Raw genomic sequence first — 56,667 nt, 5'->3', positions numbered from 1 at the left:
CCGGTGCCGTCGATCGAGACCAGCGCCGCCTGCGAGGCGTCGAGCTTGCCGCCCTCCTTGTCGAGCACGTCGACCAGCGACTGCTCGGCCTTCTTCTCCAGCGATTTGTCGATCGTCGTATCGACGACGATATCTTCCTTGACGTCGCCGATCAGGCCCGGCAATTCGTCCATGACCATATCGGCGACATAATGCCCGGCGCCTGACCAGTAGCTCTTGGCCGAAGCCGGGGTCTGCGACATCGCTGTTTTGACCTCGGAATCGGTGATGAAACCTTGCTCGCGCATCGCCGCGAGCACGAGCTGGGCGCGCGCATTCGCCGCTTCCGCGTCGCGGGCCGGCGAAAGTCGCGACGGCGCCTTGAGCAGGCCGGCCAGCACCGCTGCCTCGCCGAGGTTCACATCTCGCGCCGATTTGTTGAAATAGCGGCGTGAAGCCGCCTCGACGCCATAGGCGTTCGATCCGAAGAACACCCGGTTGAGATACATCGCAAGGATCTGGTCCTTGGTGTATTTCTGCTCCAGCCAGAGCGCCAGCAGCACCTCCTGCACCTTGCGTTCCAGCGTTCTCTCGGGAGAGAGGAAGAGATTCTTGGCAAGCTGTTGCGTCAGCGTCGAACCGCCCTGCACCATGTGGCCGGCCGTGAAATTGGTGACGATCGCCCGCCCGAGGCCGAGCGGATCGACGCCGAAATGCGAATAAAAACGTCGGTCTTCGATGGCGATGACGGCTTCGGGAATATAGGGCGACATGTTTTCGAGCGACAGCGCCTCGCCGCCGGTGGCGCCGCGATTGGCAATGACGCTGCCGTCGACGGCGGTGATCTTGACGTTCGGCGGCCGCTCGGGGATCGCCCATGTGCTGGCGCTCGGCATGCGCGAGCCGTAATAGAGGACGAGCCCGGCAATGCCAATGCCGGCCCAGATGAAAAGCACGACGCACCAGTAGACCACGCCGCGCAGGAAGCCGAAAAGGCCGCCGCCTTCACGCTCCCGCGGCTCACGCCGCCGCTGGCGGGCGGCACGCTGCGGCGGGGGCTTGGAGCCGCCGCGCCGGGCGGATCTGCTTCCGATGACGCGGTCATCGGCATCGAGCGAAAATTCATCATCATCGCGGGCCGGGCGACCGCTGAAGGACGGTTCTATTCTGTCGCTTGATCTGCCTCTGCCTGCCATCGCCGACCGGTCGCATCCCCTGTTCGATCGCGAAGCCCACTTCGCATAACGCGCCCTATTACAGCGCCGGGCGTCTCTTTAGACGCGCGAAGGACGCTATAGCACTTTGACGTGATGCATAATTTTGTCCTTAAACTGATTTCGATTTAAGGAACTATGCAGCGGGCGACGTGATCATCCGACTGAACTGTAATTGCGGCGATTTAACGGGGTGTTAAAGGACAACGAGTGAGGTGGGTCGCGCTGTCGAGCCGCGAAGGTCATAACCACGGTCCTGGGAGGCGTTGCAGCAATCAAATGGAATGCTGATTTAAAGAATTATGCAGCGAGCGGAACCAATAGGCTCGACGGCTGTTTATTGAGCAGCGGGACAGCCCCTCACGTCCCGCGAATGATCGGCCGTCTCCCCTCAACGCGTGCCGATCGACATCAGGCCCGGTGCATCCCCCCAAGGAGCGCCGGGCTTTTTCGTGGCTCCGCTTTCCAATGATTTTCGGTGCAGAAAGGGCGGCATTGCTGCCGCCCACGATATTTCAGTCGCCGCAGGAGGGATCGCCCGGGCGGCAGACGAAAGGCGAAGCCCTTGGATCCGGATGATTGTAGGTGTCGGCCTTCCCGCCTCTGAACTGCGGCAGATCGCGGAAATCCGAACTCCTGTTGTCGTCATCCCTGCGGACCTCTCTGCGGCGTTCCTCCCTTCGGGCGTCGTCGCGCCGGTCGCGGTCACGATCCCGGTACTCGCGGACCTGATAATCCCGATCCCGATACTCCCGCCGGTAATCCCGATCCCGGTAGTCGCGGTCGCGGTAATAGTAGTCCGGGCCGCGGCTCCAGCGGTCACGCTCGCGATAGAAATCGCGGCCGCGGTAGTAGCGGTCCCAATAATTGCCGACGCTGAAGGTAACCATCGGAATGCCGAGCGGACGGTAATATCGCGGACCGACATAGACGCGGCGTTGCTCGTAGACTGCCTGCACGTACTGGCCGGAGACCCAGCCGCGGCCACCGTAGAACTCGACGTCGCACCAGTTGACGTTGGAAAGGCATCCACGGATTTCGACGGACGAACCGGCCGGTATGACGGCGACGGCCGGGTACCGGGTGCTCGGACCTGCGCGCATGTTGACGTTTGCCGTCGAGTAACCCTCGGCGGCCTGCGCTATTGCCGGAGCCAGCACAAGCAGCGCGGCCGCGGCTATTTTGACGATGAGGTTTCTCACGCTTCTCACTCCTCGTTGGCGTGTTTTTCAGGCAGCGCTCGGCTGCGTTTCCTTGGCATATGCCATCTGGAACAAAAGATAGAGCGATCGCCGGCATTTGTTAGGGCGTCATCATTCGCTTTGTCTTTCAACGCCTTATAGATCGAGCGCGATGAACGCAGCTTGAACGGGGGGAGATTTGTGCGCCACATTCGGGTGCGCGCTCATGGTCCATCGAGAGTACCTCATGAGAGCACCGTTAACCGCCTGTTAACCTTCGGGCGGCAATCTGACGGCATCCCCGCTTGCTCCTTGACCACGGATGAACTGGCACCGAGCCGAGCGGATGACGAAAGGCCGGGCGACCGGCCTTTTGTTTTGATTTTGACGGGTTGGCCACAAGGCCTGTTATCGCGTTTAGCCGGCGAGCGCCTGAAGGATCCGCACCCAGGAGCGGATGCCCTTGTGGTAGGAGACAAGCTCGTACTTCTCGTTCGGCGAATGGATACGGTCATCGGCGAGGCCGAAGCCGACGAGCAGCGATTCCATGCCGAGCATCTTCTGGAAATCTCCGACAATCGGGATCGAGCCACCCATGCCGATGACGATGGCAGGTTTCGGCCACTCGTCGGAAAGCGCCGTCTTCGCCTTGGTCAGAACAGGCGAATCATAGGAGAGATGAATCGCGGGCGAGCCGCCATGCGGATGGAATTCCACCGAGCAGTCGGCCGGAATTTTCGACCTGACATAGCTGCGGAAAGCCTCGCGGATAGCGGCCGGGTCCTGGGTACCGACGAGCCGGAACGAAACCTTGGCCGAGGCCTTGGCAGCGATGACCGTCTTGAAGCCTTCGCCCGTATATCCGCCCCAGATGCCGTTGATTTCGGCCGTCGGCCGCGCCCAGGTCAGTTCCAGCACCGACCGGCCCTTTTCGCCGGAGGGAATGGAAAGGCCGACGTCACCGAGGAAGCTCTCGGCCGTTTTGCCAAGCGTCTCCCATGACGCCTTGATATTGTCGGGCGTTTCCTCGACGCCGTCGTAAAAGCCCTCGAGCGTGATGCGACCGGCCTCGTCATGCAGGCCGGCAAGCGCCTCGACGAGAATATGGATCGGATTGGCCGCAGCGCCGCCGAAGAGGCCGGAATGCAGGTCGCGGTCGGCCGCCGTCACGACCACCTCCTCGCCGACGAGGCCGCGGAGTGCCGCGGCGATTGCCGGCGTATCGCGGTCCCACATGCCGGTATCGCAGACAAGCGCATAATCGGCCTTGAGTTCGGCGGCGTTGGCTTCGAGGAAAGGCTTCAGGGACGGTGAACCCGATTCCTCCTCGCCCTCGAACAGAATGGTGATGCGGCAGGGAAGTGCGCCGTTGATCTCCTTATAGGCGCGGCAGGCTTCGACGAAGGTCATCAACTGGCCCTTGTCGTCGGAGGTGCCGCGCCCGGTCAGGATCTTGCGGCCATCGCCGACATCCTTGATCGATGGCTCGAAGGGATCGTTTTCCCAGAGCTCGATCGGGTCGACCGGCTGCACGTCGTAATGGCCGTAGAAAAGCACATGGGGCGCGTCGGCGGAAGCGCCGGCGTGGTGGGCGACCACCATCGGGTGGCCCGGTGTGTCACGCACCGAGGCGGTAAAGCCGAGGCCTTCGAGATAGGCGACCAGCCATTCGGCCGCCTTCCGGCATTCGGCCTTGTAGACGGGATCAGTGGAAATCGACTGGATGCGCAGAAGCTCGAACAGCTTTTCGAGGCTTGAGGAAAGGTTCTGATCCGCGCGCGCAAGCACCTGTTGTAGATCCGTCATTTTCGACTCCTTTTTGAAATTTGGCCGGACGATAGACCAAACGAGCAAGGCAGGCGAGGCGGAAAAGCAAAATGGGCGGCGCGAAAGTGGCCATATCCAGATCGGGTGCAAGAAGATTGCCGATAATATAGAAGAAGCTTCTAATTCAATTTACAGTTATTTAGTACAACCTAAATAACCTGACAGAATTCAGCTGTTCGGGGGGACGGATGTTTTCGGTCATTACATGTATTCGGGACGATCACGATTGGCGGCTGGTGCTCGCGGCCGCGGCGGTTTGTCTGGTCGGCGCGATGGCGGCGATGTTGCCGCTTTCGCGCGCTCAAGGATGCGATGCCGGGCGCCGCAAGCTCTGGATCGGCGCCTCGGCTTTCGCCTTCGGCACAGGCGTATGGGCAACGCACTTCATCGCGATGTTGGCCTATGACGGCGGCATGCCGATCAGCTACCAACTGGGGCTGACGGCGCTTTCCTTCCTCCTGTCGGTTGTCGGTTCGTGGGCGGCGATCATCGTCGCTTCGGAGAGCCGCGGCAGGTTTTCGCGCATCCGCGGCGGCGTCCTGATGGCGCTCGGCATCGCCTCGATGCACCTGACCGGTATGCAGGCGATCGAGACACAGGCGCTCATCGTCTACGATCCCTACATGACGCTGAGTGCGGTTCTGGCGGGGGCGCTGCTGTCGAGCGCTGCCTTCTACGCTTTCTTCCAATGGAGCGGCCTGAGGCGGCTCCTCACCTCGTCCGTTATCTTCGTTCTTGCAATCTGCGCTCTCCACTTCATTTCGATGGGAAGCATCACGCTTGTGCCGGATCCCGGCAAAGAGGTCCCGGCGACGGTGCTCCATACCAGCCTGCTGGCAGCGATCGTCGTGGTAGCCGCGACAGCTCTCATTCTGACCGCTATCGCGGTGGTCTTTATCGATAGCCATCTGACGGATCTGAGAGGGCTCGCCAATGCCTCGCAGGAAGGGCTGCTGATCCTGCGCGAAGGCAGGGTCATCGATGCCAATGAACGGTTCCAAACTCTTTCCGGCTGGAAGCTTGCCGATCTTGTCGGCAAGGCGCCGTCCGCTGCTTTGACAGCCATCCAGGGGCAGAACAGGCCCGGCGAGACCTTACTCAGTACCAGCAGCGGCAAGGAGATCGCCGTCGAAGTGAACACGAGCAGGATCGTCTATCGCGGGCACAATTGTGACGTGCTGGCGGTGCGCGATCTGACGGAGCGCAGGCAGGCCGAGGAGATGATCGAACATCTCGCCCACCACGATGTTCTGACCGATCTTCCGAACCGGTCGTTATTCGATACGCGCATCCGCCAGGCGCTGCAGATGGCCGAACGAAAGAACAGCAAGGTGGCCCTCTTCTATATCGATCTCGATCGATTCAAGAGCGTCAACGATATTTTCGGCCATGCCGAGGGCGACCGAATTCTTCGCAAGGTTGCCTCGATTCTCCGGCGCGTCGCCGATGAAAGCGATACGATCGCCCGTTTCGGTGGCGATGAATTTGCCATCATTCAGCCCGCCGGGCAGCAACCGGCGGCCGCGCAGAAGCTCGCAGCCGCGATCCTCGACGAATTCGCCGCCGAGATGGATACGGCACGCGACCCCACGGCCGTCGGCGTCAGCCTCGGCATTGCCCTTTATCCGGCCGACGGACGAGATGTGGACGAGATCTGCAACAATGCCGATATCGCACTTTATCGGGTCAAGCACGGCGGCCGCGGCAAGGCCTGTTTCTTCGATGCGGAAATGGACGAGGCCACGCGAGCCCGCCGCCAGATCGAAAGCGAACTGCGCCACGCCATCACCCGCAATCAGATCCATGTCAGCTATCAGCCGATTTACGGTGCACTTAGTGGCGAGGTCAGCGGTTACGAGGCCTTGATGCGCTGGAACCGGCCGGGGCACGACATCAGCGAGCCGGATGTCTTCATTCCAATCGCCGAGGAAAGCGGATCGATCGTCCAACTCGGCGAATGGGTGCTGCGCGAGGCCTGTACAGAGGCTGCGCGCTGGCCGCATCCGCTGACGATCGCCGTGAATGTCTCGCCGGTGCAGTTCATGCTGCCGAACCTTTGCGAGCGGATCGAGGCAATCCTCGAGGAAACGGGGCTCGCGCCCGACCGGCTGGAAATCGAAATCACCGAGGCCGCTCTCATCCGTGACCGCGATCGGGTGATGGCCACGCTGCAGCGCCTGCGCAGTCTGGGTGTTCACATCGTCATGGACGACTTCGGCACCGGCTTTTCCTCGCTTTCCAACCTGCGAACCTTCCCGTTCGACAAGATCAAGGTCGACCGCAGCTTCACAGGCATGCTGGAACATGACGCAGCGTCACGTTCGATCGTGCGCGCAATCATCGGTCTCGGCCACAGCCTCGGCATGCCTGTCGTGACGGAGGGCGTCGAAACCGAGACGCAGCGCCAGATCGTCGTCGAAGAAGGCTGCGCCCAGGTACAGGGCTTTTTGCTCGGCAAGCCGGATATCGAGCCGAGCATCAAGCTCGCCGCCCACAAAAACCTCCTGTCCTCGACGGCCGAGGCTGACGTGCTGCCGACGCCGTGGCGGCGACCTACGCGTCTTGCCTGTGAATAAACTCGGTCAGAGCGCCTTGGCGTTTTCCAGCAGCCGGCGGATATATTCGAGCGTCAGCTCGCGCTCGAATCCGCGAAAGCCTTTGAACAGCGCCAGATCCGCCTCACGCGCGGTCTCGATCGCCTCAGCCTCCATGGCGCGGGCCTTCGGCGTCAGGAAAATCAGCTGCGCCCGCTTGTCGGACGGATGCGGCCGGCGTTCGATCAGCCCGTCACGGACCATGCGCGAAAGCGTATTGGCCATGGTCGCCTGCTCGATAGCGACTCGGTCGAGAAGCTGTTTCTGGGTCAGGCCATCCTCGGCCCAGAGTTCCAGCAGGATGGGAAACTGGCCTGGAGAGAAACCAAGCCCTACCGCGCGCTGGTGCAGCGAGCGGGCAAAACCCTTCGCCAGCTGGCTGGCCAGGTAAGCTCCCGAATCCATGCGGTTAAATCCCATGATTGCAAGTTAGGCTCAAAACCGTGCCGGAGACAATGCAGCAAATCGCAGAGGATGCTGCAAAAAATGCAAGCCGCGATCGGCGCGGACCTGGAAAATAAAAGTCGCCATGACCTGGAGGTTGGCCATGGCGACTTTAAAATGGGGACAAAGGCCCGGAGAGGGGGATAAGGCCTTTGTCCAAGCCTGATGCGGCGGGGGACAAGCCGGTAATCAGACCCGCGACGCCATCAAGCGCCGGTGACATCGATTTGTAGCTACGAATGTGGTTTTTCAAGGGTCACGGTACGTTACAAATCGGTAACAGTTTGGTGAGCAGAAATCCTTCCGCTCTTGGCCGAACTTTATATGGACCTCGTTTCCTGCCCGCGCTATCCATGCGCACATGAAAAAAGGCGATCACCTCTTCCTAGTCGATGGTTCCGGCTTCATCTTTCGCGCGTTTCACGCACTGCCGCCGCTGACGCGCAAATCGGACGGCCTGCCGGTCGGCGCCGTTTCCGGTTTCTGCAACATGCTGTGGAAGCTCTTGCGGGATGCGCGCAACACCGATGTCGGGGTAACACCGACCCATCTCGCCGTCATTTTCGATTATTCCGCAAAGACCTTTCGCAAGGATCTCTACGACGCCTATAAGGCGAATCGTTCGGCCCCGCCCGAAGAGCTCATCCCCCAATTCGGCCTCATCAGAGAGGCGACCCGCGCCTTCAACCTGCCATGCATCGAAACCGAAGGCTTCGAGGCTGACGACATCATAGCCACCTATGCCCGCCAGGCCGAGGCGGCAGGTGCCGACGTCACCATCGTCTCCTCCGACAAGGATCTGATGCAGCTCGTCACCTCAAATGTCCACATGTACGACAGCATGAAGGACAAGCAGATCGGCATTCCCGACGTCATCGAGAAATGGGGCGTGCCGCCGGAAAAGATGATCGACCTGCAGGCGATGACCGGCGATTCCGTCGACAACGTTCCAGGCATTCCCGGCATCGGCCCTAAAACCGCCGCCCAGCTCCTTGAGGAATACGGCGACCTCGACACGCTGCTCGATCGCGCCACCGAGATCAAGCAGGTCAAGCGTCGCGAGACGATCCTTGCCAATATCGAAATGGCCAAGCTCTCGCGCGACCTCGTCCGCCTGCGCACCGACGTGCCGCTCGATCTCGATCTCGACGCGCTGGTGCTGGAACCGCAGAACGGCCCGAAGCTGATCGGTTTCCTCAAGACGATGGAATTCACCTCGTTGACGCGCCGCGTCGCCGAAGTTTGCGATTGCGATGCGAGCGCCATCGAACCGGCGGTCGTCGCTATCGAATGGGGCAAGGCGGCCCATGGTCCCGATCTCGACGCGGCCGAGCCCGAACCCGTCGCCGGCGGCATCCCGGACGTTTCGGGCGAAGCGGTGCCGGTGCCGGCTCGCGCGAAGGCGAAGGCCGGCGTCGAAGGCGCTTTTTCGCCGGCCGATCTCGCCAAAGCGCGGGCCGAGGCTTTTGCGGCGCTGCCCTTCGATCATTCGACCTATGTGACGATCCGCGATCTGGCGACGCTCGACCGATGGATCGCGGATGCCCGCGACACCGGCCTCGTGGCTTTCGATACCGAGACCACGTCGTTGGATGCGATGCAGGCCGAGCTCGTCGGCTTTGCGATGGCGATCGCCGACAATGTCAGCAATCCCACCGGCACGAAGATTCGCGCCGCCTATGTGCCGCTCGCCCACAAGAACGGCGTCGGCGATCTGCTCGGCGGCGGCCTTGCCGAAAACCAGATCCCCATGCGCGATGCCTTGCCGCGGCTGAAGGCATTGCTGGAGGACGAATCGGTTCTCAAGGTCGCCCAGAACCTGAAATACGACTACCTCCTGATGAAGCGCTACGGCGTCGAGACGAAGAGCTTCGACGACACGATGCTGATCTCCTACGTACTCGACGCCGGCACCGGCGCCCATGGCATGGACCCGCTCTCGGAAAAATTCCTCGGCCACACGCCGATCCCCTACAAGGATGTGGCGGGCAGCGGCAGAGCGAACGTCACCTTCGATCTCGTCGATATCGACCGCGCCACCCATTATGCCGCCGAAGATGCCGATGTGACACTGCGCCTCTGGCTCGTCCTGAAGCCGCGGCTGGCGGCGGCGGGGCTGACCAGCGTCTACGAGCGGCTGGAGCGGCCGCTGCTGCCGGTGCTGGCGCATATGGAAGCGCGCGGCATCACCGTCGACCGGCAGATCCTGTCGCGGCTGTCCGGCGAACTGGCGCAGGGTGCGGCGCGCCTGGAAGACGAGATCTACCAGCTCGCCGGCGAACGTTTCAACATCGGTTCGCCGAAGCAGCTGGGCGACATCCTGTTCGGCAAGATGGGCCTTGCCGGCGGCAGCAAGACGAAGACCGGACAATGGTCGACCTCCGCCTCGGTGCTCGAGGATCTCGCCGCAGCCGGTTTCGAGCTGCCGCGCAAGATCGTCGACTGGCGCCAAGTCACCAAGCTGAAATCCACCTATACCGACGCGCTTCCGGGCTATGTCCATCCGGAGACCAGGCGGGTCCACACCTCCTATTCTCTGGCTTCGACGACCACCGGGCGCCTGTCCTCGTCCGAACCGAACCTGCAGAATATTCCGGTGCGCACCGCAGAAGGCCGCAAGATCCGCACCGCCTTCATCTCGACGCCGGGTCACAAGCTGATCTCCGCCGACTACAGCCAGATCGAACTGCGGGTGCTTGCCCATGTGGCCGAGATCCCGCAGCTGACCAAGGCCTTCGAGGACGGCGTCGACATTCACGCCATGACCGCGTCGGAAATGTTCGGCGTGCCGGTCGAAGGCATGCCGGGCGAGGTGCGCCGCCGGGCCAAGGCGATCAATTTCGGCATCATCTACGGCATCTCCGCCTTCGGCCTCGCCAACCAGCTTTCGATCGAGCGTTCGGAAGCCGGCGACTACATCAAGAAATATTTCGAACGCTTCCCCGGAATCCGCGACTATATGGAGAGCCGCAAGGCGATGGCCCGCGACAAGGGTTATGTCGAAACGATCTTCGGCCGCCGCATCAACTATCCGGAAATCCGCTCCTCCAACCCTTCGGTGCGCGCCTTCAACGAACGGGCAGCGATCAACGCGCCGATCCAGGGCTCTGCGGCCGACGTCATCCGCCGGGCGATGATCAAGATGGAGCCGGCGCTCGCCGAAGCCGGTCTTGCCGAGCGTGTGCGCATGCTGCTGCAGGTGCATGACGAGCTGATTTTCGAGGTCGAGGACGAGGACGTCGAAAAGGCGATGCCGGTCATCGTCTCGGTCATGGAAAACGCTACGATGCCGGCGCTCGAGATGCGCGTGCCGCTCAAGGTCGATGCCCGCGCCGCCACCAATTGGGACGAGGCGCATTAACCGCCTCCCCAAAACGAAAAAGATTTTTCCGCCTCTCATAACCCGTTGAATTCACGACGATGTGCCGCCCTGGGCCGTATCGGAACGATACGGCTGGAAGGAACTTATTAACCTTCCTTTTCTATCCCGATAGGGTCGTAATTTGTTAGGCATGAGTGAGTAGCGGACGCATGCGTTTTCCCAGAACCAATTTGACGGATGCCGCAGATTTTTCCAGCGGCATTGAAACGGAGCTTCCGGAGGAAAATCCAGGCGAGAGGCCGCCGGCGCCGATCTGGCAGAGCAACTTCTCGCTCGCGCCGAATGTTCGCTTCACCCGCACGCCCGAAACGCTGATCAGCCGCCGCCGCCCATCGAGCGAGCCCGTTCGCTGCGAATCGGAAGCGGAGCAGCAGGCGATACGGATAGAACCGGTCGCGGTGGACGTGCCTTTCGATATCTACCTGCCGGAACCCGCTGAACCTGCCGTAGCGCAGGCGGAGATCGAGGCGCTGCAGCCGCGGGCCGCCGCGGTGGAGGGTCCTACCCTGCGCGTCGCTTCCGAACTGTCTTCGATTTCCGATTTTGCCTTCTGGGAAGTCATGGCCTTCGAGGAAGGCGAACCGGTACGCGCGCCCTCGATCTTTCTTCCGAAGATCGAGACCGCGCCCGAATCAATCACCTCGCTGTTTCGCGTCATGGAATGGCGTCCGGGCACGCTGAAACCCGCTCAGGCGGCATCCCGACCGGTTCAGCCACCGGCTGCAACACCTGCGCCGGTAGCTTCGCGCCCGCCGCCGGCGATTTCCCTGGAAAGGCCCGTGCGCATCCGCGAGGCGGCGATTGCGCCGGCGCCGCAGGTCGCGCCCCAGACTGCGCCGATGCCTCAGGTCACGCCGGTGCCTCAGGCCGCCCCCGTGCCTCAGGCCGCCCCCGTGCCTCGGCCGACACCGCCGGTCGCCGCGGTCCTGCCGTCGCCGCGCCTTGCGGCGAGGCCTGAAAGGGTCGATGCATCGGGTTATGAATTCCCGCCGCGCGCGCTGTTGCAGGAGCCGCCTGAACGTCTCGGCGAGATCATGTCGCAGGAGACGCTGGAACAGAATGCCGGTCTTCTGGAAAGCGTGCTTGAGGATTTCGGCATCAAGGGCGAGATCATACATGTCCGCCCCGGCCCCGTCGTCACCCTTTATGAATTCGAGCCGGCGCCCGGCGTGAAATCGTCGCGCGTCATCGGCCTGGCCGACGATATCGCCCGCTCGATGTCGGCGCTGTCGGCTCGCGTCGCCGTCGTCCCTGGCCGCAACGTCATCGGCATCGAGCTGCCGAACGTCACCCGTGAAACCGTCTATTTCCGCGAGATGATCGAGAGCCAGGATTTCGACAAGAGCGGCTATAAGCTGGCGCTAGGCCTCGGCAAGACCATCGGCGGTGAGCCTGTGATCGCCGAACTCGCAAAGATGCCGCACCTGCTCGTCGCCGGCACCACCGGCTCGGGCAAATCGGTTGCCATCAATACGATGATCCTGTCGCTGCTCTACCGCATGACGCCGGAACAGTGCCGGCTGATCATGGTCGATCCGAAGATGCTCGAACTTTCCGTTTATGACGGGATTCCGCATCTGCTGACGCCCGTCGTCACCGACCCGAAGAAGGCCGTCATGGCGCTGAAATGGGCGGTGCGCGAGATGGAGGAGCGTTATCGCAAGATGTCGCGCCTCGGCGTGCGCAACATCGACGGTTACAACGGCCGCGTCTCCCAGGCGCGCGAAAAGGGCGAGACCATCCACATCATGGTCCAGGTCGGCTTCGACCGGCAGACCGGCGCGCCGATCGAGGAAAGCCAAGAGCTGGATCTTGCGCCGATGCCCTATATCGTCGTCATCGTCGACGAGATGGCTGATCTGATGATGGTCGCCGGCAAGGAGATCGAGGGTGCGATCCAGCGTCTGGCGCAGATGGCGCGTGCCGCAGGCATTCACCTGATCATGGCGACCCAGCGTCCGTCGGTCGATGTCATCACCGGCACGATCAAGGCGAATTTCCCGACCCGCATTTCCTTCCAGGTCACCTCGAAGATCGACAGCCGCACCATCCTCGGCGAACAGGGCGCCGAACAGCTGCTCGGCCAGGGCGACATGCTGCATATGCAGGGCGGCGGACGCATCGCCCGCGTCCACGGTCCCTTCGTCTCCGATGCCGAAGTGGAAAAGGTCGTTGCGCACCTGAAGACGCAGGGTCGCCCCGAATATCTCGACACCGTGACCGCCGGCGAGGAGGACGAGCCGGAAGAGGAAGACGCCGGCGCCGTTTTCGACAAAAGCGCCATGGCCTCAGAGGACGGCAACGAGCTTTACGAGCAGGCGGTCAAGGTCGTCATGCGCGACAAGAAGTGCTCGACCTCCTATATCCAGCGCCGCCTCGGCATCGGCTATAACCGCGCTGCTTCACTGGTCGAGCGCATGGAGAAGGAAGGTCTCGTCGGCCCGGCCAACCATGTCGGCAAGCGCGAGATCGTCTCTGGACGGAGCGACGGTGACTGATTGGTAACGAGCGGGAGTGCGCTGCGCACTCCCGATTTTACACGATCGGACTGGCCAGTCGCAGCGTTTCGCTGACGAAATCGATCTTTCCGCCGGTGTAGAAATCCCAGTCGCCGTCCGCCTCAGCGGCCAGTCGACGTTTGAGATCGGCATAGATCCTGGCCCTTTCGGGGTGGTTCCGGAGATAGTCGCGAAACAGAATGCGCTCACGGTGCGCGCGATTGCCGGGGCCGCAGAGATAGAGCTTGAAGCCGTGGCGTTCATGATCACGGGTGAAGGCCCCCCGTTTCTCTCCCGTATCGCCATGGAAGACGAAGTGCGTAGCGCGCACCATGTCGATTGCCGTCGGCAGCGCGTCGTCCGAGATCACGACATCGAGGTCGATCTTCGGCTTGGCCGCAAGGCCGGGCACCGATGTGCTGCCGATATGGTCGATGGACAGCACGAGATCACCGAGCAGGATGGAGACTTCGACGCTGATTTCGGCAAACAGAAGCGGCCAGGAAGGGTCGTAATCGACGACTTTGATGGCGCGCATCCTGCTTCTCTACTGTGGTCGCGACACTTCGGCCAGCAATTCGTTCAGGATCGCGATCATCTTCTGCTCGGCCTCTTCGAGCGAGCCGCTATTGTCGAGCTCGGTCACATCATAGTCGCCACGCACGGTCAGCGGCCCGCGGGCGAGCCTGGCCATGATGTCCTCATGTGTCTCGCGGCCGCGCGCTTCCAGCCGGCTGGCGAGCACTTCGGGGCGGGCCGTGACATTGATGACCTTCAGCCGCGGGAAAGCGGCCTGGAAGCGGTGAAGCGCCGAGCGCGAGCCGTTGGCCACGACGACGTGGCCTCGCGACAGCGCCACCGAAACTTCGGCCGGAATGCCGTATCTCAGGCCATGCGCTTCCCACCAGACCGCGAAAGAGCCTGACTGCTCCATGGCGGCAAAGCCTTCGAGGGAGACGGAAAGATGATCCTCGCCGCCGGCATTACGGTGGCGGGTGATGACCCGGCGGGCGAAATGCACGTTGTCGCGGCCGGCAAAACGCCGCGCAGCGAGGTTCATCAGCGTGTCCTTGCCGGCGCCGCTCGGTCCGACGACCACGACCATGATGCCGCGCTCGGCTCCGGCTGCCGCATGGGGTTCGTGCGGGGTCATGCGACACGGCGTCCCTGGCGCCAGACGGAGCGTGTGACCGGCACGCCGTGCGAGCGGTGGACACGGACGAGATCGGCCCGCAGCCCGGTCGCGATCCGGCCGCGATCGTCGAGGCTGACGGTGCGGGCAGGCGTCGACGTCACCATCGCGATCGCTTTCGGAAGCGTGATGCTCTCCACCTCGTCGGCAAGGATGAAGGGTGCATGCAGCAAGCTGAGCGGCACGTAGTCGGAGGACAGCACGTCGAGCACGCCCATTTCGGCGAGATCGCGCGCGGCGATGTTGCCGGAGTGGGATTTGCCGCGCACGATATTCGGCGCGCCCATCAGCACGCTCATGCCGTGCTCGTGCGATGCCCGGGCGGCATCGAAGCTGGTCGGAAACTCGGCAAGGCGCACGCCATTGTCGATTGCCTCGTCGACATGGGAGAGCGTGGCGTCGTCATGGCTTGCGACCGTGATGCCGCGCTCGGCGCAGACCTTGGCGATGGCATTGCGATGCGGGGTTGAATTGCGCGCCGATTCCGCCTGGCGCTTGGCAACGAAGCGGGCGAAGGCCTCGTCGCTCAGGCCCCGCTTCTTCTGATAGTAAAAGATGTATTGATCCATCGTCTGGAACTGTCGCTGGCCGGGCGCATGATCCATCAGCGAGACCAGCCGCACATGCGGATCGTTTTCGAAATCGGCGAAATGTTCGAGTACGTTGCCGGCCGAAACCTCGCAGCGAAGATGGATGAGGTGCTCGGCGCGCAGTCGGCCTTCCTTCTCCGCCGATTGAATGGCGTCGGCCATCTCACGCATTTCGCCATGTTCGAAACCGCCGTCCTCGTCCGCGCCCATGCGCAGGCAGTCGAAGACCGTCGTGATGCCCGATGTGACGATCTGGGCGTCATGCGCCTGGACGGCAGCCGTCTTGTGCCAGCGGATGCCCGGGCGCGGCTGGTAATGCCCTTCGAGATGGTCGGTATGGAGTTCGACAAGGCCGGGAATGACGTAATCGCCCTCGAAATCTTCGCCGGCTACCGAATTGCCTTCGGAGACGTCGGCGATCTTGCCGTCGCGGATGAGGATCGATCCTGAAAGGATGTCGTCCTCCAGAACGATGCGGGCGTTGGAAAAGACGGTCTCTTTGCTCATATCGTCAGGTCTTTCAGCTTTTGGCGCCGGAAAGCGGCAGCCAGGAATGAACTTTGAACGGGGCGCCGCGCCTCTCCTCGATGAAGACGGCAAGGCCGGAAATCGAAAGCGGCCGGCCGGTGAAACCGGAAAAACGCTCCGCCAGGACCGTTTTCATCGTCTCGGCACGTGTCTCAGGCACCTGGCCGCTCAGCGTCATGTGGAAACCGAAATCCTCCATGACGTAAGGATAACCCCAGCGTTGCAGATTGGCGCGCTGGCTGTCGCTGAGCCTCTCCGGATTGCGGCGCGCGATATCGGCCTCGGAAAGCGTCGCGCGGAACGGCTCGAAGGATTTTACCACCTTCGCGGCGAAATCCTGAAGAGGTTGATGAAGAGAAGCCGGAACAAGGGCAAAAAAACGGCCGAGCTGCCCGAGCACGAGTTGAGGAATCTCGAAGGCGGGGGTCCGGGCGGCAAACTCCTCGGCGAAGGCCATGAGATCCTTTTCGGTGACGGAAGCGGCAAGCGAAAACGGCGCCTTGATTGTCGCGTGAAAGCCGTAGCGGCGTGGGTCGGCGGTCAGCTCGAACTGCTCTGCCGCACCGAGTGTCTCATGGTCGGGTGCAGGATAGGTTTCGCCGGTGAAAGCATCGCGGCCGAGCCAGCGCGAAGCCGCGCCGGTCAGGGGATCGTCCTTCGGCGGCGAGAAATAGAGGGCGTATCGCAAGGCTATTATCCTGGGGATCATCGAAACGGGGAGGGCAATGTGCAGTGATTTGGCGGCGAACCGCAAGCAGGCTCCCGGCTAAAAGATTTCCGTGACAGAATGATGATGGCGGCAGCGCCGCCACCGCCCCTCATCGATCGATCAGTGTGTCTTCGTGCCCATCAACCGGTGGCGCAGCGCGTTCGAAGCGGCGTCGAACAGGAAGACGACGATCAGGATCAGAATGACCATATAGGCCACGTTTTCCCAGTTGGCGTTGGTGCGCATCGCCTCCCAGAGCTTGAGGCCGATGCCGCCCGCGCCGACGGCGCCGATGATCGTGGCGCCGCGCACGTTCGACTCCCACTGGTAGAGCGTCTGGCTGACGAAGATGGGAACGATCTGCGGCATGATGCCGTAACGATGGACGAGCACCGTCTGGGCGCCGGTCGATTTGATGCCTTCCCGCGGCTTGTTGTCGATGTTCTCGAGTCCCTCGGAATAAAGCTTGCCGAGCGTGCCGGTCTCGGTGAGGAAGATCGCGCCGCTGCCGGCAAGCGGCCCGGGGCCGAAGGCACGGGTCAGGAACAGCGCCCAGATCAGCATGTCGACCGAGCGCAGGAAATCGAAGAAGCGCTTGAGGATCTGGTTCAGAAGGCGGTTCGGTGTGATGTTGCGCGCCGCCAGGAAGGCGAGCGGGAAGGCGGCGATCGCGCCGAGCAGCGTTCCGAGAAAGGCCATGACGATCGTCTGGAACAGCTTGGTCCAGACGTCGCCATGCTGCCATTCGCTGTTGTTCCAGATGTCATCGAAGGCGAGCGACAGATTGGTCTGGTTGGGCTTGATGCGCGGGCCGGAGACGATGAGGCCGATGACTTCGCCGACCGGCTTGTCAAAGAAGGAGGATTGCGTGTCGAAGATGAAATTCGCCCAGCCGAGAAAGCGTTTCCGGACCTTCACGCGGTCGACGGAAATACTGACGTCGCCGGCAAAGCCGAGATCCGCGAGCACGTTGTCGTCATAGACCGTCATCCAGGCGGGCACCGGCCCGACCACCTCAGGCGCGCCGCTCGAAACGTCGACCGGGACACTGACGCCGTGTGCAGTCACGATCGTTTCGCTCTTCGAGACGGTGACGCTACGGCTGGTGCCGCTGACGGAAACGGTGATGCTGCCGTCGGAGTTGTTGACCACCCAGTCCGGATGCGGATTATCGCCGAGCGGCGAGAAGCGGGGATAACGCACCTCGATCGAGCCGTCCTCCTGGATGCGGAGGTCCGGCTGGACATCGTAGCTCACCCATTGGCTGAGATAGATGCCGACGCGCTCCCAGTGGGCTTCGGCAAGAAGCTTTGGCAGGTCGAAGAACCAGACGGCGTAAAGGCCGTAGAGCAGCGTCGCAATGAAGATCATCAGCCCGCCGAAACGCTGGCGGAACGACCGGTGGAAATATTCCGGATAGCGCGCTTCTATTTCGTTCATGCGGTTTGCGTCGATCACCGTCATGGCGGCCTCAATGTTGCAGGAGGAAGGCGTGCTCGCCGACGAGACGGCGGCGCAGCCATGCGGAGAACTGGTCGACGGCGACGATCGTCACGAACAGCAGCAGAACGAGCGCCATCGTCTTGGCGCCGAAACCGCGCGAGATCGAAAGCTTCAGTTCCTCACCAATGCCGCCGCCGCCGACGGCGCCGATAATGGTCGAGGCGCGCACGTTGACCTCCAGGCGCAGCAGCGCATAAGAGGTGAAATTCGGCAGCACCTGCGGCAGCGCGGCGAAGCGCACGCGCTCCCACCAGTTGGCGCCGACGGCCTTCATCCCCTCATGCGGCTTCATGTCGATATTTTCGGCGACTTCGTAGAAGAGTTTGCCGAGCGCGCCAATCGTGTGCAGGGTGATGGCGATGATGGCGGCGACCGGCCCAATCGACAGGATCGCCGAAAAAAGGCCGGCGATCACGATTTCGGGGAAGGCGCGCAGGAACTCCATCAGCCGCTTGGTGAAGATGCGTAGCGGCCATGAACTCGTGAGGTTGCGCGCGGCAAAGAAGCTCAAGGGAACAGCAAAGATGAAGGCGATAATTGTCGAGATCAGCGCCACGTTGATCGTCACGATCATCAGCTCGAGATATTCCGGAATGTAGAAGGCGCCCCAGACGTAGACACGGCCCTTGTCGAAATTGAATTCCTCGCCGCCCTTGTCGTTGACGCTCGCTATGTCGAAAAGCGCGCGCCAGACGTCGTTCCAATCCTTGGGGATGAGCCAGCTCAGGAAGTCGAAGAGATGTGGCAGGCGGTCGAAGAAATGGCCGGCATTGCTCTCGTCGGCGAATCGGACGGAACTGACGAAAGCCACAGTGAGGATAATCATGCCGAGGACGGTGTAAAATCGGCGCCTGGCGACCATCCGCTCCCAGGCGGTGCGGATATCCTGCGTGCTCTGCATGTGCGGCTGTGTATCGGCAATAGTCATGGATGCCCCGCCTGCTACATAATTCCATCCTCAAATCGAGTTCGATTTGAGGATGGAATTATGTAGCAATTCAAAGTTCGACAGCGTCCTTTACGCGTCTGAAAAGACGCGCGGCGCTGTAGTCACAAAAGAAGGGGCGGCCGTTGCCGGCCGCCCCGTATTCAAAAGACGATCAGCCGCCGATGGCCGCCTTGCGAACTTCGACGACAGCATTGTAGAAGTCGTGCTTGACAGGGGCGTAGCCCTTGTAGTCGCCGCCTTCGACAGCCGAGAAGCACTTGTGATCCTTTTCCGGCAGGGCCGTGAAGAAGGCTGCGAGCTTCGTCTGCCACTCCTGGCCGAGGGCGTTGCGCACGACGAGCGGGCCGTTCGGGATCAGCGGCGAACGCCAGACTTCAACGAGCTTGTTCGGGTCCACGGCGCCCTTGTCGACTTCTTTGCGGAAGGTGCCGGAGGTGTAGCCGTCCTTGAAATCGCCGATGCCCGACGAATCGTCGACGGCAACGTCGACCTTGCCGTCATAGGCGGCAAGCAGATTGTTTTCATGACCGCCGTTGAACTGGGTCGAGGCAAAGAACTTGTCGTTCGGCATGCCGGTGTCCTTCGGGATCTGCGTCAGCGGCACGAGGTAACCGGAGGTGGAGTCCGGATCGGCGTAGCCGAGCTTCTTGCCCTTGGCGTCCTTGATGGTCTTGATGCCGGAGGACTTCAGTGCGAGGCCGATCGAGTGATAACCCGTCGAACCATCTTTCTGCTGCGTCGTCAGGATCGGCGTAACAGCCTTCGGGTCCTTGAGGTAGACGGAGGCGTAGCCCGAAGCGCCGAGTTCGGCGAAGTCGAGCGTGCCGCCGAGCAGACCCTGGATAACGCCGTCGTAATCGGCGGCCGGGAAGAGCGAGACCTTCTCGAAGCCGAACTCTTGCTTCAGATGGTCGGCGAGGCAGGCATAATTGCGCAGGCGGTCGGTTTCGTTTTCGCCGCCAAGGATGCCGATGCGGAATTCTTTGAGGTCTGCGGCATTGGCGGCGCCGGCGAGCGCGAACAGCGCCGTTGCCGCAAAGAGTGCTTTCTTCAACATGCGTTCTCTCCTATCGACCGGTGTCTCGGCCTTCCCGTTACGAAGAAATGTGCCCTTGACGCGGGCGTTCGATCGCGGCCGCCCCGCTCAGAGGCCGGCCAATGCCAGCGGTTGGGCGCCGGCGGATTGATTGTCTGCCCGCTCGGCAGCGATAGTGATGGACGTCGACGTCATGGTTTCGTCGATGCCGGCGCCATCCTTGTCCGTTCCGTAGATTTCCTTCACGGCTTCGGCCGTCAGTTCCGAGGGTTTGCCGTCGAAGACGACGCGGCCGCCGGCCATGCCGACGATGCGCTCACAATAGTTGCGGGCGGTGTCGAGCGTATGCAGATTGGTGATAACGGTGATGCCCTCATGCTCGTTGATGTCGCGCAGCGCATCCATGACGATCTTGGCGTTCAGCGGGTCGAGCGAGGCGATCGGCTCGTCGGCGAGGACCATCTTCGGGTTCTGCATCAGTGCGCGGGCGATCGCCACGCGCTGCTGCTGGCCGCCGGAAAGCGTGCCGGCCGGCTGCAGCGCCGTCTGCTCGATGCCGAGGCGTTCGAGCGCGGCGATCGCATGCACGCGTTCCTCGCGGGTGAAGATGTTGAGGAGGCTAAGAAGCGTCGAGCGGTGATTGAGGCGGCCGAGCATGACATTTGTGAGAACATCAAGGCGCGGCACCAGATTGAACTGCTGGAAGATCATTGCGCAGTCCCGTTGCCAGCTACGCAGCGCCCGGCCGCGCAGCCCAGAGACCTCGACGCCGGCGAAATGAATGGAGCCGGCGCTCGGCTCCTGCAGGCGGTTGATCATGCGCAGCAGCGTCGACTTGCCGGCGCCGGAGCGGCCGATGATGCCGACCATCTGACCCTGGGGAATGGTGAGCGTCACGGCATCGACGGCGAGCTTGTTTCCGAAACGGCGGGTGACATCCTTCAGCTCGAACATCATGCTCTTCCCTTGCGCTCCAGACCTTAGTCAGCATCGCATTAGTCCCGCTTCATGAACCTCACGTGTCATATTTGTGTAGTTCGTGTCACAATTCTCCGCGCCTATATCTGAGGTTTAGCCACCATATCTCGCCAGAAAATCTTCCGCGTTTAGGTTGCGAAAATCCTGCAAGGCTTGGCGCAGCCGGTCGTGCTCCCAGTCCCACCAGGCGAGCCGGTCCATGCGTTCGCCGACCGGTTTCGAAAACCGGTCGCGGATCAGTTTCGCCGGTACGCCGCCGACGATCGTGTATGGCGCGACGTCCTTCGATACGACCGCGCCGGCGCCGATGACGGCGCCATTGCCGACATTGACGCCCGGCAGGATGGTTGCGCCATGGCCGATCCAGACGTCGTGGCCGATCGTCACCCGGTTCGAGCGCCGCCAGGCGAAGAAGTCCGTCTCCATGTCGGCGTCCGGCCAATAATCGGCGGCGCGATAAGTGAAATGATGCAGAGTCGCGCGCCAGGTCGGATGGTTGGTGGCGTTGATGCGCACGGCGGCAGCGATATTGACGAACTTGCCGATCGTTGCGCACCAGACGGAGCCGTCCTGCATGATGTAGGAATAGTCGCCGATAGTAGCTTCGCTGATGCGGCAGCGTTCGGAGACCTCTGTAAAGCGCCCGAAAGTGGAGCCGCTGACATCGGCCGTTTCGTGGATATAGGGCTCGATGCCCAACTGGCGGCTCATGCGGCGATCTTCCTCGGCGAGAACTGCTGGACGTCGAGGATGCGGTCGGCGACGGCCTCGCGCACTTCCCCGTCGTGGAAGATGCCGAGAAGGGCGACGCCCGCCTTCTTCTTCTCCGCGATCATGCCGACGACGACGGCACGGTTTTTCGCATCGAGCGAGGCTGTGGGTTCATCGAGAAGCAGGATCGTATGCTCGGTGATGAAGCCGCGGGCGATGTTGACGCGTTGCTGCTCGCCGCCGGAGAAGGTGGCGGGCGGAAGCTGCCACAGCGCCTCCGGCAGGTTGAGCTTGGCGAGCAAGGTGCCCGCCTTTTCGCGAGCGGCGACCGTTTCTTCGCCGCGAGCGACGAGCGGCTCGGCCACCACGTCGATCGCCGCCACGCGCGGTACGGTGCGCAGGAACTGGCTGACATAGCCGAGCGTATCGCGGCGAACATTGAGCACGGTGCGCGGATCGGCGGCGGCGAGATCGACGATGCGCCCGTCGTGGCGGATGAGGATCTGGCCGGAGTCGACAGCATAATTGCCGTAGATCATCTTGAGCAGCGAGCTCTTGCCGATGCCCGAGGGGCCGCCGAGAACGACGCATTCGCCTGACGACACGGAGAAGGCGACGTCGGAAACGACGGGCAGCCTGATGCCGTCGCGCAGGTGCATGGTGAAGCTCTTCGAGACTTCGGAAACGACGAGGGGCGTTGGCATGATTTGGTTTTCCTGGTTTCTAGCTCAGACCTGCAGGATCGAGGAGACGAGCAGCTGCGTGTAAGGCTCTCGGGGATCGTCGAGTACGCGGTCGGTGAGGCCCTGTTCGACGACGGCGCCGTCCTTCATCACCATCATGCGGTGCGACAGCAGACGGGCGACGGCAAGATCATGGGTGACGATGATCGCCGAGAGGCCAAGATCGTTGACGAGGCTGCGCACCAGATCGAGCAGACGCGCCTGCACCGAAACGTCGAGGCCGCCGGTCGGCTCGTCCATGAAGACCAGACGCGGACCGGTGACAAGGTTGCGGGCGATCTGCAGGCGCTGGCGCATGCCGCCGGAAAAGGCGCGCGGCTCATCGTCGATGCGATCGGCATCGATCTCGACGCGTTCGAGCCAATTGATGGCGGTGGAGCGGATATTGCCGTAGTGCCGGTCGCCGATCGCCATCAGCCGTTCGCCGACATTGGCGCCGGCCGAGACGGTCATGCGCAGCCCGTCGGCCGGATTCTGGTGCACGAAGCCCCAGTCGGTGCGCATCAGGAAGCGGCGTTCGGCCTCGTTCATATGATAGAGGTCGCGGTAGCTCCCATCGCGCATATGGTATTCGACGCTGCCGGTCGTCGGCATCAGCCGGGTGGAGATGCAGTTGAGCAGCGTCGTCTTGCCCGAACCGGATTCGCCGACGATGGCCAGCACCTCGCCGGGCCAGAGCTCGAAGGAGACGTTCCGGCAGCCGATGCGCTTGCCGTAGAACTTCGAGAGGTCGTTGACCTTGAGAAGCGGTATATCGGTCATTCTGCAGCCTCCTGGGCCAGCATTTCGCCGGCATGCCCCCGGGCCCGGCGGTCTTCGCAATGGTCGGTGTCGGAGCAGACGAACATGCGCCCGCCCTTGTCGTCGAGGATGACCTCATCGAGATAGACATCCTCTGCGCCACAAAGCGCGCAGGGCCTGTCGAAGCGCTGGATCTCGAAGGGATGGTCTTCAAAGTCCAGGCTGACGACATCGGTATAGGGCGGCACGGCATAGATACGCTTTTCGCGGCCGGCCCCGAAAAGCTGCAGCGCTTCCGATCTGTGCATCTTCGGATTATCGAACTTCGGCGTCGGCGACGGGTCCATAACGTAGCGGCCAAACACCTTGACCGGATAGGCATAGGTCGTGGCGATGCGGCCGTTGCGGGCGATATCCTCATAGAGCTTCACATGCATGAGGCCATATTCCTCGAGCGCATGCATTTTGCGCGTCTCGGTCTCGCGCGGTTCGAGGAAACGCAGCGGCTCGGGGATGGGCACCTGATAGACGAGTACCTGGCCGGGCCCGAGCTTCTCTTCCGGGATGCGGTGGCGCGTCTGGATGATAGTTGCATCGCTCGTATGCGTCGTGACTGCGACATTGGCGACCTTCTGGAAGAAGGCGCGGATCGAAACGGCGTTGGTCGTGTCGTCGGCGCCCTGGTCGATGACCTTCAGCACGTCGTCAGGCCCGATGATCGAGGCCGTCACCTGCACGCCGCCGGTGCCCCAGCCGTAGGGCATCGGCATTTCTCTGCTGGCGAAGGGCACCTGATAGCCGGGAATGGCGATCGCCTTCAGGATGGCGCGGCGGATCATCCGCTTTGTCTGTTCGTCGAGATAGGCGAAGTTGTAGCTGGCGAGATCGCTCATTCGGCGGCTTCCTTCAAATCTTCGCCCCTGTTGCGGGCGGCTTCGAATTCGCGGCGCATGCGGCGGACGAGATCGAGTTCGGCCTGGAAGTCCACATAATGCGGAAGCTTCAGATGCTCGACGAAGCCGGTCGCCTGGACATTGTCGGAATGGGAGATGACGAATTCCTCGTCCTGGGCCGGCGCGGTGATATCCTCGCCGAGCTCTTCAGCCCGCAATGCGCGATCCACCAGCGACATGGCCATCGCCTTGCGCTCGCTCTGGCCGAAGACAAGGCCATAGCCGCGGGTGAATTGCGGCGGCGCCTTGGCGGAACCCTTGAACTGGTTGACCATCTGGCATTCGGTGATCTGGATAACGCCGAGCGAGACGGCGAAACCGAGTTCCGGCACGTCGAATTCCACCTCGACTTCGCCGATGCGGATCTCACCGGTGAAGGGATGATTGCGGCCATAGCCGCGCTGCGTAGAATAACCGAGCGCCAGCAGGAAGCCTTCATCGCCGCGGGAAAGCGCCTGCAAGCGCAGGTCGCGGGTCATCGGGAATTCCATCGGCTCGCGGGTCAGGTCGCCGATCTCGTGATCTTCGGGCATGTCGCCGTCAGCCTCGATCAGGCCCTCCTCGCCGAGGATTTCGGAGACGCGCATGACGCGGCCGGTCTCGGCTGTGCGCTGCGCGGGCGCCTCGACCGCTTCGTCCTGAAGCAGCGACGGATCGAGCAGCCGGTGAGTATAATCGAAAGTAGGACCAAGAAGCTGGCCCCCCGGCAGGTCCTTGTAGGTCGCCGAGATGCGCCGTTCGATCGTCATCTCAGCCGTGTCGAGCGGTTTGGAATAGCCGAAGCGCGGCAGCGTCGTGCGGTAAGCGCGCAGCAGGAAGATCGCCTCGATCATGTCTCCGCGCGACTGACGCACGGCCAGCGCGGCGAGGGTACGGTCGAAAAGCGAGGCCTCGGCCATGGCGCGGTCGACGGCGAGGGCGAGTTGTTCGACGATCTGCTCGATGCCGATCGCCGGCAGCGAACGGTCGCCGCGGCGGCGGTCGGCAAGCAGACGGTGGGCATTGGCGATGGCGGCCTCGCCACCCTTGACGGCAACATACATGAGCTCAGATCTCCGTTGCTGTGATCTTGGTGGTGCGCGGCAGACAGACGAAGCGCGTGTCCGACGTCAGCACGATGTCGATGCCGCGTGGGAAGAGCGCACGGTTCTCGGTCCAGAGCCTGAGGAAGGTCTCCGGCAGCCCCGCCGGCGCGATCTCCACGACGCTCTGGATGCCCGGACCCATCAGCGCCAGCCTGCGTCCGCCTTCGAGTTTGGGAAGTTCGATGACAATAGTCGTCGAACGGTCGGGATATTCCTGTGTGCCTGATGCGAACAGGCCGAAGGAGCAAAGCGCAGTGCCCGCCTCAATGAAGGCAAAACGCGCATCGGCCTTTTCGGCTGTCAGGGGCGCGCCGGTGTGGAAGGCGAGCCACTCCGGCATGGCGGATTTCGCCAGTCCCGAGGTAAGCCAGACTGATGTGTCGTAGTCGCAAAGGGTGAGCGCGATCGCGCCGGCGGCAATGCCGAGCGGCGCCGGCGGAGCAATATCGGGCGCAACTGTCTGGATGGTGCCGGGACGGGCCATGCCGTCCATCAGCATCTTGAAGACGCTCTGCGCATGGAAAACCGGGTCGGCAAAACCGCCGGTCAAGGCTTCTGTCGCAAGACCCATCAGTTGTCCCCCCGTACCATGGTGAAGAAATCGACGCGGGTTGCCGCCGTCTCGTCCGCCTTGCGGCGCTGAGCGACGGCGATGCGTGCGGCAATCGGCGAAAGCAGCGCCTGTTCGACGAAATCCCTGGTCGCCTCCTCCTGCCAGAGCGCATCGAAGATCGCCGCAAGGCGGGCCTTCTCCCGGTCGGTGCCGAGCGCCTGCGCATGGCCGATAGAGCCGGTCTCGAGCCGCACCGTTGCGCGCGTCACCGTCACCTCGCCGAGATTGAAAGGAGCTCCGCCGCCGCCGATGCGGCCGCGCACCATCACCAGTCCCGTCTCCGGTCCACGCACCGGATAAGCCACGGGCTTCTGCGGCAACGCATCCCAGGCTGCCTGGAGTTCGCTCCGTTCCGCACGCGCCAGCAGATCGGCGGCGCGTTTGCGCTCAGAGACCGTCGGCGACGCGGCGTCTTTCTCGTCCGCTGATATCATCGCTGCTTTCCTCGAAATGTCTATTGATATAGACAACCATACAAGCTATATCTAGCCTTAAACCGGTGTCGTGACAAGCGTGTGACATCGTGGGGCAAGGCAGGGGCAGAATGGCAGGACTGAAGCAGGTGCAGAGGCAGACAGGTGTGGCGCTCTGGCGTCAGATCGCCGATCGAATTCGCGAGGCGATCGGCAATGGAACCTATGACGAAACGGGAATGGTGCCGCCGGAAACGGTGCTGGCGCTGCAGTTCGGCGTTAACAGGCATACGGTGCGCAGTGCGCTGGCGGCGCTGGCGCAGGAGGGAATCGTGCGTGCGGTACAAGGCCGTGGCACGCTGATCGAGCGCAAGGAGCGGCTGAACTTCCCGATTACCCGGCGCACGCGCTTCACCGCGGGCATCGGCGATCAGGCGCGTGAGACGCGTGGTCTTCTGCTCGATGAGGCGCAGGAGGAGGCGAGTGCCGAGGTTGCCCGCTGGTTGGGCCTGAAACAGGGCGAGCAGGTGATCCGGCTGGAAACATTACGCCATGCCGACAGGCGGCCGGTTTCAAAGGCGACGAGCTGGTTTCCCGCTGAACGCTTCGCGGGGATCGGCGAGGCCTACCGAAAGCATGAATCGATCACCAAGGCTTTCGCCGAGCTCGGGCTGGCGGACTACGTCCGGGCGACGACCGAGGTGACGGCCGCCCATGCTGCTACAGCCGACCTTGCCGATCTGGAACTCACCCCCGGCGCGATCCTGCTGATCGCCAAGGCAATGAACACCGATCTCGACGGCATGCCGGTGCAATATTCGATCAGCCGTTTCGCCGCCGACCGGGTGCAGTTCACGATCGAGAACTGAGGCCAATGATTGAGGCAAGGCGTGCCGACCGCTTCCGGCGGCACGCCTCATCGAATTAGTGGGCGCCGGACATATCGCCCAGAACTTCCTTGGACGCGACGGTGGAATCCGCCTTCAGCTTGTAGACCATCGGAACGCCGGTCGCGAGATTGAGGGCGAGCACGCCTTCTTTGCTCAGCTTGTCGAGCACCATGACCAGCGAGCGCAGCGAATTGCCGTGGGCGGCGACCAGCACCTTTTCGCCGCGCAGCACGCGCGGCAGGATTTCCGTGAGGTAGTAAGGCCAGACACGGGCGCCGGTGTCGCGCAGGCTCTCGCCGCCCGGCGGCGGCACGTCATAGGAACGGCGCCAGATATGCACCTGTTCCTCGCCCCACTTGGCGCGCGCGTCATCCTTGTTGAGGCCGGAGAGATCGCCGTAGTCGCGCTCGTTCAGCGCCTGGTCGCGGATCGTTTCGAGATCGGGCTGGCCGACCTTGTCGAGGATGAGCTTCAGCGTGTGCTGCGCGCGCACCAGCGCCGAGGTATAGGCGACGTCGAATTTGATCCCGTATTCGGCGAGCGCGGCGCCGCCGGCTTTGGCTTCCTGAATGCCGAGTGCCGTCAGATCCGGGTCCTTCCAGCCGGTGAAGAGATTCTTCAGATTCCAGTCGCTCTGGCCGTGGCGAACGAGGACGAGGGTACCGCTCATGAATATGCCTCCGTAGTATCCTTATTGGGAAGAAAGCCCGAGCACGTCGAGCATGGAATAAAGCCCCGGCTTCTTGTCGCGCGCCCAGAGCGCGGCTTTGATGGCGCCGCGCGCGAAGATCGAACGGTCGGCCGCGCTGTGCGACAGGGTGACGATTTCGCCTTCGCCGGCGAAAAGCACGGAATGCTCACCGATGACAGAGCCGCCGCGCAGCGTCGCAAAACCGATCGTGCCCGCCTCGCGGGCGCCGGTATGGCCGTCGCGCACCCTGACCGATTTCGAGGCGAGGTCGATATTGCGGCCCCTGGCAGCGGCTTCGCCGAAGAGAAGGGCGGTGCCGGAAGGGGCATCCACCTTGCGTTTGTGGTGCATTTCCAAGATTTCGATGTCCCAGTCTGCAGGATCGAGCGCCCGCGCTGCCTGCTCGGCCAGCACGCTGAGCAGATTGACGCCGAGGCTCATATTGCCTGACTTGACGATGCGGGCATGGCGGGCCGCTGCGGCGATCTTCGCATTGTCCTCGCTCGAGCAGCCCGTCGTGCCGACCACGTGAACGATGCGGGCCTGAGCGGCGAGGCCGGAGAATTCCACGGTTGCGGCAGGCGCGGTGAAGTCGAGCACGCCCTCGGCATGCAGGAAGGCCTGGAGCGGATCGTCGCCGATGATGACGCCGGTCGGCCCGAGCCCGGCGATTTCGCCGGCATCCTTGCCGACAAAGGGCGAGCCGGCGCGCTCGACCGCGGCATGCAGCACCACGTCCTCGATGGAATGAATGAGCCGGATCAGCGTCTGCCCCATGCGTCCCGCCGCGCCGACCACCACCAGTTTCATCGCAGCATCGCTCATGTCAGTCTCGCCATGTTAGTACGAATCCGAGGCCGAGGGCCTCTGCAGGTTGTTGAGGCGAGCGTAAAGACCGTCGCTGACCTTCGCAAGCGTCTCATGATTGCCTTCCTCGACCACCCGACCCTGCTGCATGACGACGATCTTGTCGGCGCGCACGACGGTCGAAAGCCGATGGGCGATGACGACGACGGTGCGCCCGGTCATCGCCTCGTCGAGCGCCTTCTGCACGGCAGCCTCGGATTCGGTGTCCAGCGCGGAGGTCGCTTCGTCGAGCAGCAGGATCGGCGCGTTGCGCACCAAAGCCCGCGCGATCGACAGCCGCTGCCGCTGGCCGCCCGAAAGCGTCACGCCGTTTTCGCCGACCGGCGTATCGTAACCCTGCGGCTGCGCCGAGATGAAATCATGCGCATAGGCAAGCCGGGCCGCCTCTTCCACCTCGACATCGGTCGCTTCCGGCCGGCCATAGCGGATATTGTCGCGGATCGTGCCTTCGAACAGGTAGGGCTGCTGCGAAACATAGGCGAGCTGCTGGCGCAGCGACTTCTTGGTGATATGGGCGATATCCTGGCCGTCGATCAGGATTTCACCTTCGCGCGGATCGTAGAAGCGCGGAATGAGGCTGATGACGGTGGATTTGCCCGCACCCGAGGGGCCGACGAGCGCCGTGGTGGTTCCGCCCTCGGCGACGAAGCTGACGTCGTTCAGCACGCTTTCATTGCCGTAGGCGAAGGAAACATTGCGGAATTCGATCCTGGCCTGCGTCACCGTCAGCGGCCGGGCATCCGGCAGGTCACGCTGGCGCGGCTCCATGTCCAGCAGTTCGTAGATCATCCGCGCATTGACGACGGCGCGTTCCATCTGCACCTGCAGCCGGGCAAGGCGGCGAGCCGGGTCATAGGCAAGCAGCAGCGCCGTCACGAAGGAGAAGAAGGCGCCCGGGGCCACGTTGTAATAGATCGAGCGATAGGCGGCATAGGCAAGCACGCTGGCGACGGCAAAGCCTGCGAAGCTCTCCGTCAGCGGCGAGGTGCGCTCGGAAAGCCGGGCAATCCGGTTCGCCCGGTTCTCGGCGGCCGTGATGAGCTTGTTGACCTTGTTCTCCAGTTCCTCTTCCATCGTGAAGGCTTTGACGATGGCAATACCCTGGATCGTCTCCTGCATGGCCCCCAGCACGTGGCTGTTCAGATGCACGGCCTCGCGGGTTGCCGAGCGAAGGCGTTTGGAAACATAACGCAGTGCATAGAGCAGCGGCGGCGCCATGATGAAGACGGCGAGGCTGAGCAACGGGTCCTGGAGGACCATCACGCCGATCAGCGAAACGAAGGTCAGGAGGTCGCGCACCGTCGAGGTGATCGTCAGGTTGAGCACGTCGCGGATGCCGCTGACGTTCTGGCTCACCTGCGCGGCGATATGAGCCGAGCGTGCCTCGCTGAAAAAGCCAACGGAAAGCGTCATCAGATGCGCATAGAGGCGGCGCTGATAGCGGGCGACGATATTGTTGCCGACCTTGGAAAGCGCCACGGCCTGGCCGTAGCTGGCAAAACCGCGCAGCACGAAGGCAACGAAGATCGAAAGACAGATGATCCAGACGACGTCGGCGCGGCGATTGGCGAAGGCCTCGTCGATGATCGCCCGCATGATCCAGGCGGTGAACGCCGTCGAAAGCGCCACGACCACGAGGCAGGCGATTGCGAAGACATAACCCCAGAGATGGTCGCGGCCGTTTTCAGCGATGATGCGCTTCAGGATGCCGGTGACGGTATCGCTGCTGACGCTCTGCTTTCTGCTTTCCACGGCTTCCAAATATCAAGCTTCCTGTCCGAGACTGAGCGCGTCGTGAACGTGGCGCGCACTTTGGCCGGCTCTATAAAGAGTTGGGACTGGTTTGGCTAGACCGCGGCGCGGCCCGGAGGGACGCGCGCTGGGCTCAGCGCCGCCAGCGGCGGCCTTCCGTCGATACGCCGAAATTGGCCGGCATGCGCGCATAGGACGAAAGCCCTGCGAGCGCCGCTAACGGATGGGTCACGACATAGGTGGGGATGGTGCGAAGCAGCGCGCTATGCGGCGCCTTGTCCTCGAAAGCCTGCCGGAATTCCGGTTTCTTCAGCGCCGGGAGGATCTTTTGCGAGATACCGCCGGAGAGATAGACACCGCCGCGCGCCATGAACACCATGGCCATGTCGCCCGCCACGCGGCCGAGATAGGTGGCAAACAGCGAAACGGTCTCAACGGCGGCCTTGTCGCTGCCATCAAGCGCATGTGAGGTGATCTCGGCCGGATCCTTCATCGTCGGCTGGATGCCGTCGACCGCGCAGATGGCATTATAGAGATTGACGAGGCCGCGTCCGCAGAGGATCTGTTCGGCCGAAACACGGCCTTCGATCGTCTCGACATGCGGAAAGATCTGATAATCGCGCTTGCTGCGCGGCCCGAGATCGATGTGGCCGCCTTCGCCGGGAACCGGGATCCAAGTATGCTGGGCATGCACAAGCCCGCCGACGCCGAGGCCGGTGCCAGGTCCGAGCACGACGCGCGAGGCAACCATGTCGCCGGTGGCGCTGCCGATACGTTCACGGTTTTCATCCGACAGGGCGGCGATCGCCAGCGCCTGCGCCTCGAAATCGTTGACGACGAGCACGTCCTCGATGCGGAGGTCCTCGATCATCGTCTTTGGCCGCACCACCCAGTCGCAATTGGTCAGGGGGATCTCGTCGTCGTTGATCGGGCCGGCGACGGCGAGGATCGCCGAGCGCGGCAGCACCGCTGTCTTGTCGAGCACGCCCTTTTGGATCGCTTCGTCGATCGTGGCGAAATCCGCCGTGCGCACGTTCGGAAACTGCTTCGGTTCGGCATAGGCGTCGGTCAGGATGGAGAAGCGGGCATTGGTGCCGCCGATATCGCCGATCAGGATCGGGAAGGGAAGCGGAGCGGTGCTGTGGCTGGGTTTGGGCATGGCCGGTTCCGTGCTGATCAGGCTTCGAGTGTGGGAAGGAGCTTTATAGCGGTCGCGTGGTTGAGTGCCATCGGAATGTCGTAGACGATGGCGAGCCGCATCAGCGCCTTCACGTCGACATCATGCGGCATCGGCGTCAGCGGGTCGACGAAGAAAATCAGCGCGTCGACTTCGCCGGTCGAGATCAGCGCGCCGATCTGCTGGTCGCCGCCGAGCGGCCCGCTTTTCAGCCTGGTGACGTCGAGATCGGGAGCGGCATCGAGCACGCGACCGCCGGTGGTACCCGTCGCGACGATCTTCCAGCGCGAGAGAAGGTCCTGATTGGCGCGGGCGAAAGCCGCCATGTCGTCCTTCTTCTGGTCATGCGCGATCAGCGCAAGGCATTTGCCGCCGGCCATGAAGTGAATCTCCGCCCCAACAATTCAATCGATTTGATCGCTTTATACCAAGTATTTGCGATTTGAAAGGCAATGCGTCCGCCCCTTCATTGGATCGCCGGCTTATCGTTCGGGACCGGGCCAACATCCGGCAGCCCCTCGTCGTCGTCAGCCGGCGCGGCTGCCGGAGCGGCGGCGAGAGCGCTTGCGGCTGAAGGCCCGCCATAGGTGGCGGCCTGCATCGAAGCGACGGAAGCGGCATCGAGCACGGCAGAGCAGGCCTTCGGCAGGTCGGAGACCATCATCTCACGCGGCGGCTTCGGCGGCTTGGCGCCGGGCTTGGGCGGTTTCGGCGGCGCCCAAGGTGCCGGGGTGAACCAATAGGCGAGCGACTTGTCGCAGCCGTCTCCTGAGGCGACGGGAGCTTGCGGCGTGCATCCGGCAGCACCGGGCGGGCATTTGATGCGGATGTGGAAATGCGAGTCGTGGCCGTATATCGGCCGCAGCTTACCAAGGTTGGTGCGGTCGCCGGTCCAGGTGTCGCACATCTTCTTCTTGATCGCCGGATTGACGAAGATGCGCTCCACTTCGGGATAGCTCGCCGCCAGCATCAAAAGCCGCGCCCGCGATTCCGTCCATACCTTCGGGTTGACGGTGAGGAACTTGTCCTTCTGCAGCATGCTGGTGAAGGGCAGGTTCTCGCGCTCCTCGGCCGTCAGGCGGCGCGCCGGCATCGGGGTGAACCAAATATCGGCATCGAGGCCGATCTGGTGCGAGGAATGGCCGTTGAGCATCGGCCCGCCGCGCGGCTGGGCGACATCACCGACGAGGATGCCCGGCCAGCCGGCATACTTGACCGCATCCTGCGAAAATCGTTCCAGGAGCGCGATCATCGCCGGGTTGCCCCAGCGGCGGTTGCGCGAAAGCCGCATCGCCTGCCAGGTCGGCCCGTCGGTCGGCAGCGCCACCGCGCCGGTCATGCAGCCCTTTGCATAAAAGCCGATCGGCTGCGCCGGCCCCTGCGTCGGCAGGCTGACGCCTGCGAACAGCGCCTTGGCGCTGCCGGGGCTTGGCGGTTTCTGCTCGGCGCCGACATCGCCGGCGGCAAGGCCGGCGCCGATCGCGCCGGCAAGCGCCAGTCTGCCGAATGTTCTGAAAGCCTGAACGAAGCCGAAAGCCATACTGTTTCCTTGAGCGCTGCCGAAGTGATTTGCCGGGAATCTATCGTGAAAAGCGATTTTGGTGAATCGATGTTTTGGCTAGCGGCGACAGGCAGCGGCGGTGACGGATCGCCGCAGCGTTGCGGCCGCCTGCAATTCCGATGAGGTCTTCAACCTTGGCGCGGCAAAACAAGGTCAAAATTTCGCGAGCCCGGCAAAAACCAAACTCTCTCCTGTTTTTCGCCTGTATTTTTCGTATTGTCGAACCCACCAATAATTAGGGGAAAGCGTGAATGGCGGCTTTGTGGTCGAAGATCGGTTTGTTTCTGACGCTTGCGGGAGCCTTAGCGCCCATGACGGCAACAGCCCAGGACCAGCCCTTTCAGATTGGCAGCTCGGTTATCAGTGACATGAAGTACAAGCCGGGCTTTGCGCATTTCGATTACGTCAATCCCGATGCTCCAAAGGGCGGGGACCTGCGCCTTTCTGCAAGCGGCGCCTTCGACACCTTCAACCCGCTGCTTGCCAAAGGACAGACGGCGGTCGGCCTGACGCTCGTGTACGACACCTTGATGAAGCCCGCCGATGACGAACTGCTTGTGTCCTACGGCCTGCTTGCCGAAGGACTTTCCTTTCCCGCGGACGTTTCGAGTGCGACCTTTCGCCTGCGCAAGGAGGCGAAATGGGCGGACGGTCAGCCGATAACGCCCGAGGACGTCATTTTCAGCCTGGATAAGACCAAGGAGTTGAATCCGCTCACCGGGAACTATTACCGCCACGTGGTAAAGGCCGAAAAGACTGGCGATCGTGACGTTACCTTCATTTTCGACGAGAAGAACAATCGCGAGCTTCCCAATATCCTCGGCCAGTTGGTGGTCGTGCCCAAACATTGGTGGGAGGGACGGGGGCCGGACGGTAAACCGCGGGATATCTCAAAGACGACCCTGGAGCCCGTGATGGGGTCCGGACCTTACAAGATTGCGTCCTTCTCGCCCGGCGCGACGATCCGTTATGAACTGCGCGACGACTACTGGGGCAAGGACCTCAACGTAAACGTCGGCCAGAACAATTTCCGCAACGTCATCTACACCTATTTCGGTGATCGGGATGTCGAGTTCGAAGCCTTTCGCGCCGGCAACAGCGACTACTGGCAGGAAACCACCGCCGCTCGCTGGGCGACGGGATATGATTTCCCCGCAGTGAAGGAAGGGCGCGTCAAGAAAGAGGAGGTTGCCAACCCGCTGCGCTCCACCGGTATCCTGCAAGCGCTCGTGCCCAACATGCGGCGTGACCTGTTCAAGGATATCAGAGTCCGCGAGGCTCTGAACTACGGGTTCGACTTCGAGGAGTTGAACCGCACCGTTGCTTTCAACAGCTACAAGCGCATCGACAGCTATTTCTGGAACACCGAACTTGCCTCTTCCGGCCTGCCGCAAGGCAGAGAACTGGAAATTCTGGAAGGCATGAAGGACAAGGTTCCGCCCGAGGTCTTCACGACGCCGTACACAAATCCGGTTGGCGGTGATCCGCAGAAAAGCCGCGACAACCTTCGCAAAGCGATTGCGCTCCTGAAAGATGCCGGTTGGGAGATCAAGAACAATCGTATGGTCAACACCAAAACCGGCCAGCCGATGAGTTTCGAGATATTATTGTCGAGCCCCATGTTGGAGCGCTGGGCAGTGCCTTATGCCAGCAATCTCAAGAAAATCGGCATAGATGCGCGGGTGCGGACGGTCGATGCCTCGCAAGCCGTCAACCGCGAACGCAGCTTCGACTACGACATGATCTGGAATGTTTGGGCGGAAACCATGAATCCGGGTAACGAGCAGGCCGATTATTGGGGCTCCGGCTCGATCAACCAGCAGGGCTCTCACAATTATGCCGGGATCGCCAACCCGGCGGTCGATGAACTCATTCGCATGATTATCTTTGCCCCCAACCGCGACGAGCAGGTCGCGGCGATCAAGGCAATGGACCGGGTCTTGCTGGCAAATCACTACGTCATCCCGCTGTTCTACCGCGATACCGTTAATATTGCCTATTGGAACACAGTCACGCATCCTGCCGAATTTCCGGCCCACAGCCTTGGTTTCCCCGATGCCTGGTGGTCGGCCTCGGCAAAATGAGCGGGCTTGCATTAACGGGGCCCTGGGCTCCAAATGGCACGAGCGAATCACGACAAGCCGGCGAGGCCGGCAAAGGAAGGCTGGCGGATTGAGCGGCATTGGACTGAACGGCGTGCAGACAAGAAATACTTTCCCGGAGGCTGAAGGCTGATGGGTGCCTATGTCATTCGCCGCCTGCTTTTGATGATTCCGACCATTATCGGCATCATGGCAATTTCCTTCATCGTTGTTCAATTTGCACCCGGCGGCCCGGTCGAGCAGGTGATTGCCCAGCTGACAGGCCAGGCCGACAGCGCTGATCAGCGCCTGTCCGGCGGCGGCGATCTCCTCGGTGGCGGCGGCAGCGACGAAGGTTCGAAATATCGCGGCGCCCAAGGGCTTGATCCGGAGCTGATCGCCAAGCTCGAAAAACAGTTCGGCTTCGACAAGCCGCCGCTGACGCGCTTTGGCGAGATGATGTGGAATTACATCCGTTTCGATTTCGGCGAGAGCTTCTTCCGCAACACCTCCGTGCTCGACCTCATCAAGGAGAAGCTGCCGGTATCGATCTCGCTCGGCATCTGGATCCTGATCTTCTCCTACGCCATCTCCATCCCGCTCGGCATCCGCAAGGCGGTCAAGGACGGGTCGACTTTCGACGTCTGGACCTCGGGCGTCATCGTCATTGGCTATGCCGTTCCGAGCTTTCTCTTCGGCATCCTGCTGATCGTCCTTTTCGCCGGCGGTTCCTTCTACGACTGGTTTCCGCTGCGCGGCCTCGTTTCCGACAATTTCGGTGAGCTCGCCTGGTGGCAGAAGCCACTCGATTATTTCTGGCACCTCACTCTGCCGCTGATCTCGCTTTCGCTAGCCGCCTTCGCCACCACGACGCTCTTGACCAAGAATTCCTTCATCGAGGAGATCAAGAAGCAATATGTCGTCACCGCCCGCGCCAAAGGCTTGAACGAGCGGCAGGTGCTCTACGGCCATGTTTTCCGCAACGCCATGCTGATCATCATCGCCGGTTTTCCCGGCGCCTTCATCTCCGCCTTCTTCACCGGCTCGCTGCTGATCGAGAATATCTTTTCGCTCGATGGCCTCGGCCGCCTCGGCTATCTCTCGGTGGTCAACCGCGATTATCCGATCGTCTTCGCGACACTCTATATCTTCTCGCTGCTCGGTCTCTTCGTCAGCCTGATTTCCGACCTGATCTATACCTGGATCGATCCGCGCATCGATTTCGAGCGGAGGGATGTCTGATGGACGCCGCCGCAAATCCCGCCACCGCAACCCCGGTCAAACCGCCGCGCAAGGGCCTGCTGTCGCCGACCAACATCCGTCGCTGGAAGAATTTCCGGGCGAACGGCCGCGGCTACTGGTCGCTGTGGCTTTTCCTGCTGCTGTTCGTGCTCAGCCTCTTTGCCGAGTTCCTCGCCAATGACCGGCCGATCATCGCCTCCTACAAGGGCGAAATCCTGTTTCCTGTCCTGATCGACTATCCCGAGGAAAAATTCGGCGGCTTCCTCGCCGAAACCGACTACCGCTCCTCGGTGATATCGGACGAGATCAACGCCAATGGCTGGATGATCTGGCCGCCGATCCGCTATTCCTACCGCTCGGTCAACTCGAACATTCCGCACTCGGCGCCAACCGCCCCCTTCTGGCTGATGACCAAGGAGGAGCGCTGCTCGGGTTATCCGCAAGGGGCGAATGATCCCGGCTGCACGCTCGGCAATCTCAACTGGCTCGGCACCGATGACCAGGCGCGCGATGTGCTGGCGCGCGTCATCTACGGCTTCCGCATATCGGTGCTGTTCGGCCTGGCGCTGACCATCTGCTCGGCAATCATCGGCGTGACGGCAGGGGCTGTGCAGGGCTATTTCGGCGGCTTGACCGATCTCCTGCTGCAGCGCTTCATCGAGATCTGGTCGTCGATGCCGGTGCTTTACATTCTGCTGATCATCGCCGCGATCCTGCCGCCCGGCTTCTTCGTGCTGCTCGGCATCATGCTGCTGTTCTCCTGGGTCAGCTTCGTCGGCGTGGTGCGCGCCGAATTCCTGCGCGCGCGCAATTTCGAATATGTCCGCGCCGCCCGTGCGCTCGGCGTCAACAACCGCACCATCATGTGGCGCCACCTGCTGCCGAACGCCATGGTGGCGACGCTCACCTTTCTGCCCTTCATTCTCTCAGGCTCGATCACGACGCTGACCTCGCTCGATTTCCTCGGCTTCGGCATGCCGCCCGGCTCCCCTTCGCTCGGCGAAATGATCGCCCAGGGCAAGACCAACCTGCAGGCGCCTTGGCTCGGGCTGACGGCCTTCTTCACCATGTCGATCATGCTTTCCCTTTTGATCTTCATCGGCGAAGCCGTGCGCGACGCCTTCGATCCGAGGAAGACGTTTCAATGAGTGACATGACAGAACCGCTCCTTTCCGTCCGCGATCTCTCGGTTGCCTTTCATCAGGGCGGCGAAACCTCGCTTGCCGTCGATCGGATCTCCTTCGATATCGCCAAAGGCGAGGTCGTGGCGCTCGTCGGCGAATCCGGCTCCGGTAAATCGGTTTCGGCCAACTCGATCCTGCGGCTTCTGCCTTATCCCTCGGCAAGCCACCCCTCCGGCGAAATCCTGTTCAAGGGCAAGGATCTCTTGAAGGCATCGGAGCGGGCGCTGCGCGAGGTGCGCGGCAACGACATCACCATGATCTTCCAGGAGCCGATGACCTCGCTCAATCCGCTTCATACGATCGAGAAGCAGATCGCCGAGATCCTCGCCCTGCACCAGGGGCTTACCGGACAGCCAGCGCGCGAACGGGTGCTGGAACTGTTGAACCAGGTCGGCATCCGCGAGCCTGAGAAGCGGTTGAAGGCCTATCCGCACGAACTCTCCGGCGGTCAGCGCCAGCGCGTCATGATCGCCATGGCGCTTGCCAACCGGCCGGAACTGCTGATCGCCGACGAGCCGACCACGGCGCTCGACGTCACCGTACAAGCGCAGATTCTCGAGCTTCTCCGGCAGTTGAAGACGGCGCACGGCATGTCGCTGCTGTTTATCACCCACGATCTCGGCATCGTGCGCAAATTCGCCGACCGCGTCTGCGTCATGACCAAGGGCCGGATTGTTGAAACCGGGACGGTCGAGGAAGTCTTCGCCAATCCGAAGCACGATTATACCCGCCATCTGCTCGCTTCCGAACCGCGCGGCGAACCGCCGTTCGCCGACCCGTCGAAACCGGTGGTGATGGAAGGTTCGGATATCCGCGTCTGGTTCCCGATCAAGGCGGGGCTGATGCGCCGCGTCGTCGATCATGTGAAGGCCGTCGACGGCATCGATCTTTCGTTGCGCGCCGGCCAGACGCTCGGCGTCGTCGGCGAATCCGGCTCGGGGAAGACCACGCTCGGCCTGGCGCTCACCCGGCTGATCTCTTCGCAGGGACGGATCGCCTTTATCGGCAAGGATATAGCCGGCTATTCGTTCAATGAGATGCGACCGCTGCGCAATCAGCTGCAGATCGTCTTCCAGGATCCCTACGGTTCGCTCAGCCCCCGCATGTCGGTCGGCGATATCATCGCGGAAGGGCTGAAGGTGCATGAGCGCGCCTTGAGCGCCGAAGAGCGCGACCAGCGCGTCTGCTGGGCGCTGGAGGAGGTGGGCCTCGATCCCCTGACCCGCTGGCGCTATCCGCATGAATTCTCCGGTGGCCAGCGCCAGCGCATCGCCATTGCACGGGCCATGGTGCTGAAGCCGCGTTTCGTCATGCTCGACGAACCGACCTCCGCGCTCGACATGAGCGTACAGGCCCAGGTGGTAGATCTGCTGCGCGATCTGCAAAAGAAGCACGACCTCGCCTATCTCTTCATCAGCCATGACCTGAAAGTAGTGAAGGCGCTTGCCAACGACGTCATCGTCATGCGGTTCGGCAAGGTGGTGGAGCAGGGACCGTCCGCGGAAATCTTCCGCGCGCCGAAGGACGATTACACCAAAGCGCTGATGGCGGCGGCCTTCAACATCGAGGCGGTGCCGACGCCCGCCGTACAGCAGTAAAGAAGATCATGTCCGCACTTTCTCCCGTTCTCGTCGATCTCAAATTCAACCCCGAAGGTGTTGCCCGCGCGCTGAAGACGGCTTTTTCCGATCGCGGCAGCATCAATGTCGCCGATACGGTTGATGCCGCGCGTGATCTCCGTGCCGTCGAATATGCTCTTCTCTGGAAGCCGGATGCCGATCTTTTCAGCCGGGCGCCAAACCTCAAGGTCATCTTCTCGGGCGGCGCCGGTGTCGATCACATCATCGGCATGGCCGGTCTGCCTGACATTCCGATCGTCCGTTTCGTCGACCGCAGCCTGACAACCCGGATGACCGAATGGGTCGTCATGCAGTGCCTGATGCATCTGCGCGCGCAATATGCCCATGATATCAGCCAGCGGCGGCGCGAATGGGCCAAACTGATTGCGCCGGAAGCGGCGGAGGTGACCGTCGGCGTCATGGGGCTCGGTATTCTGGGCCAGGATGCGGTCGCCAAGCTGAAAGTGATGGGTTTCAACGTCATCGGCTGGTCGCGCACCCGCAAGACAATCGAGGGCGTTGAGACCTTCGACGCGGGCGAACTGGACCGGTTTCTCGCCAAGACCGACATTCTGGTCGGCCTGCTGCCACTAACGCCTGAGACGACGGGCTTCTATGATAGCGGGCTATTTAAGAAGCTCCGCCGCGACGGTGCGCTGGGACAGCCGGTCTTCATCAATGCCGGCCGTGGCAAGAGCCAGATCGAGGCCGACATCGTCTCTGCCGTCGGGGAGGGGACCCTCGGCGGCGCTTCTCTCGACGTTTTCGAAGTGGAGCCGCTCGCCGCCGACAGCCCGTTGTGGGAATTGGAGAACGTCTTCATCACCCCGCACGACGCGGCGGTCTCCGAAGAGAACGCGCTGTTCCGCCATGTCGAGACGCAGATCGCCCGTTTTGAGCGCGGCGAGCCGCTGCAGTTCGTGATTGATCGCGCCGCCGGTTATTAGATTTAAGGCATCTCGCGCCAAAGCTGCGGCGGTTTGGCTATTCCCAAGACCGCGGCGCGTTTGAGCCCGGAACCTTCCAGACGGCCACCCGTTTTCCTTGCGAAGTTCTTTGCGGCCGGTTCGGCCGCCAAGGCAGCGAAGGAGACGATGATGGCGCATCAGACCGAAACACGCTGGGAAAAATCCGACGGAAAACTTCACAAGGAACAGCAAATCCCGCCGGTCAAGGCAAAGCAGGGGCGTATGGGTTATCGTATCCTGACCGTGCTGCTCGTGGCGCTGATCCTTGCTTTCGTGGTCTGGATTCCAGTCGAGATCTGGGGCCGCCGCGAGGCGAACGAGGTGGCGCCGCAGCAGCCCGGCCAACAGCTCCAGCAGCAGCAGTCGGACGCAGCACGCGCGCCGACCATGCAGAATGGCAATGCGGTCCCGACCGAGACGCCGCAAACGGCGCCGGCCCCGAATACCGCTCCTGTGGCCCCGGCTCAACCTCCGGCCCAATAGGCGTTCGACAGATAATTTCCCGCATCCCGTCGCCGCCATGCGGCGGGATGTTTATGTTTTGTCTGGACTTTCTTCGCCGATTTTTCGATAAGAAGGCGCACGAGCCGGTTTCGTGCGCCGGCCCGGAACTTGGCAGCACCTGGGAATTTGGCAGCACCTGACCGGAGTGGACAGGGGCAGGAATCTCATGGCCAAGACCGATATCGCGAGACGCGTCTACAATCACGCCTGGAAACTCGACCCGATCATCCGCAGCCTGATCGATACCGATTTCTATAAGCTGCTGATGCTGCAGATGATCTGGAAGCTCTATCCTGATGTGAACGCCTCCTTCACCCTGATCAACCGCACCAAGCGCGTACATCTCGCCGAAGAGATCGATGAGGGCGAATTGCGGGAGCAGCTCGATCATGCGCGCACGCTACGGCTCTCCAAGAAGGAGATGATCTGGCTGGCGGGTAACAGTTTCTACGGCCGCGCGCAGATCTTCGAGCCGGAATTCCTGGCCTGGCTGTCCAATTTCCAGCTCCCTGAATACGAGCTGTCGAAGAAGGACGGGCAATATGTGCTGGACTTCCATGGGTCCTGGAAGGAAACCACCATGTGGGAGATCCCGGCGCTCGCCATCGTCAACGAGCTGCGTTCGCGTTCGGCGATGAAGGCGCTCGGCCCTTTCACGCTGGATGTGCTCTACGCCCGCGCCAAGGCGAAGATGTGGTCGAAGGTCGAGCGGCTGAAGGAATTGCCCGGCCTGCGCATCTCCGATTTCGGCACCCGCCGCCGCCACAGCTTTCTCTGGCAGCGCTGGTGCGTCGAGGCGCTGAAGGAAGGTATCGGTCCGGCCTTCACCGGCACCAGCAATGTATTGCTGGCGATGGATTCCGATCTCGAGGCGGTCGGCACCAATGCCCACGAACTGCCGATGGTGGCAGCCGCCCTGGCGCAGACCGATGAGCAACTGCGCAATGCCCCTTACAAGATCCTGCGCGACTGGAACAAGCTCTATGGCGGCAACCTGCTGATCGTCCTGCCGGACGCCTTCGGCACCGCGGCCTTCCTGCGCGACGCCCCCGAATGGGTCGCCGACTGGACCGGCTTCCGTCCGGACAGCGCGCCACCGATCGAAGGCGGTGAAAAGATCATCGACTGGTGGAAGAAGATGGGCCGCGATCCGCGCCAGAAGCTGTTGATCTTCTCCGACGGTCTCGATGTCGACGCCATCATCGACACTTACCGGCATTTCGAAGGCCGCGTGCGCATGAGCTTCGGCTGGGGCACCAACCTGACGAATGATTTTGCCGGCTGCGCGCCGACGGAAATCTCAGGCCTCAATCCGATCTCGATCGTCTGCAAGGTCAGTGACGCCAACGGCCGTCCGGCGGTAAAACTCTCCGACAATCCGCAGAAGGCGACCGGCGAACCGGCGGAGGTCGAACGCTACCTGAAATTCTTCGGCGCCGAGGATCGGGTCGATCAGACCGTCCTGGTATAGGCACGAGGTGAGGCGCGGCCATGATGGGGCGCATCGATATGCCCCGCCATCGCATCCTCGATCGACCAGCCGAAGCGCCAGGCGTCGAACATCGAATACCATTCCTGAAAATCGGTGATCGGCAGCACATCCGGCTTCGACATCGGATTGTCCGCCAGGCTGCGGCCGCGAGCACGATCGCGCACGCCACGCTCCTGCATCTCAAGCAGATTCTCGAACATCATCACCCGGCCTCCCTTTCCATGGGTTTATGCAATCATGCTAATGAAGCATTGTCGAGTCCGGATGTGAGCATTCCGGTTTTTCACAGGATTAGCCCCATTTCGCTATTTCAAGGCGATCGCACCCGACCTCGGATCGATCTGGCGAAACGGATAGGGCGTGACGGGGAGGCCCGGCTTCCTGGCTGGGGTCCGCCACCGAGCCTCCCGGCTGACCGAATCTCTGAAAGCGGCAGCACTGACAATTGCCGCTTTCCGCTCGCGCCGATCCAACGGTGATGAAGGCGAAAGTTAACCAGTGGTTAATATCCACCGGCCCCGTCTCAATCCGGCGCAATCCCCAGCTGAACCCGACGGGTTTCAGGCGGCCAGTCTGCGAAACCGCGTTCTGATCCGGTCGAGGTAATAATGTCCGGGAGACGGCGCCGCCGTCATCGCATGGGCTTCCGAGGAGGGCACGCCTTCGAACAGACGCTCCTCGCCGTTCTTGAAGCAGATCCTGAGCCGGCCGTCTTCCTGGCTGAAATAGACGGATTTGATGATCTTCGACTTCACCGAAAGTTCTTCCACCTGTTTTACCTCTGTTTTTGGTTTGGCAGAACCTAAACCCAAACGTGCAAAGACGCGGTGAAGCAGCGTGGTAAAAATTCAGGAATCTTTCTGGTCAGCGCTACACTTCATTTCGTGGGATCGAGCCTTCGCTTCCTTGCAGACTGTGGAAGAGCGTGCCGTGCGGCGACATCTGACAGACTTTGCCAAACAATCCAAATTTCGTGAAACGGAGACCTGAAATGGCGACTATGAATGTATCCCTGCCCTATTCGAGCGGTTATGTCCGCGACCTTATCCGGAAACATCAGGAGCGAGACGACAAGATCGCCGCTATGCAGCGCTTTGTCGATGAGGGCTTGAAGAGCGGCATCGGGTCGCGGTCGAAAGACGATCTGTTTGGGGCTGCGCGGGCGCGGGTGGAAAGCCCTCGCGGCAATTGATGATGGGCTTTCGCCTTATGGAAGAAGCGGAAGAAGACGTGATCGGCATAGCCGAAGCGGGCCCCGTCTATATGGTTCAGCGCAGGCTCGGCCAGATGTGAAAATGGCGGACAGGGAGGGATTCGAACCCTCGGTACGCTTTCACGTACACACGCGTTCCAGGCGTGCGCCTTAAACCACTCGGCCACCTGTCCTTTGGCGTTCGCGCCCGGATAGGTGCAAATCGTCGGAACGGCGCGATATATACCGATGAATTTTTGCCGATCAACCCAAATCTAACAGTTTTTTGACTTCTTCCGATAAAACTCCGCTCGGCCCATCCCATTGTGCTTCACCTCAGCGATGACTATGTAATTCTCAAGGTGGAGTATGGCGCGGGCTCGCCGGAATTATCCGGCATACCGAAGCGTCGGAGGGATTGATGCGTTTCCTGTTGCGTCTGGCGAGTCTTGTCGCACTTGCGGCAGCCGTTATTGCCGGGACCATCGATTCGATCCAGTCGGTTGCCGCCTCCGCCGTGATCATGACGCCGATGTCGGATGCCTGGCAGGATGTGAGCCCGGACACGCTGACGTCGCTGCAATCCGCGCTTTCCTACTATATCCACCCGCGCTTCTATGCCTTCATATTTCAGTGGCTGATGCTGCAGCCGGCCTTTGCGGTTTTTCTGGTGATCGCGCTGCTTCTTTGGATGGTCGGCTACAAGAAACCGCAAGTGTCAGGCCGCTTCATCGCATAGCCGATCGGTTTGAGCCGGTGCGATGCGGCGAAGGCCTGATATGGCCCTCTGCGGCTTTGGCATCTGCCGGCGGATTGGCTAGAAAAACTGCAGCCTTGATGGGGGAATGTCCAAAAAACAACCGGGAAGAACTGATTTTCAGCAATCGCTGCAAATCTTTACCGCCTGAAAAATTTCTGGTGAATTTTTCCGTGAGCCATGCAAGGATGCGCGCAGCCAGGCCTCCGGGGGGAGGTCGGTGGTTCCGCAGACATGTCCGAAAAGGGCTTGCGGGAGGACCCCTAACGAATAGCAACAACAGGGCTGCACAATGAAAAAATCCCTTCTCACTCTCCTTGCCGTGGCTGCCATGTCGACGACGGCGCTTGCCGCCGATGTCAAGCCGGCGCTGGTTTACGGCACCGGCGGGAAGTTCGATAAGTCTTTCAACGAAGCGGCCTATAACGGCGCCGAGAAGTTCAAGGCCGAGACCGGCATCGCCTATCGCGACTTCGAGCCGACCGGCGACACGCAGGGCGAACAGGCCATCCGCAACTTCGCAAGCCGCGGTTTCAACCCGGTCGTTGCCGTGTCCTTCGCCTGGACTTCGGCCATCGAGAAGGTCGCAGCCGAATTCCCCGATACCAAGTTCATCATCGTCGACTCTGTCGTCGACAAGCCGAACGTCCGCTCGGTCGTCTACAAGGAAGAAGAAGGCTCCTATCTCGTCGGCATTCTCGCCGGCATGGCCTCCAAGACCGGCAAGGTCGGCTTCGTCGGCGGCATGGACATTCCGCTGATCCGCAAATTCGAATGCGGCTATGAGCAGGGCGCGCGCGCCGCCAAGGCCGATATCCAGGTTTTCCAGAACATGACCGGCACGACGGGCGCTGCGTGGAATGACCCGGTTCGTGGCGGCGAGCTCACCAAGAACCAGATCGACCAGGGCGCGGATGTCATTTACGCGGCAGCCGGCGCCACCGGCCTCGGCGTGCTGCAGACCGCGGCCGACAACAAGAAGCTGTCGATCGGCGTCGATTCCAACCAGAACCATCTGCATCCGGGCTCGGTCCTGACCTCGATGGTCAAGCGCGTCGACCTCGCCGTCTACAACGCCTATACCGACACCAAGAACGACAAGTTCACCGCTGGCGTCCAGGCGCTCGGCGTCAAGGAAGATGGTGTTGGCGCGGCGATCGACGACAACAACAAGTCGCTGATCACGCCGGAAATGCAGGCTGCCGTCGACAAGGCCAAGGCCGATATCATCGCCGGAACCGTCAAGGTTCACGATTACACCTCGGACAACGCTTGCCCGAAGTGATCAGCGCCCTGATGTAATATCGAGATCGGGCGTATGGCGGAGGGGATTTTCGCCATACGCCCTTTTCTTATTTGGAGCCTGCAGTGACAGATAAGCCCGCTATCGAGCTTGTCGGCATCGATAAGAAATTCGGTGCCGTCCACGCCAACAAGGACATCAATCTCACCGTTGCCAAGGGGACGATCCACGGCATCATCGGTGAAAACGGCGCCGGCAAATCGACGCTGATGTCGATCATCTATGGTTTCTACCACGCCGACAGCGGCGAGATCCGCGTCAACGGCAATCCGGTCACCATCCGTGACAGCCAGGCGGCGATCGCCGCCGGTATCGGCATGGTGCACCAGCATTTCATGCTGGTCGACAATTTCACCGTGCTCGAGAACGTCATGCTCGGCGCCGAAGGTGGCTCGCTACTGGCCAGAGGCGTCGCATCGGCCCGCGCCGAGCTCAAGCGGCTGGAAACCGAATACGGCCTCGAGGTCGATCCGGACGCACTGATCGAAGAGCTGCCGGTTGGTCTGCAGCAACGCGTCGAAATTCTGAAAGCCATGTATCGCGGCGCCGAGATCCTGATTCTCGATGAACCCACAGGCGTGCTGACGCCGGCTGAAGCCGACCACCTCTTCCGCATCCTCAAGGTGCTGCGCGACCAGGGCAAGACGATCATCCTCATCACCCATAAGCTGCGCGAGATCATGGCGATCACCGATACGGTCTCCGTCATGCGCCGCGGTGAGATGGTCGCCACCCGCAAGACGGCGGAAACGACGGTGGAGGAGCTTGCCGAGCTGATGGTCGGCCGTCGCGTGCTGCTGCGCGTGCAGAAGGGCGAAGCCAATCCGGGCGCCGCCGTGCTCTCCGTCCGCAACCTGACGGTCAAGGACAATCGCGGCGTCACCATGGTCGATAACGTCTCCTTCGACGTGCGCGCCGGCGAGATCGTCGGCATCGCCGGTGTTGCCGGCAACGGCCAGTCGGAATTGCTGGAGGCGATTGCCGGAATCCGCAAGCCTGTCTCCGGCGAAATCCTGCTCGACGGCCAGACGATCGACAGGGCCGATCCCGCCCGCCTGCGCGATCTCGGCCTCGCCCATATTCCCGAGGACCGGCACCATATGGGGCTGGTGCTGAAGTTCGAGGAATATGAAAACTCCGTCCTCGGCTATCACCGCCGTCCGGACTACAGCAAAGGGCCGCTGCTCGATCTCGAAGCGATCCGCAAGGATGCGATGGAGAAGATCGAAAAATACGATATCCGCCCGCCGAACCCGCGGCTGAAGACGGCGAATTTCTCCGGCGGCAATCAGCAGAAGATCGTCGTCGCCCGCGAAATCGAACGCGATCCGAAGATGCTGATCATCGGCCAGCCGACCCGCGGCGTCGATATCGGCGCCATCGAATTCATCCACCGCCGGATCATCGAAATGCGCGATGCGGGCAAGGCGATCCTGCTCGTCTCCGTCGAACTCGATGAGATCCGCGCCCTTTCAGACCGTATCCTTGTCATGTTCGCCGGCCAGGTCGTCGGCGAGAAGACGCCCGATGCCGGTGAACAGACCCTCGGCCTGATGATGGCCGGCATTGCCGCGTGAGGCCTTTATGAGCACTGCTTCCGTACCGCTACCGAGATGGATCAATTACGGTCTGATCCCGCTTTTAAACCTGGTCGTCGCCTTCCTGATCTCGGGTTTCGTCGTCTGGCTGATCGGCGAAAGCCCGCTCGCCGCCCTTTCGCTGCTGCTCGAGGGTGCCTTCGGCAGCGGCGAAGGCATAGGCTTCACGCTCTACTATGCAACGAGTTTCATCTTCACCGGCCTTTCCGTGGCCGTCGCCATCCATGCCGGTCTCTTTAACATCGGCTCTGAAGGCCAAGCCTACGTCGGCGGGCTCGGCTGTGCGCTGGTAGCGCTGGCGCTCGATCGTTACGTGCCCTGGTATGTGACGATGCCGCTCGCCATTGTCGGCGCCGGTATCTTCGGTGCGGCCTGGGCCTTCATTCCCGCTTTCCTGCAGGCCAAACGCGGCAGTCATATCGTTATCACGACGATCATGTTCAACTACATCGCAGCCGCCCTTATGGTCTATCTGCTGGTGCACGTGCTGATCGTTCCGGGCAAGATGGCGCCGGAAACCCGCACCTTTCTCGAGGGGGGGCAGCTTCCCAAGCTTGGCTGGGTCATGAGCATCTTCGGAGCCAAATTGGGTGCAGCACCCTTCAACGTCTCCTTCATCATCGCCCTTCTTGCCGCCTGGTTTGTCTGGATCCTCATCTGGCGCACCAAGCTCGGCTTTGAGATGCGTACACTCGGCGTGAGCTCGACGGCGGCTGCCTATGCCGGCATACCCTATGCACGCATCGTCATCATCGCCATGCTGATTTCAGGCGCGCTCGCCGGCATGATGGCGCTCAATCCCGTCATGGGCTCTTCCGCCCGTCTGCAGGTCGAGTTCGTTGGTGGCGCCGGCTTCGTCGGCATTGCAGTGTCGCTGATGGGCCGCAACCATCCGCTCGGGATCATCTTTTCCGCAATCCTTTTCGGCACCCTTTACCAAGGCGGCGACTGGATCTCTTTCGAGATGCCGAATATCACCCGCGAAATGATCCTGGTCATTCAGGGACTGGTGATCCTCTTTGCCGGCGCGCTGGAATACATGTTCCGGCCGGCAATGGTGCACGTCTACCAGCAACTGAAGCGAGCCTGAGGAGCGGACGATGGATTATTACGACATCTTCATCAACGTCCTGAGCTCGACGGTCAGGCTCTCTATTCCGCTGATCTTTACCGCGCTCGCAGGGCTGTTTTCCGAGCGCGCCGGCATCTTCGATATCGGCCTGGAAGGCAAGATGCTGGGCTCGGCCTTCGCCGCCGCCTGTGTGGCCTATCTTACCGGTTCGGCCTGGCTGGGGCTTGGCGCCGGCGTCGTTTGTTCGGTGGCGCTCAGCCTGGTGCATGGCTTTGCCTCGATCACCAATCGCGGCAACCAGATCGTCTCGGGCGTCGCGATCAACTTCTTCATCGCCGGCATCACCATCGTGCTCGGCCAAGCCTGGTTCGGCCAGGGCGGCCGAACGCCGCAGCTGGCGCCGGAGGCGCGTTTCGCGCCGATCATCCTGCCGGGCGCGGATGCCGTCCGCGACATACCGATCATCGGTCCGCTCTATGCAAGCGTCATATCGGGCAACAATATCCTCACCTATCTTGCCTTTTTCGCCGTGCCCTTCTCCTGGTGGGTGCTTTACCGCACGCGCTTCGGCCTCAGGCTGCGCGCCGTCGGCGAAAATCCGGGCGCGGTCGATACGGCAGGCATTTCGGTTGCCTGGCTGCGCTACCGCGCCGTCATGTGCGCCGGCATCCTCTGCGGATTTTCCGGCACCTATCTCGCGATCGCCCAGTCCGCCGCCTTCATCAAGGACATGTCGGCCGGCAAGGGCTATATCGCGCTTGCGGCGCTGGTTTTCGCCAAGTGGAAGCCGGTACCGGTGATGTTCGCCTGCCTGCTCTTCGGCTTCCTCGATGCTTTGGCGAACTTCATGCAGGGCAAGCAGGTGCCGCTGGTCGGTGAAGTGCCGGTCCAGGTCTTCCAGGCGCTGCCCTATATCCTGACCTGCATTCTGCTTGCCGGCTTCATCGGCGTCGCAATCCCGCCGAAGGCCGGCGGCGTGCCCTATACGAAGGAACGTTGATCATGTCCCACGACCTGTTCGAAGCCGCCCGCGGCGCCATGGCCTTTGCGCATGCGCCCTATTCGAAATTCCCGGTCGGCGCGGCGATCCGCGCCGAGGACGGCAAGGTCTATACCGGCGCCAACATCGAAAACCTCTCCTTCCCGCAAGGGTGGTGCGCCGAGCCCACGGCGATCAGCGCCATGATCATGGGCGGCGCCAGGAAGATCGTCGAAATGGCCGTGACCGCCGAGAAGCTGCCGCTCTGCCCGCCCTGCGGCGGCTGCCGCCAGAAGATCTCCGAATTCGCTGCCAAGGACACGAAGATCTATCTCTGCGATGAGGCGGGCGTGAAGAAGACCATGACGATGGAAGAGCTTCTTCCCTTCAGCTTCGAGACGGAACTCGGATGAGGGCGACGGTCGACCTGCTCGCCGCATTGCTCGGCGCGATCAAGCCGCGCCACGGAATCGTGCTCGGCTCCGGTCTCGGCTCCCTCGTTGGCCAGCTGGAAGGCGCCGTCCGTATTCCCTATCGCGATCTGCCGGGTTTTCCCATCAGCGCCGTCTCCGGCCACGCCGGCGAAGTCGTCGCCGGCCGCCTCGGTGGAAAGTCGGTCATCATGCTTTCCGGCCGCGTGCATTATTATGAGAAGGGCGATGCCAGCGCCATGCGCCTGCCGATCGAGGTGCTGAAGGCGCTCGGCGTCGAGGCGCTGATCCTGACCAATTCGGCCGGATCGCTGCGCGACGACATGCCGCCCGGCTCGGTGATGCAGATCACCGATCACATCAACTATTCCGGCATGAACCCGCTGATCGGCGAGGAGAGCGACCAGCGCTTCGTCGGCATGACCAATGCCTATGATGCAGGCCTCGCCGCGGCGATGCGGAAGGCAGCGGCAAAGCTCAAGATCGAGCTGGGGCAGGGCGTCTATATGTGGTTTTCTGGTCCGAGCTTCGAAACGCCGGCCGAAATCCGCATGGCGCGTATTCTCGGCGCCGATGCCGTCGGCATGTCGACGGTGCCTGAAGTGATCATTGCAAGAATGCTGGGCCTGAGGGTTGCGGCCGCTTCCGCTATCACCAACTATGGAGCAGGCATGACCGGCAATGAGCTCAGCCATGAAGAAACCAAGGACATGGCGCCCGTCGGCGGCGCCCGTCTTGCCGACATATTGAGAGAGATGATTGCGGCCGAAGGAAGCGAAAAATGAATAGCCATTCCATCCGGGAAACGGCGGCGGTCGCCCTTTCCCTTCTCGACCTCACCAATCTGAAGGACGACTGCACCGAGGCGCAGATCGACACGCTCTGCGCCCGCGCGCAGACGCCCTACGGCAACAGCGCCGCGATCTGCATCTGGCCGCGTTTCGTCGCCTATGCCCGCAACATCCTCGGCGCCGGCCATCCCGTGCGGATCGCAACCGTCGTCAATTTCCCCGCGGGAGATATGGAAGTGGCCGATGTCGCCGCCGAAACCCGTGAGGCGATTGCCGATGGCGCCGATGAGATCGATCTGGTCATTCCCTACCGCAAGTTCATATCAGGCAATGAGAAGGCGGTGACGGACATGGTCAAGGCGGTACGCGCCGAATGCGCCGGTCCCGTCCTGCTGAAGGTGATCATCGAGACCGGCGAGTTGAAGGATGCGGCATTGATCCGCCGCGCCTCCGAACTTGCGATCGATGCCGGCGCCGATTTCATCAAGACCTCCACCGGCAAGGTCGCCGTCAACGCGACGCTCGAAGCCGCCGACATCATGATCCGAGCCATTCGCGAAAGTGGGCGCAAGGTCGGCTTCAAGCCGGCCGGCGGCATCGGCTCAGTGGCCGATGCGGCGCTCTATCTCAGCCTTGCCGAAACCATCATGGCGCCGGACTGGGCCATGCCCTCGACCTTCCGTTTCGGCGCTTCCGGCCTGCTCGACGACATACTGGCGGTTCTGAGCGGAGCGCAGCCGGCACCGGCTGCGGCGTCGAGCTATTGAGATGATTCCGCAGGAGATCATCCGGCGTAAACGCGATGGCGAGGAACTCGATGCCGCCGATATCAGCTCCTTCATCGTGGCACTCGCGGCCGGGCAGCTGTCCGAAGGCCAGATCGGCGCCTTTGCCATGGCCGTCTGGTTCAAAGGCATGTCACGCGAGGAAATCGTGGCCCTGACGCTGGCAATGGCCAATTCCGGCGACAGGCTGCAATGGGCTGGCATCGACCGTCCGATCGCCGACAAACATTCGACCGGCGGCGTCGGCGATAATGTCTCGCTGATGCTGGCGCCGATCGCCGCCGCCTGTGGCCTCGCCGTCCCGATGATCTCCGGGCGAGGCCTCGGTCATACCGGCGGCACGCTCGATAAGCTCGAATCCATTCCGGGCTATAGGATCACCCCTGATGCGGAGCTCTTCGGCAAGGTGGTGAAGGAGGCGGGATGCGCCATCATCGGCCAGACCGGAAGCTTGGCGCCCGCCGACGGCAGGCTTTATGCCGTGCGCGACGTCACCGCCACCGTCGATTCCATTCCACTCATTACTGCCTCCATCCTGTCGAAGAAGCTCGCGGCCGGGCTTGAGACGCTGGTGCTCGACGTCAAGCTCGGCAACGGCGCCTTCATGGCTGACCGCCGTCAGGCGGAGATGCTGGCGCATTCCCTGGTCGAGGTGGCGAACGGCGCGGGCGTGAAGACCTCCGCCTTGATCACCGACATGAACGAGCCGCTCGCCGATTGCGCCGGCAATGCCGTCGAGATGCGCAACTGCCTGGATTTCCTGGCGGGCAGGAAGACTGGCACGCGGCTCGAGACCGTGGTTTTTGCCTTTGCCGCCGAGATGCTGGTGAAATCGGGCATTGCCGCTTCCTCTGAAGAAGCCGATGCGATGGCGCGCCGAGCGCTGTCATCGGGACAGGCTGCCGAAACCTTCGGGCGTATGATATCCATGCTCGGCGGACCGGCCGATCTCGTCGAAAATCCGGAGAGATATCTGGCCAGGGCGCCGGTCGAAAAAGAAGTGCCGGCCGCCCGATCCGGCTGGCTTGCCGCCTGCGACACGCGCGGTATCGGCATCAGCGTCATCGATCTCGGCGGCGGCCGCCGTCATCCGGCAGATCGGATCGATCACCGCGTCGGTTTCTCCGGCCTCCTGCAGCTTGGCACCCGGGTCAATGCGGGCGATCCGATCGCTGTCGTCCACGCTGCTGACGAAGCCGCGGCGGAAAAAGCAGCTGCGGCCCTTGCCGTGCATTATCGCATTGCTGACGAGAAGCCGGAATTGGTCCCCGTCATTGCAGGCCGGGTCTGATGCGATTTATTGTTTGAGGCTGAGCGAGCCGTCGGCGACGGAATAAGAGGCGAGTTTCTGCAGGAAGCTCATGCCGACCAGCGTGGTCGTCAGCGCGTCGTCCCTGAGCACGAAGGCCTCGACATTCCGGACGCGGATGCCGCCGATTTCGACGCGATCGAGGATCACATGCGCGGCCTTCGTCTGGCCGTTCGCCGTGTTCACACCATAGCGGAAGTCGAGCTGATTTGCGGTGTAGCCGAGCCGGCGGGCGAGTGTCTCGTTGAGGGCGACATAGGTGGCGCCGGTATCGATCAGCCCTGGCACCGGCTTGCCGTTGATCTTGAAGCTGCCGGTATAGTGCCCCTGCGCATCCGCCTGCAGGCGGATCGTACTAGTGCCGGAAGCGGGCGCCGGTGCAGCGGGCTGGCCGGCGTCAGCCGATACGTAATTGGCGGAGAGACCGTCGGCAGGTTGCTGGCTGACACTTCCAACGAAGGAAGGTACCTGTGTGGCCAGCACCGCGGCGATGCTGGCGAAAATGACGGTACGCGCGAGCATGAAACAGAAATCCTTCCTGTATAAACCCCGCTTCATGCAGGGCCTCATGCTTCCAGCTTGCTAAACCTCAAATCCTGATAACTTGCTAATATCGATAACAAAAAGGCCCGGAGCGCCGTCCGGGCCATAAAGTCTTGCGATTTGGTAAAGGAAGGCTGAAATTATTTGGTTCCGTACATGCGGTCGCCGGCATCGCCGAGTCCCGGCATGATGTAGCCCTTCTCGTTGAGATGGCTGTCGATCGCCGCGGTGAAGACCGGAACATCCGGATGCGCCGCGCGGAAGTTGCGAATGCCTTCCGGGGCGGCGAGCAGGCAGAGGAAGCGGATATTGTGGGCGCCGCGTTCCTTGAGCTTGTCGATCGCCGCAATCGAGGAATTGCCGGTCGCCAGCATCGGGTCGACGACGATGATCAGGCGCTCGGCCACGTCTTCCGGTGCCTTGAAGTAATACTCGACCGGCTGCAGCGTCTCGTGATCGCGATAGACGCCGATATGCGAGACGCGGGCGGAAGGCACGAGATCGAGCATGCCTTCAAGCAGCCCATTGCCGGCGCGCAGGATCGAGGCGAAGACCAGCTTCTTGCCTTCCAGGATCGGCGAGTCCATCGTCTGCAGTGGCGTCTCGATCGTTGCCATGGTCAATTCGAGATCTCGGGTTACCTCGTAACAGAGCAGCGTGGAGATTTCGCGCAGCAGGCGCCGGAAACTTCCCGTCGATGTCTCCTTGCGTCGCATGATGGTGAGCTTGTGCTGCACAAGCGGGTGATCGATGACCGTGACGCCGTCCATGGGGAAGCCTTTCATTCTTTCTATCGAATGTTTCTTTCACGGAAATTGGCCCGACCGCAAGAGTGCAGCCGAATTTGCGCCGATCTTCCCCAACCTCCGGAGTCCTTCACGGTCAAGAAAGGCTCAGCCTCAAAGGCGGGAGAGCAGCGCCTTCCGCGTCTCCTCGTCGACGAAGGCCGCTTCGATCGCTGTGCGCGTCATGGCGTCGATCTCCGCATCGCTGAAGCCGAAAGCTTCAGCGGCGAGCGCATACTCCCGCTCGAGCGACGTACGAAAAAAAGGCGGATCGTCCGAGCTAATCGTTACCTGCACCCCCGCTTCCTTCAGCCGGCGCAGCGGGTGCGAAGCGAAATCGGGAAAGACCCTGAGCGCGATATTGGAGCCCGGGCAGACCTCTAGCACAGTGCCGAGATCGGCAAGCCGCTTCACCAGATCGAGATCCTCGATGGCGCGCACGCCATGGCCGATGCGGGCGGGGCGCACCGCATCGAGCGCATCGGCGACGCTGAAGGCGCCGCAGACCTCGCCGGCATGGATGGTGAGCCCGAGGCCGGCATCGCGGGCGATATCGAAGGCTCTGATATAATCGGCGACACGGCCCATGCGCTCTTCACCGGCCAGGTTGAAGCCGGTGATCAAGGGATTGCCGGCTTTTGCCGCATATTCGGCCGCTCCGATAACGCTCTCCGGACCGAAATGCCGTTCCCCGGTGACGATCAGGCGGGCCTCGATGCCGCTTTTGGCCTTGGCCCGCCGGATGCCTTCACAGACGCCGGATATATACGCATCTGCGCCGAGCCCGATGCGCTTGCCGTGGTCGGGCGACACGATGAGTTCGCTGTAGATCGTGTTGATGCCGGCAAGTTCGTCGAGATAGGTTTCGGTCAGAAGCGCATAATCCTCCTCCGTCCTGTAGACCTCGGAAACCTTGTCGTAACATTCCAGAAAACTTGCGAAATCGTGCCAGACATAGGCACCGTCGCGAAGCTCGCCGCTGATGTCGACGCCGTATTTCCGCGCCTGCGCCTCGGTCAATACAGGCGGTGCCGCACCCTCCAGATGGCAGTGCAGCTCGACCTTCTTCAAATGCGATGTCACAGAAAACTCCTTCCGTGCGGCCCGGCCGGAATGCCGAGATGCCGTGCAATGCTTTCGCCGATATCTGCATAGGTGCGGCGCACCCCGATCGAACGCGACCGGATGCCGGGGCCGAAGGCGATAATAGGCACGCGCTCGCGCGTATGGTCCGTGCCGCGCCAGGTCGGATCACAGCCATGATCGGCGGTGAGCACGACAAGGTCGCCGGGCTTCAGCTTCTTGTGGACTTCGGGCAGGCGCGCGTCGAAGGCTTCGAGGGCTGCGGCATAGCCCGGTACATCACGGCGATGGCCGTAATTCATGTCGAAATCGACGAAATTGGTGAAGACGAGATCGCCGTCCTCGGCCGCGTCGATCGCCGAGAGCGACGCATCCATCAGCGCCTCGTTGCCTGTCGCCTTGATGACGCGCGAAATTCCCTGATGGGCGAAGATGTCGCCGATCTTTCCGACCGCATGCACGTGCCGCCCGTGCTGGAGAAGCCTGTCGAGCAAGGTCGGTTCTGGTGGCAGCACCGAAAAGTCGCGCCGGTTTCCGGTACGCTGGAAGGTGGACGCCGACTGGCCGATGAAGGGCCGGGCGATGATGCGGCCAATATTGTAGGAATCGAGCAGCCCGCGGGCGATACGGCAGAAGGTGAGCAGCCGCTCGAGGCCGAAATGTGCTTCGTGCGCGGCGACCTGAAAGACCGAATCCGAGGAGGTATAGCAGATCGGTTTGCCGGTGCGGATATGCTCCTCACCGAGACGGGCGATGATCTCAGTTCCCGAGGCATGGCAGTTGCCGAGAATGCCGGGCACATCGCCGGCTCGGCACAAGGCTTCTATCAGTTCCGGCGGGAAGGCGTCGCCCTCCGTCGGGAAATAACCCCAATCGAAATTGACCGGGGTTCCCGCGATCTCCCAATGGCCCGAGGGCGTGTCCTTGCCGCGGGAAATTTCGTTGGCGGTCCCATAAACGCCGTAGACCTTCTCTGGAAGTGGCATGCCGGCCGGAAACTGACCGGAGGCCGCGCGCGCGATATGCATCAGCCCAAGCTCGGACATGTTCGGCAGGCAAAGCGGCCCGCTGCGAAGCCCAGCGCGGTCTCCGGCACCGGCGGCGCAGAATTCGGCGATATGGCCGAGCGTGTCGGCGCCCTCGTCGCCGTAGGCTGCCGCATCCGGCGCCCCGCCGACGCCGAAGGAATCGAGAACGAAAAGAAAGGCGCGCGCCATTTTACCCCCGAAAGGACCGATCGCCGGCCTCCGGACCGTCGGAGGCTGAAGCCCACGCATATAGTGCCGCGCCTGGCTTGGCAAATTCGCGATGGGGAAGGGGTCAGCAGTCGCCGCAGAGGATCGAGTCGCCTTGCCGCTGCCGGTAGAAGTAACTGCGGCTGATGGTAATCGTGCGCATCCCATCCGGCATGAAGTTCGGCGCGAACAGGAACATCGTATAGGGGATGCTGAGTTCGGTCCGAACGAGGAAGCTGTTTGCCGTCTTCATATCGGCCGGCACGTCGCTCACGGTCGCATTCTTGCCGTAAGGCGTCGTTCCGTCCTGCGCCCAGGACCAGAGTACTTTCGCATTGGCGCCGGCGTCGATCGAAATTCCGGTGATTTTCAGCGTCAGCGATGTTGAATTGTAGGGCACGAACATCGCCGTTGCGACCGACGGCATCTGCGCGAGTGCGCTCTTCGTAACGGATTGCTGCTGGGTGACGAGGTCGGCGATCGAACCAGCGGCGCGTGTCGCGCGCTTGCTGACGCTGAGGCCGATCGTGATCTCGAAAGCGCCGATATAGAGCATCACGAGCACGGGAAAGAGGATCGCGAATTCGATCGCTCCGGCGCCCTTGCGCTCTCGCGCCAGCCGACGCGCCTGCTGTACCAGTCTGGTGAACGGGTTGCGCATCGCCATTATGGATACTGCTCGTTCTGGAAGGCGGAGGTTGCGATAATCAGATATTGCGTCGGCATCGAACCGTCGGACGGACGGATGGTCGTGATATAGGGCCGGACCAGATCCGTGATGATTTCCCATCGATAGTAGGCGCGCAGCATGTTGATCGTGCCGGCGCCGCCAGGCGTATATTTGAAGGCCGCGGTGTTGATGTCGGCATATCGGTCACTGGAGACCTTAGGGATCGTCGTCGGAATGGCCGAG

Annotated in this window: 54 protein-coding genes and 1 tRNA gene (2 of these 55 cut by a window edge); 21 read left to right on the top strand and 34 right to left on the bottom strand. The window is 62.0% G+C overall.

Features of this window, described 5'->3' with window-relative positions:
* From B5E41_RS02240 to B5E41_RS02230, 3 genes are all read right to left on the bottom strand, one after another.
* A protein-coding gene (locus tag B5E41_RS02240; RefSeq protein WP_088390705.1) for a transglycosylase domain-containing protein crosses the window boundary here: on the bottom strand, positions 1–1,175 show its 5' portion. The gene continues 1,153 nt to the left of window position 1, outside the view; 1,175 of the gene's 2,328 nt are visible here — the first part of the coding sequence; its start codon is at positions 1,173–1,175; its stop codon lies off the left edge, out of view.
* A gap of 533 nt (positions 1,176–1,708) precedes the next feature.
* The gene (locus B5E41_RS02235) at positions 1,709–2,395 is read right to left on the bottom strand and encodes an SH3 domain-containing protein (RefSeq protein ID WP_088390703.1); all 687 of its coding nucleotides are present in this window, start codon (positions 2,393–2,395) and stop codon (positions 1,709–1,711) included.
* Positions 2,396–2,791: 396 nt separating this feature from the next.
* Positions 2,792–4,180: a dipeptidase gene (locus tag B5E41_RS02230; protein WP_088390701.1), complete on the bottom strand. Its 1,389-nt coding sequence runs from the start codon at positions 4,178–4,180 to the stop codon at positions 2,792–2,794.
* A 209-nt stretch (positions 4,181–4,389) separates the two neighbouring features.
* Between B5E41_RS02230 and B5E41_RS02225 the strand changes: the two genes are divergently transcribed.
* On the top strand, positions 4,390–6,777 hold the full coding sequence (locus B5E41_RS02225; protein ID WP_088390699.1) for a bifunctional diguanylate cyclase/phosphodiesterase: 2,388 nt from the start codon (positions 4,390–4,392) through the stop codon (positions 6,775–6,777).
* A 6-nt stretch (positions 6,778–6,783) separates the two neighbouring features.
* Here B5E41_RS02225 and B5E41_RS02220 read toward each other — a convergent pair whose 3' ends face one another.
* Positions 6,784–7,200: a MarR family winged helix-turn-helix transcriptional regulator gene (locus tag B5E41_RS02220; RefSeq protein ID WP_011423544.1), complete on the bottom strand. Its 417-nt coding sequence runs from the start codon at positions 7,198–7,200 to the stop codon at positions 6,784–6,786.
* Positions 7,201–7,600: 400 nt separating this feature from the next.
* Between B5E41_RS02220 and polA the strand changes: the two genes are divergently transcribed.
* Complete coding sequence (gene polA / locus B5E41_RS02210; RefSeq protein WP_088390697.1) at positions 7,601–10,600, top strand: DNA polymerase I; 3,000 nt, start codon at positions 7,601–7,603, stop codon at positions 10,598–10,600.
* 170 nt (positions 10,601–10,770) lie between these two features.
* Complete coding sequence (locus tag B5E41_RS02205) at positions 10,771–13,119, top strand: DNA translocase FtsK (protein WP_088390695.1); 2,349 nt, start codon at positions 10,771–10,773, stop codon at positions 13,117–13,119.
* 37 nt (positions 13,120–13,156) lie between these two features.
* Here B5E41_RS02205 and B5E41_RS02200 read toward each other — a convergent pair whose 3' ends face one another.
* The 15 genes from B5E41_RS02200 to phnG form a co-directional block, all read right to left on the bottom strand.
* Positions 13,157–13,657 (bottom strand): GrpB family protein, encoded by a 501-nt coding sequence (locus B5E41_RS02200; RefSeq protein ID WP_088390693.1) that lies wholly within the window; start codon positions 13,655–13,657, stop codon positions 13,157–13,159.
* A 9-nt stretch (positions 13,658–13,666) separates the two neighbouring features.
* A complete protein-coding gene (gene phnN, locus B5E41_RS02195; RefSeq protein ID WP_088390691.1) occupies positions 13,667–14,272 on the bottom strand; it encodes a phosphonate metabolism protein/1,5-bisphosphokinase (PRPP-forming) PhnN in 606 nt (201 codons plus the stop codon).
* On the bottom strand, positions 14,269–15,408 hold the full coding sequence (locus tag B5E41_RS02190; RefSeq protein ID WP_088390689.1) for an alpha-D-ribose 1-methylphosphonate 5-triphosphate diphosphatase: 1,140 nt from the start codon (positions 15,406–15,408) through the stop codon (positions 14,269–14,271). Before B5E41_RS02190 ends, phnN begins: the two co-directional genes overlap by 4 nt.
* A 13-nt stretch (positions 15,409–15,421) precedes the next feature.
* Complete coding sequence (locus B5E41_RS02185; RefSeq protein WP_088390687.1) at positions 15,422–16,117, bottom strand: DUF1045 domain-containing protein; 696 nt, start codon at positions 16,115–16,117, stop codon at positions 15,422–15,424.
* Positions 16,118–16,258: 141 nt separating this feature from the next.
* Positions 16,259–17,602: a phosphonate ABC transporter, permease protein PhnE gene (phnE, locus tag B5E41_RS02180; protein ID WP_088390685.1), complete on the bottom strand. Its 1,344-nt coding sequence runs from the start codon at positions 17,600–17,602 to the stop codon at positions 16,259–16,261.
* Positions 17,603–17,609: 7 nt separating this feature from the next.
* The gene (phnE, locus tag B5E41_RS02175) at positions 17,610–18,569 is read right to left on the bottom strand and encodes a phosphonate ABC transporter, permease protein PhnE (protein WP_088390683.1); all 960 of its coding nucleotides are present in this window, start codon (positions 18,567–18,569) and stop codon (positions 17,610–17,612) included.
* 172 nt (positions 18,570–18,741) lie between these two features.
* The gene (phnD, locus tag B5E41_RS02170; RefSeq protein ID WP_088390681.1) at positions 18,742–19,647 is read right to left on the bottom strand and encodes a phosphonate ABC transporter substrate-binding protein; all 906 of its coding nucleotides are present in this window, start codon (positions 19,645–19,647) and stop codon (positions 18,742–18,744) included.
* 87 nt (positions 19,648–19,734) lie between these two features.
* Positions 19,735–20,580 (bottom strand): phosphonate ABC transporter ATP-binding protein, encoded by an 846-nt coding sequence (gene phnC / locus B5E41_RS02165; RefSeq protein ID WP_088390679.1) that lies wholly within the window; start codon positions 20,578–20,580, stop codon positions 19,735–19,737.
* Positions 20,581–20,697: 117 nt separating this feature from the next.
* Complete coding sequence (locus B5E41_RS02160; protein WP_088390677.1) at positions 20,698–21,315, bottom strand: DapH/DapD/GlmU-related protein; 618 nt, start codon at positions 21,313–21,315, stop codon at positions 20,698–20,700.
* Positions 21,312–22,019 carry a phosphonate C-P lyase system protein PhnL gene (phnL, locus tag B5E41_RS02155; protein ID WP_088390675.1) on the bottom strand — a complete coding sequence of 236 codons (708 nt, stop codon included), beginning with the start codon at positions 22,017–22,019 and terminating at the stop codon, positions 21,312–21,314. Before phnL ends, B5E41_RS02160 begins: the two co-directional genes overlap by 4 nt.
* A 24-nt stretch (positions 22,020–22,043) precedes the next feature.
* The gene (gene phnK / locus B5E41_RS02150; RefSeq protein WP_088390673.1) at positions 22,044–22,820 is read right to left on the bottom strand and encodes a phosphonate C-P lyase system protein PhnK; all 777 of its coding nucleotides are present in this window, start codon (positions 22,818–22,820) and stop codon (positions 22,044–22,046) included.
* Positions 22,817–23,692: an alpha-D-ribose 1-methylphosphonate 5-phosphate C-P-lyase PhnJ gene (locus B5E41_RS02145; RefSeq protein WP_088390671.1), complete on the bottom strand. Its 876-nt coding sequence runs from the start codon at positions 23,690–23,692 to the stop codon at positions 22,817–22,819. Before B5E41_RS02145 ends, phnK begins: the two co-directional genes overlap by 4 nt.
* Positions 23,689–24,795, bottom strand: coding sequence for a carbon-phosphorus lyase complex subunit (locus B5E41_RS02140; RefSeq protein ID WP_088390669.1), 1,107 nt, complete (start codon positions 24,793–24,795; stop codon positions 23,689–23,691). The genes B5E41_RS02145 and B5E41_RS02140 overlap by 4 nt, the downstream gene beginning before the upstream one ends.
* A 4-nt stretch (positions 24,796–24,799) precedes the next feature.
* Positions 24,800–25,408 carry a phosphonate C-P lyase system protein PhnH gene (phnH, locus tag B5E41_RS02135; protein WP_088390667.1) on the bottom strand — a complete coding sequence of 203 codons (609 nt, stop codon included), beginning with the start codon at positions 25,406–25,408 and terminating at the stop codon, positions 24,800–24,802.
* Positions 25,408–25,884 (bottom strand): phosphonate C-P lyase system protein PhnG, encoded by a 477-nt coding sequence (gene phnG / locus B5E41_RS02130; protein ID WP_088390665.1) that lies wholly within the window; start codon positions 25,882–25,884, stop codon positions 25,408–25,410. Before phnG ends, phnH begins: the two co-directional genes overlap by 1 nt.
* A 110-nt stretch (positions 25,885–25,994) precedes the next feature.
* Here phnG and phnF point away from each other — a divergent pair, with 110 nt between their 5' ends.
* Complete coding sequence (gene phnF, locus B5E41_RS02125; RefSeq protein WP_088390663.1) at positions 25,995–26,732, top strand: phosphonate metabolism transcriptional regulator PhnF; 738 nt, start codon at positions 25,995–25,997, stop codon at positions 26,730–26,732.
* Between the two features lie 55 nt (positions 26,733–26,787).
* On the opposite strand, the gene B5E41_RS02120 is transcribed toward phnF, so the two are convergent.
* From B5E41_RS02120 to mepA, 6 genes are all read right to left on the bottom strand, one after another.
* A complete protein-coding gene (locus B5E41_RS02120) occupies positions 26,788–27,423 on the bottom strand; it encodes a 2,3-bisphosphoglycerate-dependent phosphoglycerate mutase (RefSeq protein ID WP_088390661.1) in 636 nt (211 codons plus the stop codon).
* A gap of 21 nt (positions 27,424–27,444) precedes the next feature.
* Positions 27,445–28,269, bottom strand: coding sequence for a 4-hydroxy-tetrahydrodipicolinate reductase (gene dapB, locus B5E41_RS02115; protein WP_088390659.1), 825 nt, complete (start codon positions 28,267–28,269; stop codon positions 27,445–27,447).
* 15 nt (positions 28,270–28,284) lie between these two features.
* Positions 28,285–30,072, bottom strand: coding sequence for an ABC transporter ATP-binding protein (locus B5E41_RS02110; RefSeq protein ID WP_088390657.1), 1,788 nt, complete (start codon positions 30,070–30,072; stop codon positions 28,285–28,287).
* Positions 30,073–30,196: 124 nt separating this feature from the next.
* Complete coding sequence (locus B5E41_RS02105) at positions 30,197–31,222, bottom strand: glucokinase (protein WP_088390655.1); 1,026 nt, start codon at positions 31,220–31,222, stop codon at positions 30,197–30,199.
* A 17-nt stretch (positions 31,223–31,239) separates the two neighbouring features.
* Positions 31,240–31,620 (bottom strand): methylglyoxal synthase, encoded by a 381-nt coding sequence (locus B5E41_RS02100; protein ID WP_088390653.1) that lies wholly within the window; start codon positions 31,618–31,620, stop codon positions 31,240–31,242.
* Between the two features lie 86 nt (positions 31,621–31,706).
* Positions 31,707–32,780 (bottom strand): penicillin-insensitive murein endopeptidase, encoded by a 1,074-nt coding sequence (gene mepA, locus B5E41_RS02095; RefSeq protein ID WP_088390651.1) that lies wholly within the window; start codon positions 32,778–32,780, stop codon positions 31,707–31,709.
* Positions 32,781–33,052: 272 nt separating this feature from the next.
* Between mepA and B5E41_RS02090 the strand changes: the two genes are divergently transcribed.
* The 7 genes from B5E41_RS02090 (at position 33,053) to pncB (ending at position 41,870) form a co-directional block, all read left to right on the top strand.
* Positions 33,053–34,885, top strand: a complete 1,833-nt coding sequence (locus B5E41_RS02090; RefSeq protein WP_088390649.1) for an extracellular solute-binding protein — start codon at positions 33,053–33,055, stop codon at positions 34,883–34,885.
* A 150-nt stretch (positions 34,886–35,035) separates the two neighbouring features.
* The gene (locus tag B5E41_RS02085; RefSeq protein WP_064800271.1) at positions 35,036–36,124 is read left to right on the top strand and encodes a microcin C ABC transporter permease YejB; all 1,089 of its coding nucleotides are present in this window, start codon (positions 35,036–35,038) and stop codon (positions 36,122–36,124) included.
* Positions 36,124–37,272 carry an ABC transporter permease gene (locus tag B5E41_RS02080; RefSeq protein ID WP_088390647.1) on the top strand — a complete coding sequence of 383 codons (1,149 nt, stop codon included), beginning with the start codon at positions 36,124–36,126 and terminating at the stop codon, positions 37,270–37,272. The genes B5E41_RS02085 and B5E41_RS02080 overlap by 1 nt, the downstream gene beginning before the upstream one ends.
* A complete protein-coding gene (locus tag B5E41_RS02075; protein ID WP_088390645.1) occupies positions 37,269–38,906 on the top strand; it encodes an ABC transporter ATP-binding protein in 1,638 nt (545 codons plus the stop codon). The genes B5E41_RS02080 and B5E41_RS02075 overlap by 4 nt, the downstream gene beginning before the upstream one ends.
* 8 nt (positions 38,907–38,914) lie before the next feature.
* Entirely contained in the window at positions 38,915–39,874 is a 960-nt protein-coding gene (locus B5E41_RS02070) for a 2-hydroxyacid dehydrogenase (RefSeq protein ID WP_088390643.1), read from the top strand.
* Positions 39,875–40,021: 147 nt separating this feature from the next.
* Entirely contained in the window at positions 40,022–40,378 is a 357-nt protein-coding gene (locus B5E41_RS02065) for a hypothetical protein (RefSeq protein WP_064805823.1), read from the top strand.
* A gap of 187 nt (positions 40,379–40,565) precedes the next feature.
* Positions 40,566–41,870 carry a nicotinate phosphoribosyltransferase gene (gene pncB, locus B5E41_RS02060; RefSeq protein ID WP_064800275.1) on the top strand — a complete coding sequence of 435 codons (1,305 nt, stop codon included), beginning with the start codon at positions 40,566–40,568 and terminating at the stop codon, positions 41,868–41,870.
* Here pncB and B5E41_RS02055 read toward each other — a convergent pair.
* Together B5E41_RS02055 and B5E41_RS02050 are read right to left on the bottom strand one after the other, a co-directional pair.
* Positions 41,852–42,091: a CrpP-related protein gene (locus B5E41_RS02055; protein ID WP_042119143.1), complete on the bottom strand. Its 240-nt coding sequence runs from the start codon at positions 42,089–42,091 to the stop codon at positions 41,852–41,854. The genes pncB and B5E41_RS02055 overlap by 19 nt on opposite strands.
* A 360-nt stretch (positions 42,092–42,451) precedes the next feature.
* A complete protein-coding gene (locus B5E41_RS02050; RefSeq protein ID WP_064681543.1) occupies positions 42,452–42,661 on the bottom strand; it encodes a KTSC domain-containing protein in 210 nt (69 codons plus the stop codon).
* Between the two features lie 221 nt (positions 42,662–42,882).
* Between B5E41_RS02050 and B5E41_RS02045 the strand changes: the two genes are divergently transcribed.
* Positions 42,883–43,083 (top strand): ribbon-helix-helix domain-containing protein, encoded by a 201-nt coding sequence (locus tag B5E41_RS02045; RefSeq protein ID WP_245303047.1) that lies wholly within the window; start codon positions 42,883–42,885, stop codon positions 43,081–43,083.
* 104 nt (positions 43,084–43,187) lie between these two features.
* Here the strand turns inward: B5E41_RS02045 and B5E41_RS02040 are convergent.
* Positions 43,188–43,277, bottom strand: a tRNA-Ser gene (locus B5E41_RS02040).
* 227 nt (positions 43,278–43,504) lie between these two features.
* Between B5E41_RS02040 and B5E41_RS02035 the strand changes: the two genes are divergently transcribed.
* The 9 genes from B5E41_RS02035 (at position 43,505) to deoA (ending at position 52,090) form a co-directional block, all read left to right on the top strand.
* Positions 43,505–43,822, top strand: a complete 318-nt coding sequence (locus B5E41_RS02035; protein WP_064800276.1) for a hypothetical protein — start codon at positions 43,505–43,507, stop codon at positions 43,820–43,822.
* A 310-nt stretch (positions 43,823–44,132) separates the two neighbouring features.
* Positions 44,133–45,125: a BMP family lipoprotein gene (locus B5E41_RS02030; RefSeq protein ID WP_088390641.1), complete on the top strand. Its 993-nt coding sequence runs from the start codon at positions 44,133–44,135 to the stop codon at positions 45,123–45,125.
* Between the two features lie 83 nt (positions 45,126–45,208).
* The gene (locus B5E41_RS02025; protein ID WP_088390639.1) at positions 45,209–46,720 is read left to right on the top strand and encodes an ABC transporter ATP-binding protein; all 1,512 of its coding nucleotides are present in this window, start codon (positions 45,209–45,211) and stop codon (positions 46,718–46,720) included.
* Between the two features lie 7 nt (positions 46,721–46,727).
* Positions 46,728–47,831 carry an ABC transporter permease gene (locus tag B5E41_RS02020; protein ID WP_088390637.1) on the top strand — a complete coding sequence of 368 codons (1,104 nt, stop codon included), beginning with the start codon at positions 46,728–46,730 and terminating at the stop codon, positions 47,829–47,831.
* 10 nt (positions 47,832–47,841) lie between these two features.
* Positions 47,842–48,813, top strand: coding sequence for an ABC transporter permease (locus B5E41_RS02015; RefSeq protein WP_088390635.1), 972 nt, complete (start codon positions 47,842–47,844; stop codon positions 48,811–48,813).
* A 2-nt stretch (positions 48,814–48,815) separates the two neighbouring features.
* Positions 48,816–49,205, top strand: coding sequence for a cytidine deaminase (locus B5E41_RS02010; RefSeq protein ID WP_088390633.1), 390 nt, complete (start codon positions 48,816–48,818; stop codon positions 49,203–49,205).
* Positions 49,202–50,008: a purine-nucleoside phosphorylase gene (locus B5E41_RS02005; RefSeq protein WP_088390631.1), complete on the top strand. Its 807-nt coding sequence runs from the start codon at positions 49,202–49,204 to the stop codon at positions 50,006–50,008. The genes B5E41_RS02010 and B5E41_RS02005 overlap by 4 nt, the downstream gene beginning before the upstream one ends.
* Complete coding sequence (deoC, locus tag B5E41_RS02000; RefSeq protein WP_088390629.1) at positions 50,005–50,781, top strand: deoxyribose-phosphate aldolase; 777 nt, start codon at positions 50,005–50,007, stop codon at positions 50,779–50,781. The genes B5E41_RS02005 and deoC overlap by 4 nt, the downstream gene beginning before the upstream one ends.
* A 1-nt stretch (position 50,782) precedes the next feature.
* Positions 50,783–52,090 carry a thymidine phosphorylase gene (deoA, locus tag B5E41_RS01995; RefSeq protein ID WP_088390627.1) on the top strand — a complete coding sequence of 436 codons (1,308 nt, stop codon included), beginning with the start codon at positions 50,783–50,785 and terminating at the stop codon, positions 52,088–52,090.
* A gap of 6 nt (positions 52,091–52,096) precedes the next feature.
* Here deoA and B5E41_RS01990 read toward each other — a convergent pair whose 3' ends face one another.
* The 6 genes from B5E41_RS01990 to B5E41_RS01965 all read right to left on the bottom strand — a co-directional run.
* Positions 52,097–52,666, bottom strand: a complete 570-nt coding sequence (locus B5E41_RS01990; protein WP_088390625.1) for a TIGR02281 family clan AA aspartic protease — start codon at positions 52,664–52,666, stop codon at positions 52,097–52,099.
* Between the two features lie 125 nt (positions 52,667–52,791).
* Complete coding sequence (gene upp, locus B5E41_RS01985) at positions 52,792–53,421, bottom strand: uracil phosphoribosyltransferase (RefSeq protein WP_020920114.1); 630 nt, start codon at positions 53,419–53,421, stop codon at positions 52,792–52,794.
* 129 nt (positions 53,422–53,550) lie between these two features.
* Positions 53,551–54,519, bottom strand: a complete 969-nt coding sequence (locus B5E41_RS01980) for an adenosine deaminase (RefSeq protein ID WP_088390623.1) — start codon at positions 54,517–54,519, stop codon at positions 53,551–53,553.
* Complete coding sequence (locus B5E41_RS01975; protein ID WP_088390621.1) at positions 54,516–55,736, bottom strand: phosphopentomutase; 1,221 nt, start codon at positions 55,734–55,736, stop codon at positions 54,516–54,518. Before B5E41_RS01975 ends, B5E41_RS01980 begins: the two co-directional genes overlap by 4 nt.
* A gap of 103 nt (positions 55,737–55,839) precedes the next feature.
* Positions 55,840–56,421: a TadE/TadG family type IV pilus assembly protein gene (locus tag B5E41_RS01970; RefSeq protein ID WP_088390619.1), complete on the bottom strand. Its 582-nt coding sequence runs from the start codon at positions 56,419–56,421 to the stop codon at positions 55,840–55,842.
* Positions 56,421–56,667, bottom strand: partial view of a TadE/TadG family type IV pilus assembly protein gene (locus tag B5E41_RS01965; RefSeq protein WP_088390617.1) — the 3' end only. Its footprint extends 389 nt past the window's final position; the window shows 247 of its 636 coding nt (coding positions 390–636); its start codon lies off the right edge, out of view — the gene reads right to left on this strand; its stop codon occupies positions 56,421–56,423. Before B5E41_RS01965 ends, B5E41_RS01970 begins: the two co-directional genes overlap by 1 nt.

This window comes from Rhizobium esperanzae (genome assembly GCF_002204185.1).
In the GTDB taxonomy this organism is placed as follows: Bacteria; Pseudomonadota; Alphaproteobacteria; order Rhizobiales; family Rhizobiaceae; genus Rhizobium; species Rhizobium esperanzae.
Note: the sequence above shows the minus strand (reverse complement) of the source record. Positions and strands in the feature narration are given on the sequence as shown.

Excerpts from the sequence above, each read along its gene's own strand:
- B5E41_RS02230 (WP_088390701.1), bottom strand. The coding sequence starts at position 4,180 with ATGACGGATCTACAACAGGTGCTTGCGCGCGCGGATCAGAACCTTTCC.
- B5E41_RS02225 (WP_088390699.1), top strand. The coding sequence starts at position 4,390 with ATGTTTTCGGTCATTACATGTATTCGGGACGATCACGATTGGCGGCTG.
- B5E41_RS02220 (WP_011423544.1), bottom strand. The coding sequence starts at position 7,200 with ATGGATTCGGGAGCTTACCTGGCCAGCCAGCTGGCGAAGGGTTTTGCC.
- polA (WP_088390697.1), top strand. The coding sequence starts at position 7,601 with ATGAAAAAAGGCGATCACCTCTTCCTAGTCGATGGTTCCGGCTTCATC.
- B5E41_RS02205 (WP_088390695.1), top strand. The coding sequence starts at position 10,771 with ATGCGTTTTCCCAGAACCAATTTGACGGATGCCGCAGATTTTTCCAGC.
- B5E41_RS02200 (WP_088390693.1), bottom strand. The coding sequence starts at position 13,657 with ATGCGCGCCATCAAAGTCGTCGATTACGACCCTTCCTGGCCGCTTCTG.
- phnN (WP_088390691.1), bottom strand. The coding sequence starts at position 14,272 with ATGACCCCGCACGAACCCCATGCGGCAGCCGGAGCCGAGCGCGGCATC.
- B5E41_RS02190 (WP_088390689.1), bottom strand. The coding sequence starts at position 15,408 with ATGAGCAAAGAGACCGTCTTTTCCAACGCCCGCATCGTTCTGGAGGAC.
- phnE (WP_088390685.1), bottom strand. The coding sequence starts at position 17,602 with ATGACGGTGATCGACGCAAACCGCATGAACGAAATAGAAGCGCGCTAT.
- phnE (WP_088390683.1), bottom strand. The coding sequence starts at position 18,569 with ATGACTATTGCCGATACACAGCCGCACATGCAGAGCACGCAGGATATC.
- phnD (WP_088390681.1), bottom strand. The coding sequence starts at position 19,647 with ATGTTGAAGAAAGCACTCTTTGCGGCAACGGCGCTGTTCGCGCTCGCC.
- phnC (WP_088390679.1), bottom strand. The coding sequence starts at position 20,580 with ATGTTCGAGCTGAAGGATGTCACCCGCCGTTTCGGAAACAAGCTCGCC.
- B5E41_RS02160 (WP_088390677.1), bottom strand. The coding sequence starts at position 21,315 with ATGAGCCGCCAGTTGGGCATCGAGCCCTATATCCACGAAACGGCCGAT.
- phnL (WP_088390675.1), bottom strand. The coding sequence starts at position 22,019 with ATGCCAACGCCCCTCGTCGTTTCCGAAGTCTCGAAGAGCTTCACCATG.
- phnK (WP_088390673.1), bottom strand. The coding sequence starts at position 22,820 with ATGACCGATATACCGCTTCTCAAGGTCAACGACCTCTCGAAGTTCTAC.
- B5E41_RS02145 (WP_088390671.1), bottom strand. The coding sequence starts at position 23,692 with ATGAGCGATCTCGCCAGCTACAACTTCGCCTATCTCGACGAACAGACA.
- B5E41_RS02140 (WP_088390669.1), bottom strand. The coding sequence starts at position 24,795 with ATGTATGTTGCCGTCAAGGGTGGCGAGGCCGCCATCGCCAATGCCCAC.
- phnH (WP_088390667.1), bottom strand. The coding sequence starts at position 25,408 with ATGGGTCTTGCGACAGAAGCCTTGACCGGCGGTTTTGCCGACCCGGTT.
- phnG (WP_088390665.1), bottom strand. The coding sequence starts at position 25,884 with ATGATATCAGCGGACGAGAAAGACGCCGCGTCGCCGACGGTCTCTGAG.
- phnF (WP_088390663.1), top strand. The coding sequence starts at position 25,995 with ATGGCAGGACTGAAGCAGGTGCAGAGGCAGACAGGTGTGGCGCTCTGG.
- B5E41_RS02120 (WP_088390661.1), bottom strand. The coding sequence starts at position 27,423 with ATGAGCGGTACCCTCGTCCTCGTTCGCCACGGCCAGAGCGACTGGAAT.
- dapB (WP_088390659.1), bottom strand. The coding sequence starts at position 28,269 with ATGAGCGATGCTGCGATGAAACTGGTGGTGGTCGGCGCGGCGGGACGC.
- B5E41_RS02105 (WP_088390655.1), bottom strand. The coding sequence starts at position 31,222 with ATGCCCAAACCCAGCCACAGCACCGCTCCGCTTCCCTTCCCGATCCTG.
- B5E41_RS02100 (WP_088390653.1), bottom strand. The coding sequence starts at position 31,620 with ATGGCCGGCGGCAAATGCCTTGCGCTGATCGCGCATGACCAGAAGAAG.
- mepA (WP_088390651.1), bottom strand. The coding sequence starts at position 32,780 with ATGGCTTTCGGCTTCGTTCAGGCTTTCAGAACATTCGGCAGACTGGCG.
- B5E41_RS02090 (WP_088390649.1), top strand. The coding sequence starts at position 33,053 with ATGGCGGCTTTGTGGTCGAAGATCGGTTTGTTTCTGACGCTTGCGGGA.
- B5E41_RS02085 (WP_064800271.1), top strand. The coding sequence starts at position 35,036 with ATGGGTGCCTATGTCATTCGCCGCCTGCTTTTGATGATTCCGACCATT.
- B5E41_RS02080 (WP_088390647.1), top strand. The coding sequence starts at position 36,124 with ATGGACGCCGCCGCAAATCCCGCCACCGCAACCCCGGTCAAACCGCCG.
- B5E41_RS02075 (WP_088390645.1), top strand. The coding sequence starts at position 37,269 with ATGAGTGACATGACAGAACCGCTCCTTTCCGTCCGCGATCTCTCGGTT.
- B5E41_RS02070 (WP_088390643.1), top strand. The coding sequence starts at position 38,915 with ATGTCCGCACTTTCTCCCGTTCTCGTCGATCTCAAATTCAACCCCGAA.
- B5E41_RS02065 (WP_064805823.1), top strand. The coding sequence starts at position 40,022 with ATGATGGCGCATCAGACCGAAACACGCTGGGAAAAATCCGACGGAAAA.
- pncB (WP_064800275.1), top strand. The coding sequence starts at position 40,566 with ATGGCCAAGACCGATATCGCGAGACGCGTCTACAATCACGCCTGGAAA.
- B5E41_RS02055 (WP_042119143.1), bottom strand. The coding sequence starts at position 42,091 with ATGTTCGAGAATCTGCTTGAGATGCAGGAGCGTGGCGTGCGCGATCGT.
- B5E41_RS02045 (WP_245303047.1), top strand. The coding sequence starts at position 42,883 with ATGGCGACTATGAATGTATCCCTGCCCTATTCGAGCGGTTATGTCCGC.
- B5E41_RS02035 (WP_064800276.1), top strand. The coding sequence starts at position 43,505 with ATGCGTTTCCTGTTGCGTCTGGCGAGTCTTGTCGCACTTGCGGCAGCC.
- B5E41_RS02030 (WP_088390641.1), top strand. The coding sequence starts at position 44,133 with ATGAAAAAATCCCTTCTCACTCTCCTTGCCGTGGCTGCCATGTCGACG.
- B5E41_RS02020 (WP_088390637.1), top strand. The coding sequence starts at position 46,728 with ATGAGCACTGCTTCCGTACCGCTACCGAGATGGATCAATTACGGTCTG.
- B5E41_RS02015 (WP_088390635.1), top strand. The coding sequence starts at position 47,842 with ATGGATTATTACGACATCTTCATCAACGTCCTGAGCTCGACGGTCAGG.
- B5E41_RS02010 (WP_088390633.1), top strand. The coding sequence starts at position 48,816 with ATGTCCCACGACCTGTTCGAAGCCGCCCGCGGCGCCATGGCCTTTGCG.
- B5E41_RS02005 (WP_088390631.1), top strand. The coding sequence starts at position 49,202 with ATGAGGGCGACGGTCGACCTGCTCGCCGCATTGCTCGGCGCGATCAAG.
- deoC (WP_088390629.1), top strand. The coding sequence starts at position 50,005 with ATGAATAGCCATTCCATCCGGGAAACGGCGGCGGTCGCCCTTTCCCTT.
- deoA (WP_088390627.1), top strand. The coding sequence starts at position 50,783 with ATGATTCCGCAGGAGATCATCCGGCGTAAACGCGATGGCGAGGAACTC.
- B5E41_RS01990 (WP_088390625.1), bottom strand. The coding sequence starts at position 52,666 with ATGAAGCGGGGTTTATACAGGAAGGATTTCTGTTTCATGCTCGCGCGT.
- upp (WP_020920114.1), bottom strand. The coding sequence starts at position 53,421 with ATGGACGGCGTCACGGTCATCGATCACCCGCTTGTGCAGCACAAGCTC.
- B5E41_RS01975 (WP_088390621.1), bottom strand. The coding sequence starts at position 55,736 with ATGGCGCGCGCCTTTCTTTTCGTTCTCGATTCCTTCGGCGTCGGCGGG.
- B5E41_RS01970 (WP_088390619.1), bottom strand. The coding sequence starts at position 56,421 with ATGGCGATGCGCAACCCGTTCACCAGACTGGTACAGCAGGCGCGTCGG.